Annotated in this window: 48 protein-coding genes and 2 pseudogenes (2 of these 50 only partly in view); 27 read left to right on the top strand and 23 right to left on the bottom strand. The window is 72.3% G+C overall.

What is annotated here, in order from left to right; translation table 11 throughout:
• The 6 genes from IEY79_RS25990 to IEY79_RS25965 form a co-directional block, all read right to left on the bottom strand.
• A protein-coding gene (locus tag IEY79_RS25990) for a DNA repair helicase XPB (protein ID WP_189110030.1) crosses the window boundary here: on the bottom strand, positions 1-497 show its 5' portion. Its footprint begins 1147 nt before the window's first position; the window shows 497 of its 1644 coding nt (coding positions 1-497); the start codon lies at positions 495-497; the stop codon falls past the left edge of the window.
• Positions 498-641: 144 nt separating this feature from the next.
• Positions 642-1577 carry an ROK family protein gene (locus IEY79_RS25985; RefSeq protein ID WP_189110029.1) on the bottom strand — a complete coding sequence of 312 codons (936 nt, stop codon included), beginning with the start codon at positions 1575-1577 and terminating at the stop codon, positions 642-644.
• Complete coding sequence (locus IEY79_RS25980; RefSeq protein WP_189110028.1) at positions 1574-3283, bottom strand: dipeptide ABC transporter ATP-binding protein; 1710 nt, start codon at positions 3281-3283, stop codon at positions 1574-1576. The genes IEY79_RS25985 and IEY79_RS25980 overlap by 4 nt, the downstream gene beginning before the upstream one ends.
• The gene (locus IEY79_RS25975) at positions 3280-4176 is read right to left on the bottom strand and encodes an ABC transporter permease (RefSeq protein WP_189110027.1); all 897 of its coding nucleotides are present in this window, start codon (positions 4174-4176) and stop codon (positions 3280-3282) included. Before IEY79_RS25975 ends, IEY79_RS25980 begins: the two co-directional genes overlap by 4 nt.
• The gene (locus IEY79_RS25970; RefSeq protein WP_189110026.1) at positions 4173-5132 is read right to left on the bottom strand and encodes an ABC transporter permease; all 960 of its coding nucleotides are present in this window, start codon (positions 5130-5132) and stop codon (positions 4173-4175) included. The genes IEY79_RS25975 and IEY79_RS25970 overlap by 4 nt, the downstream gene beginning before the upstream one ends.
• 50 nt (positions 5133-5182) lie before the next feature.
• On the bottom strand, positions 5183-7000 hold the full coding sequence (locus IEY79_RS25965; protein ID WP_189110025.1) for a peptide ABC transporter substrate-binding protein: 1818 nt from the start codon (positions 6998-7000) through the stop codon (positions 5183-5185).
• 307 nt (positions 7001-7307) lie between these two features.
• On the opposite strand from IEY79_RS25965, the gene IEY79_RS25960 reads away from it, so the two are divergent.
• The 4 genes from IEY79_RS25960 to IEY79_RS38225 all read left to right on the top strand — a co-directional run bounded on the left by IEY79_RS25960 (position 7308) and on the right by IEY79_RS38225 (position 11884).
• Positions 7308-8540 carry an ROK family transcriptional regulator gene (locus IEY79_RS25960; protein WP_189110024.1) on the top strand — a complete coding sequence of 411 codons (1233 nt, stop codon included), beginning with the start codon at positions 7308-7310 and terminating at the stop codon, positions 8538-8540.
• A gap of 32 nt (positions 8541-8572) precedes the next feature.
• A complete protein-coding gene (locus tag IEY79_RS25955) occupies positions 8573-10096 on the top strand; it encodes a M81 family metallopeptidase (RefSeq protein WP_189110023.1) in 1524 nt (507 codons plus the stop codon).
• The gene (locus tag IEY79_RS25950) at positions 10093-10872 is read left to right on the top strand and encodes a copper homeostasis protein CutC (protein WP_189110022.1); all 780 of its coding nucleotides are present in this window, start codon (positions 10093-10095) and stop codon (positions 10870-10872) included. The genes IEY79_RS25955 and IEY79_RS25950 overlap by 4 nt, the downstream gene beginning before the upstream one ends.
• 187 nt (positions 10873-11059) lie before the next feature.
• Positions 11060-11884 (top strand): VanZ family protein, encoded by an 825-nt coding sequence (locus IEY79_RS38225; RefSeq protein WP_308426693.1) that lies wholly within the window; start codon positions 11060-11062, stop codon positions 11882-11884.
• A gap of 25 nt (positions 11885-11909) precedes the next feature.
• Here IEY79_RS38225 and IEY79_RS25940 read toward each other — a convergent pair whose 3' ends face one another.
• Entirely contained in the window at positions 11910-14444 is a 2535-nt protein-coding gene (locus tag IEY79_RS25940; protein ID WP_189110020.1) for a helicase C-terminal domain-containing protein, read from the bottom strand.
• A 458-nt stretch (positions 14445-14902) separates the two neighbouring features.
• Between IEY79_RS25940 and IEY79_RS25935 the strand changes: the two genes are divergently transcribed.
• Together IEY79_RS25935 and IEY79_RS25930 are read left to right on the top strand one after the other, a co-directional pair.
• Positions 14903-15817 (top strand): nitroreductase/quinone reductase family protein, encoded by a 915-nt coding sequence (locus IEY79_RS25935; RefSeq protein WP_189110019.1) that lies wholly within the window; start codon positions 14903-14905, stop codon positions 15815-15817.
• 79 nt (positions 15818-15896) lie between these two features.
• Positions 15897-16952 carry a hypothetical protein gene (locus IEY79_RS25930; protein WP_189110018.1) on the top strand — a complete coding sequence of 352 codons (1056 nt, stop codon included), beginning with the start codon at positions 15897-15899 and terminating at the stop codon, positions 16950-16952.
• 253 nt (positions 16953-17205) lie between these two features.
• Here IEY79_RS25930 and IEY79_RS25925 read toward each other — a convergent pair whose 3' ends face one another.
• From IEY79_RS25925 to IEY79_RS25915, 3 genes are read right to left on the bottom strand one after another with little or no spacing between them, the layout of a single operon-like run.
• Entirely contained in the window at positions 17206-18045 is an 840-nt protein-coding gene (locus IEY79_RS25925) for an ABC transporter ATP-binding protein (protein ID WP_189110017.1), read from the bottom strand.
• Entirely contained in the window at positions 18042-19154 is a 1113-nt protein-coding gene (locus IEY79_RS25920) for a FecCD family ABC transporter permease (protein WP_373292628.1), read from the bottom strand. Before IEY79_RS25920 ends, IEY79_RS25925 begins: the two co-directional genes overlap by 4 nt.
• Positions 19151-20185: a FecCD family ABC transporter permease gene (locus tag IEY79_RS25915; RefSeq protein WP_189110016.1), complete on the bottom strand. Its 1035-nt coding sequence runs from the start codon at positions 20183-20185 to the stop codon at positions 19151-19153. The genes IEY79_RS25920 and IEY79_RS25915 overlap by 4 nt, the downstream gene beginning before the upstream one ends.
• 145 nt (positions 20186-20330) lie before the next feature.
• Here IEY79_RS25915 and IEY79_RS25910 point away from each other — a divergent pair, with 145 nt between their 5' ends.
• Positions 20331-21038, top strand: a complete 708-nt coding sequence (locus IEY79_RS25910; RefSeq protein ID WP_189110015.1) for an HAD family hydrolase — start codon at positions 20331-20333, stop codon at positions 21036-21038.
• On the opposite strand, the gene IEY79_RS25905 is transcribed toward IEY79_RS25910, so the two are convergent.
• A complete protein-coding gene (locus IEY79_RS25905) occupies positions 20957-21262 on the bottom strand; it encodes a hypothetical protein (RefSeq protein ID WP_189110014.1) in 306 nt (101 codons plus the stop codon). The two genes, IEY79_RS25910 and IEY79_RS25905, sit on opposite strands and share 82 nt — an antisense overlap.
• 239 nt (positions 21263-21501) lie before the next feature.
• Here IEY79_RS25905 and IEY79_RS38220 point away from each other — a divergent pair, with 239 nt between their 5' ends.
• Positions 21502-21885 carry a cold-shock protein gene (locus tag IEY79_RS38220; RefSeq protein WP_023540819.1) on the top strand — a complete coding sequence of 128 codons (384 nt, stop codon included), beginning with the start codon at positions 21502-21504 and terminating at the stop codon, positions 21883-21885.
• Positions 21886-21944: 59 nt separating this feature from the next.
• Here IEY79_RS38220 and IEY79_RS25895 read toward each other — a convergent pair whose 3' ends face one another.
• Genes IEY79_RS25895 through IEY79_RS25880 form a run of 4 tightly spaced genes read right to left on the bottom strand, consistent with a single transcriptional unit; the run spans position 21945 to position 25422 of the window.
• Positions 21945-22802: a 1,4-dihydroxy-6-naphtoate synthase gene (locus tag IEY79_RS25895; RefSeq protein WP_189110013.1), complete on the bottom strand. Its 858-nt coding sequence runs from the start codon at positions 22800-22802 to the stop codon at positions 21945-21947.
• A complete protein-coding gene (locus tag IEY79_RS25890; protein WP_189110012.1) occupies positions 22799-23503 on the bottom strand; it encodes a futalosine hydrolase in 705 nt (234 codons plus the stop codon). The genes IEY79_RS25895 and IEY79_RS25890 overlap by 4 nt, the downstream gene beginning before the upstream one ends.
• Before the next feature lie 44 nt (positions 23504-23547).
• Positions 23548-24045 carry a DUF2771 domain-containing protein gene (locus IEY79_RS25885; protein ID WP_189110011.1) on the bottom strand — a complete coding sequence of 166 codons (498 nt, stop codon included), beginning with the start codon at positions 24043-24045 and terminating at the stop codon, positions 23548-23550.
• A gap of 27 nt (positions 24046-24072) precedes the next feature.
• Positions 24073-25422, bottom strand: a complete 1350-nt coding sequence (locus IEY79_RS25880) for an MFS transporter (RefSeq protein WP_189110010.1) — start codon at positions 25420-25422, stop codon at positions 24073-24075.
• Between the two features lie 418 nt (positions 25423-25840).
• Between IEY79_RS25880 and IEY79_RS25875 the strand changes: the two genes are divergently transcribed.
• The 3 genes from IEY79_RS25875 (at position 25841) to IEY79_RS25865 (ending at position 31165) form a co-directional block, all read left to right on the top strand.
• The gene (locus IEY79_RS25875) at positions 25841-26737 is read left to right on the top strand and encodes a DUF3027 domain-containing protein (RefSeq protein WP_189110009.1); all 897 of its coding nucleotides are present in this window, start codon (positions 25841-25843) and stop codon (positions 26735-26737) included.
• Positions 26738-27042: 305 nt separating this feature from the next.
• The gene (locus IEY79_RS25870; RefSeq protein ID WP_373292627.1) at positions 27043-30183 is read left to right on the top strand and encodes a sacsin N-terminal ATP-binding-like domain-containing protein; all 3141 of its coding nucleotides are present in this window, start codon (positions 27043-27045) and stop codon (positions 30181-30183) included.
• Positions 30184-30310: 127 nt separating this feature from the next.
• Positions 30311-31165, top strand: coding sequence for a DUF5707 domain-containing protein (locus IEY79_RS25865; RefSeq protein WP_189110007.1), 855 nt, complete (start codon positions 30311-30313; stop codon positions 31163-31165).
• A gap of 76 nt (positions 31166-31241) precedes the next feature.
• Here the strand turns inward: IEY79_RS25865 and IEY79_RS25860 are convergent, their stop codons facing one another.
• On the bottom strand, positions 31242-33698 hold the full coding sequence (locus IEY79_RS25860; RefSeq protein ID WP_189110006.1) for a cation-translocating P-type ATPase: 2457 nt from the start codon (positions 33696-33698) through the stop codon (positions 31242-31244).
• A 98-nt stretch (positions 33699-33796) separates the two neighbouring features.
• Positions 33797-34060: a DUF2530 domain-containing protein gene (locus IEY79_RS25855; protein ID WP_189110005.1), complete on the bottom strand. Its 264-nt coding sequence runs from the start codon at positions 34058-34060 to the stop codon at positions 33797-33799.
• 166 nt (positions 34061-34226) lie between these two features.
• On the opposite strand from IEY79_RS25855, the gene IEY79_RS25850 reads away from it, so the two are divergent.
• Entirely contained in the window at positions 34227-35645 is a 1419-nt protein-coding gene (locus tag IEY79_RS25850; RefSeq protein ID WP_189110004.1) for an NCS2 family permease, read from the top strand.
• Positions 35646-35693: 48 nt separating this feature from the next.
• On the opposite strand, the gene IEY79_RS25845 is transcribed toward IEY79_RS25850, so the two are convergent.
• Positions 35694-35876: a ribbon-helix-helix protein, CopG family gene (locus IEY79_RS25845; RefSeq protein WP_189110003.1), complete on the bottom strand. Its 183-nt coding sequence runs from the start codon at positions 35874-35876 to the stop codon at positions 35694-35696.
• A 165-nt stretch (positions 35877-36041) separates the two neighbouring features.
• Between IEY79_RS25845 and IEY79_RS25840 the strand changes: the two genes are divergently transcribed.
• From IEY79_RS25840 to thpR, 3 genes are all read left to right on the top strand, one after another.
• Positions 36042-36479 carry a MarR family winged helix-turn-helix transcriptional regulator gene (locus IEY79_RS25840; protein WP_189110002.1) on the top strand — a complete coding sequence of 146 codons (438 nt, stop codon included), beginning with the start codon at positions 36042-36044 and terminating at the stop codon, positions 36477-36479.
• A gap of 119 nt (positions 36480-36598) precedes the next feature.
• Complete coding sequence (locus IEY79_RS25835) at positions 36599-37957, top strand: MFS transporter (RefSeq protein ID WP_189110001.1); 1359 nt, start codon at positions 36599-36601, stop codon at positions 37955-37957.
• Between the two features lie 67 nt (positions 37958-38024).
• Positions 38025-38657 (top strand): RNA 2',3'-cyclic phosphodiesterase, encoded by a 633-nt coding sequence (thpR, locus tag IEY79_RS25830; RefSeq protein ID WP_189110000.1) that lies wholly within the window; start codon positions 38025-38027, stop codon positions 38655-38657.
• A gap of 256 nt (positions 38658-38913) precedes the next feature.
• Here thpR and IEY79_RS25825 read toward each other — a convergent pair whose 3' ends face one another.
• Positions 38914-39897: an aldo/keto reductase gene (locus tag IEY79_RS25825; protein WP_189109999.1), complete on the bottom strand. Its 984-nt coding sequence runs from the start codon at positions 39895-39897 to the stop codon at positions 38914-38916.
• A 103-nt stretch (positions 39898-40000) separates the two neighbouring features.
• Between IEY79_RS25825 and IEY79_RS25820 the strand changes: the two genes are divergently transcribed.
• A complete protein-coding gene (locus IEY79_RS25820; RefSeq protein ID WP_189109998.1) occupies positions 40001-40162 on the top strand; it encodes a hypothetical protein in 162 nt (53 codons plus the stop codon).
• Between the two features lie 31 nt (positions 40163-40193).
• A pseudogene (locus IEY79_RS25815) lies at positions 40194-40304 on the top strand (carboxymuconolactone decarboxylase family protein); the annotation flags it as partial.
• On the opposite strand, the gene IEY79_RS25810 reads toward IEY79_RS25815, so the two are convergent.
• Positions 40264-40980, bottom strand: a complete 717-nt coding sequence (locus tag IEY79_RS25810) for a GDSL-type esterase/lipase family protein (protein ID WP_189109997.1) — start codon at positions 40978-40980, stop codon at positions 40264-40266. The pseudogene IEY79_RS25815 and the gene IEY79_RS25810 overlap by 41 nt on opposite strands.
• 66 nt (positions 40981-41046) lie before the next feature.
• Here IEY79_RS25810 and IEY79_RS25805 point away from each other — a divergent pair, with 66 nt between their 5' ends.
• Positions 41047-42054 (top strand): WD40 repeat domain-containing protein, encoded by a 1008-nt coding sequence (locus IEY79_RS25805; RefSeq protein ID WP_189109996.1) that lies wholly within the window; start codon positions 41047-41049, stop codon positions 42052-42054.
• 13 nt (positions 42055-42067) lie between these two features.
• Here the strand turns inward: IEY79_RS25805 and IEY79_RS25800 are convergent, their stop codons facing one another.
• Complete coding sequence (locus tag IEY79_RS25800) at positions 42068-42835, bottom strand: TetR/AcrR family transcriptional regulator (protein WP_189109995.1); 768 nt, start codon at positions 42833-42835, stop codon at positions 42068-42070.
• 99 nt (positions 42836-42934) lie between these two features.
• Between IEY79_RS25800 and IEY79_RS25795 the strand changes: the two genes are divergently transcribed.
• On the top strand, positions 42935-43915 hold the full coding sequence (locus IEY79_RS25795; RefSeq protein WP_189109994.1) for an ATP-binding cassette domain-containing protein: 981 nt from the start codon (positions 42935-42937) through the stop codon (positions 43913-43915).
• Positions 43912-44739, top strand: a complete 828-nt coding sequence (locus IEY79_RS25790) for an ABC transporter permease (protein ID WP_189109993.1) — start codon at positions 43912-43914, stop codon at positions 44737-44739. The genes IEY79_RS25795 and IEY79_RS25790 overlap by 4 nt, the downstream gene beginning before the upstream one ends.
• A 3-nt stretch (positions 44740-44742) precedes the next feature.
• Here the strand turns inward: IEY79_RS25790 and IEY79_RS25785 are convergent.
• Positions 44743-45030, bottom strand: a pseudogene (locus IEY79_RS25785) (Uma2 family endonuclease); the annotation flags it as partial.
• Positions 45031-45105: 75 nt separating this feature from the next.
• Complete coding sequence (gene serC / locus IEY79_RS25780; RefSeq protein WP_189109992.1) at positions 45106-46224, bottom strand: phosphoserine transaminase; 1119 nt, start codon at positions 46222-46224, stop codon at positions 45106-45108.
• Positions 46225-46349: 125 nt separating this feature from the next.
• On the opposite strand from serC, the gene IEY79_RS25775 reads away from it, so the two are divergent.
• The 7 genes from IEY79_RS25775 to IEY79_RS25745 all read left to right on the top strand — a co-directional run.
• Positions 46350-49214 (top strand): FAD-binding and (Fe-S)-binding domain-containing protein, encoded by a 2865-nt coding sequence (locus tag IEY79_RS25775; RefSeq protein WP_189110091.1) that lies wholly within the window; start codon positions 46350-46352, stop codon positions 49212-49214.
• A 212-nt stretch (positions 49215-49426) separates the two neighbouring features.
• Complete coding sequence (locus IEY79_RS25770; protein WP_189109991.1) at positions 49427-50494, top strand: EamA family transporter; 1068 nt, start codon at positions 49427-49429, stop codon at positions 50492-50494.
• A gap of 100 nt (positions 50495-50594) precedes the next feature.
• Positions 50595-51386, top strand: coding sequence for a TIGR03084 family metal-binding protein (locus IEY79_RS25765; RefSeq protein WP_189109990.1), 792 nt, complete (start codon positions 50595-50597; stop codon positions 51384-51386).
• A 2-nt stretch (positions 51387-51388) separates the two neighbouring features.
• A complete protein-coding gene (locus IEY79_RS25760) occupies positions 51389-53122 on the top strand; it encodes an acyclic terpene utilization AtuA family protein (RefSeq protein WP_189109989.1) in 1734 nt (577 codons plus the stop codon).
• Positions 53119-54723 (top strand): acyl-CoA carboxylase subunit beta, encoded by a 1605-nt coding sequence (locus IEY79_RS25755; protein WP_189109988.1) that lies wholly within the window; start codon positions 53119-53121, stop codon positions 54721-54723. The genes IEY79_RS25760 and IEY79_RS25755 overlap by 4 nt, the downstream gene beginning before the upstream one ends.
• 15 nt (positions 54724-54738) lie before the next feature.
• On the top strand, positions 54739-56685 hold the full coding sequence (locus IEY79_RS25750) for an acetyl/propionyl/methylcrotonyl-CoA carboxylase subunit alpha (RefSeq protein ID WP_189109987.1): 1947 nt from the start codon (positions 54739-54741) through the stop codon (positions 56683-56685).
• A protein-coding gene (locus IEY79_RS25745) for an acyl-CoA dehydrogenase family protein (protein WP_189109986.1) crosses the window boundary here: on the top strand, positions 56682-57671 show its 5' portion. It continues 153 nt past the right edge of the window; 990 of the gene's 1143 nt are visible here — the first part of the coding sequence; the start codon lies at positions 56682-56684; its stop codon lies beyond the right edge, outside the window. The genes IEY79_RS25750 and IEY79_RS25745 overlap by 4 nt, the downstream gene beginning before the upstream one ends.

Here is a 57671-nt window from a genome sequence, read left to right as displayed (position 1 = left end):
TCCACGTATCCGGCCAGGTCCTCGGCCGGCCAGCCCAGCTTCAGCAGCGTCTGCTTGATCTGCCCGCGCTCCGAGGGGTGCACGACGACGGTGTCCGGATCGATCCGCGCCCCGACCAGCGGCTGGACCTTCTTCGACCGCAGGATCTCCTCAAGCACCGGACGGTCGGTGCTGGTCAGCACGAGCCCGTGGGTGGGGTGCTTGGAGAGCGTGAGCCGCCCGTACCTGGCCATGGTCTCGGCGACGTCCACGAGCAGCGCGTGCGGCACGGGATAGCGCGAGTACGCCACCAGCGCGTCGATGACCTGCTCGGCGTCGTGCCCGGCGGCACGGGCGTTCCACAGCCCGAGCGGGGTCAGCCGGTACGTATGGATGTGCTCGGGCGCGCGCTCCAGCTCGGCGAAGGGCGCGATGGCACGACGGCAGGCGTCGGCCTGGTCGTGGTCCACCTCCAGCAGCAACGTCTTGTCGCTCTGGACGATGAGAGGTCCATTCACAGCTGCGCCCTTTCGTCCTTCGTACGGCCACGACACGCGACCAAACGTCCAGTGTCGCGCATCGCCGCGGGTTTCGGCGCGGACGCGGGCGGGCCGGGGCCCGCGCCCGGCGGGCCCCGACCGCACGGACGGTGCCGGGCCTTCTCAGCCCCCGACCTTCGCCGTCAGCTCCCGCCGGGCGCGGGCCGCCGCGCCGACCGGGACCGCGTCCGCGGCCAGGGCCGCCCTGACCAGCCGGACCGGGTGGCCGCTGACCGGCGGGTCGGCGGCCAGCGACGCCAGGATGAGGGGTTCCAGCAGGGGCCAGGCGCCGCTCACCCCGCCGCCGACCACCACCGTGGTGATGTCCACGACGCCCGCCGTCATGACGATCGCCCGGGCGATCCCGGCAGCGGCGGCCCGGTACACCGCGAGGGCGTCCTGGTCACCGTGGCCGGCGGCCTCGGCGACCTCGCGGGCGGTCAGCCGGCGGCCGGTGCGCTCCGCGTAACGAGCGCCGATGGAACGGCCGGAGGCCAGGGTCTCCAGATGGCCCCGGCCGCCGCAGGAGCAGAGCAGATCGCCGAAGCCGGGGATGTGCCCGATCTCGCCGGCCGCGCCGTGCGGCCCGGTGAACAGGGCGCCGCCGGTCCACAGCGCGCCGCCGACCCCGGTGCCCAGGGTCATCCCGAGGACGTCCGACTCGCCGCGTACGGCGCCGCCGGACACCTCCCCGTGGAGGAAGGCGTTGACGTCGTTGTCCAGGAAGGCCGGGACGCCCAGCGCCTTCTCGACGGCGTCGGTCACCGGGAAGCCGGCCCAGCCGGTGAAGGAGTCGCTGGCCACCAGGATGCGGCCGGTGGCGGAGTCCACCACCCCGGCCGCGCCCACCCCGCCGCCGGCGAGGCGGCCGGGGGTGCGCTTCAGCAGCGGGGCCAGCGCGCCCATGGCCGCGCCGATCATGGCCTGGCCGCCGTCGGTCGCCGGGGTCGCCACCTCGGCGCGGTCCAGCACGGTCAAGTCCTCGGCGCAGAGCACCACTTGGGTGGTGGTGCCGCCGATGTCCACGCCGGCGAAGAGCGTACGGTCGTGGGAGCTCACGCCTGGGCCTCCGTCCGGCCGGCCGCGAGGGTGGCAAGGCGTTCGGCTCTGCGGCCGCGTTGGATCACCGGGTCGGGCACCGGCACGGCGGCCAGCAACCGGCGGGTGTAGTCGGTCTCGGGGTGCAGCAGGGTCGCGCCGGTGGCGCCCTGTTCCTCGATCCGGCCGGCCCGCATCACCACGACGCGCTGGGCGAAGTGCTGGACGACGGCGAGGTCGTGGGAGACGAAGAGGCAGGCGAAGCCCAGCTCGTCCTGGAGTTCGGAGATCACTTCGAGCACCGCCTCCTGCACGCTCACGTCGAGCGCGCTGGTGGGCTCGTCGGCGACCAGCAGCCGCGGCTCCAGGACCAGGGCGCGGGCCAGGCTGACCCGCTGGCGCTGACCGCCGGACAGCTCCCGGGGGGCACGCCGGGCGAGATCGGGCGACAGCCGGACCCGTTCGAGGACGGCGGCGACCTTGGCCTGGCGGTCCCTGGCGGTGAGCCCGCGGCCGTGCACCCTGAGCGGCTCGGCGACGCACTCGCCGACCGTCATCCGGGCATCCAGCGAGGCCACCGGGTCCTGGAGTACCACGCCGACACCGGCCCGCAGCGCCCGCCGGGCCCGGGCCCGGGTGCGCGCCAGGTCGGAGCCGAACAGCGAGGCGGTGCCGGAGTCCGGCCGGATCAGACCGAGCGCGACCCGGGAGGCGGTGGACTTGCCGGAGCCCGACTCGCCCACCAGGCCCAGGGTTTCCCCGGCGTGGACGGTGAGCGACACCTCGTCCAGGGCCCGTACGGCACCCTTGCCGCGGCCGAACACCACAGAGACGTCTCGGAGTTCGACGACCGGCTCGGTGTCCGGGCGGGCGGCGGCCGGCGACGGTACGGGCGGGCCCGCCTCGGCGACCGACAGCCGCGGTACCGCGGCCAGCAGCCGCTTGGTGTAGTCGTGGGACGGGCGGAGCAGCACGTCCTCGACCGGACCGGTCTCCACGATCTCGCCGTCGTACATCACGGCGACCCGGTCGGCGAAGTCCGCGACCACGCCCATGTTGTGGGTGACCAGCAGGACACCGGTGCCGGTCTCGACGGCGAGGCGGCGCAGCAGGTCGAGGATCTCGGCCTGCACCGTGACGTCCAGCGCGGTGGTCGGCTCGTCGGCGATCAGCAGGGTGGGGTCGTTCGCGATGGCCATGGCGATGACCACGCGCTGGCGCTGCCCGCCGGAGAGCTGGAAGGGGTAGGCGCCGGCCCGCTTCTCCGGCTCGGGGATGCCGACCTTGCGGAGGAGTCCGACGGCCTCGGCGGCGGCGTCCTTGGCGGACATCTCGCGGTGGTTGCGGATCACCTCGGCGATCTGCTTGCCGATCCGGGTCAGCGGGTCCAGCGCGGTGGCCGGCTCCTGGAACACCATGGCGACGGTCCGGCCGCGCAGCGCGGCGAGATCGGCCTCACGGGCGCCGACCATCTGATGGCCGGCGATGGTGGCACTGCCGGTGGCACGGGCGTTGCCGTCCAGCAGGCCCATCGCGGCCAGCGCGATGGTGGACTTGCCGGAACCCGACTCGCCGACCAGGGCGAGCGTCTCGCCCGGCCGTACGTGCAGGGAGATGCCCCGTACGGCCGGCACGTCGCCGGTCTCGGTGGTGAAGACGACGCCGAGGTCGTCGAGTTCGAGAATCGGCCCGGCCTGCGGGGCGGCGGAGCCCTGGGCGGCGGTCATCCGCGTCCCCTCACGTCGAATGCGTCGCGGAGTCCGTCCCCGATCGCGTTGAACGCCCACACCACCAGGATGATGGCGAGGCCCGGCGGCAGGATGAGCCACCAGTAGCCGGAGTACGCGGCGGTGAGACCGGCCGTCAGCATGCCGCCCCAGTCGGTGGCCGGCGGCTGGACGCCCAGGCCCAGGTAGGAGACGTACGCGACCAGCAGGATGGCGTCGGCGATCTGGAAGGTGGCCGCGACGATGATGGTCGAGACCGAGTTCGGCAGGATGTGCCGGATGATCGCCCGGGCGTGCGTTCCGCCAATGGCCCGCAGGGTCAGGACGTAGTCGCGGTTCTTCAGGGTGAGCGTCTCGGCCCTGATCAGCCGGGACGGCATCAGCCAGGAGACGACGCCCAGGATGACGATCAGTCCGGTCGCGCCCGGGGTGGTGATGGCGGAGACCACCAGCAGGATGAAGAGCGCCGGGATGGCGATCCCCGCGTCCACGATCCGCATCATCACCGCGTCGATCCAGCCGCCCGCGTAGCCGGCGGCGGCGCCCCACAGGGTGCCGATCACGGTCGCCAGGATGCCCGCGGCGAGGCCGACGATCAGCGACACCTTGCCGCCGTACATCAGCCGGCCAAGTTCGTCGTGGCCGACCGCGTCGGTGCCGAGCCAGTGCGATCCGCTGGGGGCGAGGTTGACCTGTTCGAGCATCGTGTGGGTCTGGTCGGTGGAGTACACCAGCGGACCGACGAAGCAGAACAGGAAGAAGAAGACCACGACGCCGAGCCCGACCACGGCGAGCCGGTTGCGCAGGAAGCGCCGGACGGCGAGCCGGGAACCGGACGCCGCGGTGGCCGCGGTGGCCTTGCCGGGCATCTCCGGCTGGATGAGGGCGCTCATGCCCGGCCTGCCTTCACTCGGGGGTCGATGAGCCGCTGGACGATGTCGGCGAGCAGCGTGCCGACCACGGTGGCGATCGCGATGACCAGCACACAGCCCAGCAGCACCGGGTAGTCGGAGGACTGCGCTGCGGTCCAGAAGAGCAGGCCCATGCCGGGGTAGTTGAAGAGCTGTTCGACCACCAGGGCGCCGCCGAACAGCACCGGCACGTAATAGCCGAGCATGGCGATCACCGGCGTCAGCGAGTTGCGGAACACATGCCGCCACAGGATGGCGCGGGAGCGGGAGCCGCCGGCCCGCGCCGTCCTGACGTAGTCCTCGGACAGGTTCTCCAGGGTGGCCGCCCGCATGTAGCGGCTGAAGACCGCGATCATCGAGGCGGCACCGGCGACGACCGGCAGCACCAGCGCCTGCGGATCGGCGAACACCTGGGCGAGCGTGTCCCCCTGCGGGGCCTGCGACGGGAACCACGGCAGCACCTGGCTGAACACCAGCACCAGGATCAGCCCGAGGAAGTACACGGGCGTGGAGTAGGCGATGAAGCTCAGCGTGGTGATGACGTAGTCGACCGGCCTGTTGCGCCGGACGGCCTGCCACATGCCCAGCGGGACGGCCAGCAGGAGGCCGACGACCGCCGAAAGGGCGGTGAGCACCAGGGTCTTGGGCAGCCGCTCGGTGATGAGCTGGGAGACCGGCTCATTGAGGGTGTACGAGGTTCCCAGGTCGCCGTGCAGCAGTTGGCCCAGGTAGTAGAGGTACTGCACGGGCAGTGGCTGGTCGAGGCCCTGCTCGTGGTTGAAGGACGCGATCTGCTGCGCTGTGGCCTGCGGGCCGAGGATCCCGCGAGCGGGACCCCCGGGCAGGGCGTGCAGCAGACAGAAGACCACGATCGTCACGATGACGATCACCGCGACGGCCTGGAGGGCCCGTCGGAACAGGTACGTGGAAGTGGTCATGTGCTTTCCGGTCGCTTCGGCTCAGTGGTGCGCGTGGTCACAGACCGGGCTCACTTGGTGGTCCACTTCCACATGGCCGGGTGGAAGTTGGCGAGCGAGTCCTGGGCGAAGCCGCCCAGGCCGTTCTTGACCACGGAGACCTGGTAGTCCGGCTCCGGCAGCCAGATGACCGGAAGGTCCTTGGCCAGGGCCGCGCTGTACTTCTGCACCGCCTCGTCGGAGGAGGAGGTGGTGGTCTCGGTGATCAGCTTGTCCACCGCGGGGTTGGAGTAGTTGCCGAAGTTGGAGCCGCCGCCGGTGGCGAACAGCGCGTCACCGCTCGGGTACGCGGGGAAGTACCAGCTGCCCGCGGTGCCGAAGAACGACAACTGCCACTTGCAGCCGCTGTCGTCGGGCTCGCACTGGCCGGACTGCGCGAGGACCGAGTTGACCGGGGCGGTCTTGATCGTGAAGCCGATGCCGCTCTTGGCGAACGACGACTGAAGGGCGCTCATCATGTTGTCGGTCACGGTCGAACCGGACTGCGAGAGCACCTGCATCTGGAACTTCGTGCCCTTGTCCACACCGGCGCCGCACTGGTTGTCACCGGTGCCCGGCGTGGTGCACACCATCGTGCCGCCCTGCTCGGTCCAGCCGTGGTCGCTCAGAAGCTGCTTCGCCTTGGAGGTGGAGAACGGGTACGGGTTCTTCTTCTGCTCCGGCGAGACGAAGGACGAGCTCTGGCCCTGCGGGATCGGACCGTAGGTGGGGACCGCGGTGCCGTTGAAGACGACCTTGGAGAGGGTGGCCTGGTCCACGGACATCTGGATCGCCTGGCGGGCGTAGAGCTGCTTGAAGACCGGGCCCATGGTGGGGTTGTTGAAGTTGTAGGGCATGTACGTGATGGCCCAGCCGGACCACGGCTTCACCGAGTAGCCCTTGGCCGCGAAGGACGACTTCTGGCTCAGGTTGGTGGCGTTGATGTAGCCGTAGTCGACCGTGCCCGCCCGGAGCGCGTTCTCCTCGGCGTCCGTGGTCGTGAACGGCAGCAGGTTCACGGTTTTGATGTTGGCCTTGCCGCCGCCGTCGTACTTGGTGTTGGCGGTCAGCACGACCTTGCCGGCCGTGGAGAACGACTTGATGGTGTACGGGCCGCTGACCGTCTTCCAGAGCGGGTCGGTCGCGTAGCCGGAGATCTTCTTGGCGGAGTCGTTCAGGTACGTCCAGACCTTCTTGGCGCCCGCGGGGGTGCGGTCGAGGTCGGAGACGGCGCCCGAGTCGCTGGTCTTGTCCCAGACGTGCTGAGGCATCACGCGGATCATGCTGAGCTGGTTGGCCAGCATCCACTGCTGGTTGTACTCCCGGTCGAACGTGAGGGTGAAGTGCGTGGGGTCGACGACCTTCAGCGAGGTCCAGTTGTCCGGCGCCTTGCCCGGGCTGTAGCTGGCCCATTCGGCCTTGTTGGCCTTGACGAGGTTGAACCAGAACTCCATGTCCCGGGAGGTGATCTGCTTGCCGTCGCTCCAGTGCCGTTCGCCGAGCGTGATGGTGACGCTCTTGCCGTCCTCGGCGAATTCGGCGGCGGTGGCCAGCGAGTTCTTCTTGTTCCAGCCGACGGCGCCGGTGGAGCCGTCATATGCGATCAGCGGCTCCCAAAGGGACTGGGATATCGAGGAGTTGTTGGTGTTGAGGTGCGCGGCGGTGCCGACCGGGAGTATCCAGTTCGGCGTGAAGTTCGCCGGCAGCGCGTAGTTGATGGTGTCCGACGAGCCGGAGCCCGACGACGACGTACCGCCGCCCGAACAGCCTGTCAGCAGAGCGCCCGCGGTGGCAGCGGCGCCCGCGACGAGGGCCCAGCGGCGGCTGTTCGCCGTGTGACCAGGGAACATGATTCTCCTCAGAGTGAAAGGGCCCGCATGCGTCCCAGAGACCGGGGCGGGTGCCGCAGGACCGGCACTGCGTTCACGACAGCTAACGCCGGACGCGCCTGAGAAACAAAGCAAGAATTAGTAACAAGTAAGTTACTGTGAATTCGAAGAAAGTCTCCGCGCCTCAATCGGCCCGTTTTTGTGGGTGCATTTGGATTGATTTGAGGTAGTTCGGGGATTGCTTGCTTTCTTCGGCGGACTCTTCCCTTGCGAGAGGGGCGGGCATACTGTCGTCGCCACACACGCCGTTGCGGAAGTTACTTCTTACATGACTGGAATAAGTGCTTGGGACGGCAAGGCCGCCAAAGGCACCTCAGCCCTCGCCGCGCGGGTCCTGGAACTCATCGCCTCGGGCCAGGCCTCGTCGCGCGCCGAACTCGCCGGACTGCTCGGCGTCTCGGCCTCCACCATCTCGCTCAGCGTGGCCCAGCTGGTGGAGCGCGGGCTGATCGCCGAGGAGGGCACCCAGTCCTCCACCGGCGGGCGCCCCCGTAAAGCGCTGAGACTGGGCAGCAACGACGAGTTCGCCGTCGCCGCCGACCTCGGCGGCCGGCACGCCAGGATCGGTGTCGTGCTGCCCGGCGGCCGTCTGACGGATGTCTCGACCGTCCCCTTCCTGATCGCCGACGGACCCGAGGCCGCCCTGCCGCGGCTCGCCGAGACCCTGGAGACGCTGGCAGGGCAGCGCGGACGCGACCAGCTGCGCGGGGTCGGACTCTCACTGCCCGGACCGGTGGACATCGTGTCGGGCTCCGCCGTCATGCCGTCCCGGATGCCGGGCTGGAACCGATTCCCCGTCACCGCCTGGCTGGAGGAACGCTTCGGCGTCCCGGCCGCCGTGGACAACGACGCCAACTGCATGGCGGTCGGCGAACACACCGTACGGCCCGCCGAGTTGCGGAAGACGATCATGGTGAAGATCGGCTCCGCGATCGGCGCCGGCATCATGGTCGACGGGCATCTCTACCGCGGTGCCACCGGCGCGGCCGGTGACATCACCCATATCCGGATCGGCGGCGGCGGTGACATCCCCTGCTCCTGCGGCAACACCGGCTGTCTGGAAACCGTGGCGTCCGGCGCCGCGCTGGTCCGCATCCTGCGTGAGCGCGGGGCCGACGTCAGCCGCCCCGAGGACGTGGTGCGGCTGGCCGTCGACGCCGACCCGGAGGCCACGCGCGCGGTCCGCAGGGCCGGCGACTACCTCGGCCAAGTGCTCGCGGCCAACGTCAATTTCTTCAACCCGCACGCCGTCTACCTCGGCGGCATCCTCTCCACCCTGGAACCGTTCGTCGCCGCCGTGCGCAGCCAGCTCTACGAGAGCTGCCACCCGCTGGTCACCGAACACCTCACCATCGAGCGGGCCAGCCTGGGCGCGGACGCCGGACTGGTCGGGGCCGGACAGTTCGCCATGCAACGCGCCCTTGCCCACGCCCTGCGCGGGGCCGGCGGCACCGAACCCGCCACCGACCGGTTCCGCGCCGCCGCGCCCCGCCACGCCTGACGCCCCACTCTCCCTACGAGCTACGAGGAGCCATGCCGCGATCCCGCACCGCCGCAGCCCGCCCGGTCATCGCCATCGCCGGACTCGGCATCGAGTCGTCCACCTTCTCTCCCGCTCGCACCCGGGCGCCCGCCTTCCATCCCTCGCGCGGCGCCGAGGTGCTGGACCGCTACCCCTTCCTGGCCCCCGGTGAGGAACTGCGCGAGGCAGCCGACTGGCACGGCGCCCTGGTCGGCAAGTCGCTGCCGGGCGGCACCGTCACCGCCGACGCCTGGGCCGAGCTGACCGACGAGCTGATCGAGCGGCTCGCCGCGCTGCCCCGGCCGGACGGCCTCTGGTACGACATCCACGGCGCCATGACCGTGGAGGGCGTCGACGACGCCGAGGCGGTGCTCCTGGAACGTATCCGCGCCACCGTGGGCCCCGACGTGATCGTCTCCACCTCGATGGACCTGCACGGCAACGTCTCCCGCGAACTCGTCCACGGCAGCGACCTGATCACCTGCTACCGGATGGCCCCGCACGAGGACCACATGGAGACCAAGGAGCGGGCCGTCCGCAACCTGGTGGACCTGCTGGTCTCCGGCGCGCCCCGCCCGGTCAAGGCCTGGGTGCCGGTGCCGGTGCTGCTGGCCGGCGAGCAGACCTCCACCCGGATCGAGCCGGCCAGGAGCGTGTACGCGGCCGTCGCCGAGACCGAGGCGGTCGACGGCGTGATCGACGCCGCGATATGGGTCGGCTACGCCTGGGCCGACGAACCGCGCAACCGCGCCGCGGTGGTGGTCACCGGCAGCGACCGGGCCGCCGTGTCCGCCGGTGCCGAACGCCTGGCCCAGGGCTTCTGGAAGGCCCGCCACGACTTCGGGTTCGTCGCCCCCACCGGCACCTTCGACGGCATCCTGGACGAGGCCCTGGCCGGTGACCGGCGCCCGTACTTCATCAGCGACACCGGCGACAACCCGACCGCCGGTGGCGCCGGCGACGTGACCTGGGGTCTGACCCGGCTGCTGGCCCGCCCGGAGTTCCGGAAGGACGACGGCCCGACCGTCGTCTACGCCTCGGTGCCGGGACCCGCCGCCGTCGAGACCGCCGTCGCCGCCGGTGTCGGCGCCACCGTCACGGTCACCGCCGGTGCCGAGGTGGACGACCGGCACGCGGGCCCGGTCACCCTGACCGGTGTGGTGCACGCCGTCCGGCACGGCGACCGTGACGCCGAGACCGAGGTCGTCGTCCGGGTCGGCAGCGTTTACGCGATCCTCACCAAGCTCCGCAAGCCGTACCACCACGAGCACGACTTCACCGATCTGGACCTCGACCCGCGCGGTGCCGACATCGTGATCGTGAAGATCGGCTACCTGGAGCCCGAGCTGTTCGACATGTCGGTCGGCTGGAAGATGGCGCTCACCCCGGGCGGCGTGGACCAGGACCTGGTACGCCTCGGCCACCACCGCATCCGCCGGCCGATGTTCCCCTTCGACCGCGAGATGACCGACCCGGACCTGTCGGCACGTCCGATCCCCGCCTCCGACCAGCCCCTGAGCGGGGACGACGAATGACCGCCCGACCCGCCCTGGAGATCGCCGTCACCTCACCCGCCGGCGCCCGCGCCGCCCGGGACGAGGGCGCCGACCGGGTCGAGCTCTGCGCCGCCCTGGAGCTGGGCGGTCTGACCCCGTCGGCGGCACTGGTGGAGGCGGTCGCCCGGGAGGGGCTGTCGGTCCAGGTGCTCGTCAGGTGCCGGCCGGGCGACTTCGTCTACGACGCGGAGGAAATCGCTCTGATGGCCGCCGAGGTGCGGTCCGTCATCGCCTCCGGCGCCGGTGGTGTGGTGATCGGCGCGCTGACCGCCGACGGCGCCCTGGACACCGCCGCGGTCGCCCGGCTCGCCGAGGCGGCCCGCGCCCCGGGCCGCCCGGTGGACATCACCCTGCACCGCGCGATCGACCAGTCCGCCGACCCGGTGGCCGCCGCCGCTCTGCTGCCCTCGCTCGGCCTCACCCGGGTTCTCACCTCGGGCGGCGCCCCCACCGCGGCCGAGGGCCGGGAGACGATCGCCGCGATGGCCTCCGCCGCGGCGCAGGTGCAGGTGATGGCCGGCGGCGGGGTTCGCCTCGCCGACATCCCGGCCCTGATCTCCGCCGGAGCCTCTGCCGTCCACCTCTCCGCCAAGACCAGGGCGCCTGCCCGGCGGGGCGGCCGCTGGGTACCGCTCGGCGCCGGGGGTGCGTCGGCCGAGCGGGACACCCACTTCGTCACCGATCCCGGCGTGGTGGCCGAGGCGCGGCGGGCGGTGGACGGAGCGGCCCCGTTCCCACCCGCCCGGCCGAACTGAGCTGCCGCAAGCGGAAGAAGATCGGGGACTCCACCAGATCGGCCGGACCGGGCGTAGGTGGCCGGGTCGGGGGCAAGTGCGGGCTATGGCCGCTGAAATGGAACGGACCGGTGGGCGGGGAGCCGCTCGTACGGTCGATGGAACGGTACCTCCGACTTCGAGCTGGCGTACGTCATGGGGCGGCGCCGTGCTGCGGGTGGTCATCCTCGCCGTCGCGCTCATGCTGCTCGTCGGATTCGCCGCTGTACTCGCGGAGTTGACGCTCACCCCGTCGCCCGCCTCGGCGGAGATCGCCGGGGCCAATCTGCGGCCGGGGCACTCCCTGCGGCAGTACGCCGAGGACTACACGTTCCTCGCCGCGTGCAAGCAGGTCGGCGGCAACGTACTGATGGGCGCGCCGTTCGGACTGTTGCTGCCGGTGCTGGTGCCCCGCAGGTTCAGGATGCTGCGCGTGATGGTGCTGACCATCGTCATGATGACCGTGGTGGAGCTGGCTCAGGGCGCCATCGTCGAGGGCCGGGCCTTCGACGTGGACGACGTGATCATGAACACGAGCGGCGCGTTCCTCGCGTACCTGCTGTTGGGGCGGCGCTTCAGTCACCGCTTCCACACCCTGGGGTTCCGTTCCCTGGAGGCGCAGGCCGAGCGCGAGCGGCGGCAGGAGGCGGAACGGGCGGCGGAGAAGAAGGCGCGGCGCGCGGGTGTGGCCACCCCGGCCACGGGGCGCGTGCCGTGGACCGAGCGCGTGCGGGGTGCGGTGAAGCGCGAGCCCGTGGCGGCGGAGAGCGGAAGGACGACGGGCAGGACGGCGGGCGGCACGACGGCCGGCGGCACGAAGACGGCCGCCAGGAAGGCGCCCGCGAAGAAGGCCGTGGCCAAGAAGACCGCCGCGAAGAAGAAGACCGCCGCGCCCAGGACCGACCCCAAGCCCGATCCCAGGACCGCCCCCCAGGCCGGGGCCGACAAGCCCGCGTCCCTGGGCGAGCGCGTCGGGCGGCGCTTCCGGAAGTAGCCGACGGACACCCCCCCGGCAGCCGTCAAGCCGGGTCGTCCGCCAGTTCCGCGACTCCCGTGATGCGGTGCAGCGGGTACGTGCGGACCTCGTCCGCCGTGTGGTCGTACGCCGTCACGAAGCCGCCCTCGACCCGTACCGGCGCGATCACGCGCTGGCTCGCCGCGCCCTCCGCGTTGACGTAGCCGATCCACAGCGCCGAGCCCGTCAGGGCGGCGGCCTGGACCGTCGCCAGCGTCTCGGCCGGGGTCGTGCGCGGCAGGTCGCCGGCCGGGGCGGCCGTCGCCGGTTCGGGGAGTGTCCTGCGTACGGCCGTCGCCGCCTGGTCACCGGCCCGGATCGCCCGTACCGCCGCGCCGAGCAGGGTCGGCGCGGGCACCGGCGGCCCGTCGGGGACGGGCGCCGGGGGCGTACGGGGCGGGGTGCGGTGCGCGTGGGCGCGGGTGATCAGTACGTCGCCCTCGGCGGACTCGGCCGCCGGCGCGAGGCCCATCGTGCGCAGCCCGTCCAGCAGCGTCGTGGGGTCGGCCTGGGCCGCGAGGACGGTGGGCGCGAGGCGGCGCAGCCGCAGGCCCTGGGAGCGCCGGTCGGCCAGGATCTCGTCCAGGACGGCCTCGTCGTCGCAGCGCACGTACGCCGACGCGGCGCCGATCCGCAGATGCCCGTGCCGCCGCGCCATGTCGTCGATGAGATAGCTGAGCGGCTGCGGCACCGGCGTACGGCTGTGGGCGGCCAGGAACGCGTGCAGGTCGGACGCGGACCGTCCGGCGTCCAGCGCGCGCCGTACGGACGCGGGTGTGAAGCGGTAGACGGTCGCACCGCCCCGCGACTCGACGTCGGCGAGCACGGACAGCGTCTCGGCGAGCGGACGCAGCAGCGGACCGGGCGCGACGGCCGTGAGGTCGGCCTGGAGGAGCACGTGGTCGAGCGGTTCGGGCAGATGCGGTGCCAGAGCGCGGGCGGCGTGCAGGCCGGCGGCCGACAACTCCCCGGGGGTGGCGCCGGTACGGGAGGCGGGCTTCGGGAACGACCCCATCGCCCCGCCGTCCGGTGCGATCAGCGCGCGTCCGTGCGAGGACAGCGCGCCGCGCCCGGTCACGCCGAGCATCTCCGCCTCGTTCAGCGTCCACGCGGCGATGCGCGCCCGGAGGTCCTCGGGCCGCCCCGCCACCGCACCGCGCAGCGGGCGCTCCCAGCGCAGCCGGGCGAGCACGCTCTCAGGGTCGGGCGCGGTGCCCTCCGGGAGGCTCGCGAGCAGGTCGAGCACATGGCGCCGGACCTCCGGCGCGGCGCCCCGGTCCAGGTCCGGGCCCAGCGCGGCGAGGGTACGGCCCTTGCTGTCCTGGCCGCCGACGAGGCCCGCCGTGCGGGTGGCGCCGAGCCAGGCGGTGGCCAGCCGCGCCCAGCGTTCGGCCGGGGGCATCTCGGGCCACCGGTCGTAGGCGGGCGTCGGCGCGTACCGCTCGTCCGCCTCGCCGTCGGCCGCCAACAGCCCTGCCGCGTAGGCCAGTTCGACCCAGAACGCGGCCACGGGCTCGGTGACGTCCAGAGCCGCGGCGGTGCGTTTGAGGTCGCGTACGGAGAGGCCGCCGGCGCGCAGGACGTTCGGACCGCCCTCGTTCCACTCCTTGGCCAGCTCCTCGACCGTCGCGAGCGCGGTGAACGCCTGCGCGGCCGCCGCGCTGTCCACAACCTGTGGACGGCTGACGGCCGACGGGCTCGCCGTCGATGTCGAGGGGTGCGGCAGGATCTCCGGCGGCTCCGGCTCGACGTGCCGGTGCGCGCGCCCACCGCGCAGATGCAGCGCGGCCTCGCGCGGCAGGACGACGGTCCGCGTGGAGGTCGGGAGCAGCAGCCCGTGGTCGCGCAGCCACTGCACGGGAGGCGCGGGCTTCGAGGTGATCTCGCCGTACGGAGGCCCCCACACCAGCCGGTCGAGGACGCTCAGCGCTTCGGGCGGGGCGGTGTCGAGCAGCGCCGCCATACGCGTGCGGTCGGTGAAGAGCGCGGCCAGCGCGGTGACCGCCGAGACCGGGTCGTGCGTGGAGGGCAGCCCGGCGGTGGCGATGATCTCCTGGATCCGGCCCGGCGACATCCCCGCCGTGGCCTCGGCGACGGTCGGGCCGAGGCCGGTGGGGGAGGGGTGGCCGGGGGACGGCGCCAGGATCTCGCGGGCGGTGCGGACCAGCCGCAGCCGGTCGTCCGCGCCCCAGATCAGCGCCTGCTCGCGCAGCGCGGCGACGGCGTGCGGCAGGGCCGCCTCGACGCGCGGGTCACCCTCGTCGCCGGTCATGAGCGCGCGGACCGCCTCGTACGGGGCGGGGTCGGTCGAGGCCGCCAGCGCCTCGGCGGTCTGGAGCGTGAAGCGGTCGAGCCGCTCCAGCGCCCGCATGACGGAGGCGCGGGTGCCGGCGCGGGTGGCGAGCTGGCTGAGGTCGTTGGGTACGGGGCTCAGCAGGTCGGGACGCGCGCGCAGGAGGGCGGCCAGCGCGTCGTCGTCGCGGGTGCGCAGGGCCTCCGCGAGCGTACGCGGGGGCGTTCCGCCGGATCGTTCGGACACGTGCGCCTCCAGGGGCGGCTAGCTGGTTCCCATCCGCCCCACGTTAGCCCCTGAGGGGCGCCGGGCCGGAGTGTCGGCGGTGCGGCGGGGTGTGGGACGGGTGGTGGGGCGGGCCTTGCGTGCCGGTGCGGCGGCTGCGCTTTGTTGACAGGTGCCGGGGCGGTTGCCTGTAATGGAGGCGGTGCCGCGTGGCACCGGCCGAAGAGCAGTGGGCGGGCCGGTGACCGGGCGAGCACCCTTCTTTCAAGGGATCCGCCATGAGTACGTACTCCGCGACCCGTATCTGATCATCAGATCCGAGGCAGCGAGCGGGCGCCGGCACTCGCCGCGCCGCACGCCGCGCGTCATCCCTCACGCTTTCTCATCCTCCGCAGCCGCTTCCGGCGTGCGCGGCACCCTCGTGCGTGCCGTGGCCCGTGGCCGAGGGCTGCCCTCATCTTCCGGAGACCCAGAAACGTATGCCCACGTCGTTCAATGATTCCGTCACCGAGGAATTCCGTGCCAACGGGGGGAAGGTCGGCGGCCCCTTCGAGGGCGCGGACCTGCTCCTGCTGACCACCACCGGCGCGAAGTCGGGCGCCCGCAGGACCACCCCCCTCGGGTATGTCCGCCACGGCGACTCGCTCCTGGTCGTCGCGTCCAACCTCGGCGCACCCGCGCACCCCGACTGGTACGGCAATCTGCTCGCCCACCCGGCGGTGCGGGTGGAGATCGGCACCCGCGAGTTCGAGGCGCTCGCGGTCCCGGCCGAGGGGGCCAGGCGCGACGAGCTGTTCGCGCACGTCGTACGGGAGGCTCCCGGGTACGGCGACTACCAGGCCGCGACCGACCGGACCCTGCCGGTCGTGGTGCTGGAACCGGCGGTGCCGGCGGCCGGGGAGGCGGGGGAGGCGCCTCGCGAGGTCAGGACCCTCGCGGACAAGATCCTGGAGGTGCACGACCATCTGCGCGCCCAGCTGAGGCTGGTGACGGCGGACGTCGACGCGCACTTCGCGGCGCTCGCCGCGCACCAGGGTCCCGGCGAGCCGCCGGCGCCGGGTCTCGGGCTCCAGATCAGGCAGCGCTGTCTGGCGTTCTGCCAGGCCCTGGAGTTCCACCACACCAGCGAGGACGGGCACCTGTTTCCCGGGATCGCGCGGTACCACCCGTACGTGACGGACGTCTTCGACCGGCTGAGCGCGGAGCACCGTACGGTCGCGCGGATCCAGGACGGTCTGGTGGCGCTGCTGGCGGACCTCGGGTCGGCCGAACCGCCCCTGTTCCGGGCCGAGTTGGCGAAGATGACAACGGAGCTGAACGCGCACCTGGACTACGAGGAGGAGGTGATCCTGCCTCTCGTGGCGGAGGTGCCGTGGCCGCCCGCCGGGCCCTGACCGCCCTTGTCGTACTGGACGTACGGGTACGGGCGCGACACCATCGGCCGCAGGTACGCGTGCATGTGCGGAGGGCAGTGTGGGGATCGAGAGCGATCAGCTCGTCTACGACTATCTGAGCCGGGTCGGAGACGTGGCCCAGCAACGGCAGTTGCCCTCCGGTGAACGGATGAGACTGGTCTCCGAGCTGCGCGGCGAGATCGAGAAGCAGCGCGGCAGGTTCGGCGGCGACAGCCCCGCCGCCGTCCGCCGGATCCTGGGGCGGCTCGGTACGCCGGACCAGGTGGTCGGCGCGGCGGCGGGGGAGCCGGCCTTCGGCCCCCCGCCGCCGGCGCCCGAGGCGCGTCCCGAGCCGCCGTCGCTGCCGAAGCAGCGCGGCGGGCTCGGGCGGGGGCTCGGGCTCGGTGGCGCCCGGAAGGAGCGGGGGGAGGGGCCGTCGCTGCCGAAGCAGACGCGGCGGTCCGCACCCGAGATCCCCGTCGAACCGGCCGCGTCCCCGCCCCACTTGGCACCCACGCACGAACTCGGCACGTCCGGCAGCGAACCGGACTGGTGGCGCGTCGACCCGGGCCCGATGGGGGCGCCCGGTGTCTCCGGGTTCGTCGGCGGCGTCGAGATCCCCGAGATCCTGAAGCCACCGCCGACGCCGGAGGAACTGGCTGAGAAGGCGAAGGAGAAGGCGGAGGCGGAGGCGGTCGCCGAGGAGGTGGAGGTGGCGGAGCCGCCCGAACGCCGCGGCCTGCTGCCGCGGCTCCGGCGCCGCGCAGGGAAGCCGCCCCCAGCCGGGACCGGCGCCGGATTCCGGCTCACCAACCCTTTCCTGCTGCTGGCCGCCGCGCTGCTCGTCGCCGGAGCGGTCGTCCCCTCCTGGCTGGTGCTCGCGCTCGGCTGGGCCCTGGCGTACACCTCCCGCCGGCTGTCCCCCGTCGAGGCGAAACTGGCGGTCTTCGGCCTGCCGATCGCCTCGGCGGTCGCGGGCGGGGTCTGGATCTGGGGCCGTACGACCGAACGCTGGGGCGACCCCGTCCCGGAGGGCGCGACGGGAGCTGCGATCTCGTCCACCTGGCCCACGGTGCTCCAAGCGGCCGCGATCAGCTCGGCCCTCTTCCTGGTGTGGCGCTCCCGCCGGGTCTGACGACCGTGGGCGCGGTGTGCGCCGATGCGGTACGGGGGCGAGCGCCCCGGCGGGCCCGCTCGCCGTTGGTCGCCGAGGGGCGTCGGCCGAGGCGTGCCTCGGGGGGGGCTTGCCGGGTGAGTGGGGCCGGTGGGCGTCGCGCGCCGACGTGTCATCGGCCGCTGCCGACCGACGGTCCCGTCTGCTTGCCGCCCCGGCGGGCGCCCCCCCGGACTGCGAGGGTCGGCCCGACTCCGGCGGCGCCCCACAGGGTCTACGCCGCGTCCGCGCCGTTCGTCGGGTGGTACGGGGCGCCCGGGACCACCAGGGGGGAGCCAGTCACCGGGTCCGGGACCACCACCGAGTGGAGGCCGAAGACCTGGCGGACCAGGTCCGCCGTCACCACCTCGGACGGGGGGCCCTCCGCGACGATGCGGCCCTCCTTCATGGCCACCAGGTGGTCCGCGTAACGGGCCGCCTGGTTGAGGTCGTGGAGCACGATCACCACCGTGCGGCCCTGGTCGTGGTTGAGGCGGCGGACCAGGTCCAGGACCTCCACCTGGTGGGCGATGTCCAGGAACGTCGTCGGTTCGTCCAGCAGCAGCAGGTCCGTCTCCTGTGCCAGCGCCATCGCGATCCATACGCGCTGCCGCTGGCCGCCCGACAGTTCGTCGACCGGCCTCTCGGCCAGGTCCGTCACATCCGTACGTGCCATCGCGTCCGTGACGGCCCGCTCGTCCTCCTCCGACCACTGCTGCCACCAGCGCTGGTGCGGCTGGCGCCCGCGCGAGACCAGGTCGGCGACCGTGATCGCCTCCGGTGCGGACGGCGACTGCGGCAGCAGGCCGATCGACTGGGCGATCTTCCGGGTCGGGATGCTCGCCAGCTCCGCGCCGTCGAGCAGCACCGAGCCGCTCTTCGGCTTCAGCAGCCGCCCGAGCGCGCGCAGCGTGGTCGACTTGCCGCAGGCGTTGGGGCCGACGATCACGGTCACCCGCCCGTCGGGGACGGCCAGTTCGAGCTCGTGGACGACCGTGCGGTCGTCGTAGGCGAGCGTCAGCTCGTGCGCCGAGAGCCTGCTCGTACCGCCACTGCCGCTCATGCTCATGCTCATTTCCCCGCTCCCGCGGTACGGCTGCTGATGATCAGCCAGATCAGATACGGCGCGCCGACCGCCGCCGTGAGCACCCCCACGGGCAGCTCGGTGGGCGCGAACAGCTTGCGCGCCAAGAGGTCGGCGAGTACGACGATCACCGCGCCGAGCAGCGCGGAGCAGAGCAGCGGGATCTGCGCCGTACGCGTCATCCGCCGTGCGATCTGCGGTGCGAGCAGCGCGACGAAGTCCACCGGCCCGGCGGTGCCGGTCGCCACGGAGGCCAGCACCACGCCGAGCAGGACGAGTCCGAGCCGTACGTGCCCGAGGCGTACGCCGAGCGCGGTCGCCGTGGAGTCGTCCAGCGAGACCGTGCGCTGGGCGTACGCCGCCCACGCCACCGCCGGCAGCAGGATCAGCAGCACCCAGCCGAGCGGCGCCGCCTCGTCCCAGCCTCGGCCGTTGAGCGAACCGGTCATCCACACCTGGGCCTGCTGGGCGACCAGATAGTCGCCCTTCGTCATGAACAGCGTGGTGAGCGAACGCAGCGCGATCGCGATGCCGATGCCGATGAGGACGAAGCGGGTGGCGTGCAGCCCGCCGCGCCAGGCGAAGACGTACACGAGCACGGCGGCCAGCATCCCGCCCGTGACCGAGAGATACGGCAGGACCGTGAACGACGTGACGCCGTACGTCATCGCGAAGACCGTCAGCACGCTCGCGCCCTGCGTGACACCGATGATGTCCGGGCTGGCGAGCGGGTTGCGGGCGACGGTCTGGATCAGCGCGCCGGAGACGCCGAAGGCCGCGCCGACGAGGAGACCGACGACCATGCGCGGCAGCCGGAGCGTGCCGACCACCAGTTCGTCCGGCGACGGCTGGCCGAGGATCACCTTCAGGACCTCGGCGGGGGCGACGAAGCTCTCGCCGACGCTGAGGTAGGCGACACAGCTGAGGCAGAGCAGGAGCACCAGGACGACGGCGACGACCGCCGCGCGCCGGTGCAGGAGGAACGACACACGCCGGGCGCCGAACCGGGTGCGCACGAGGGAGTATCCGGCGGGCCGCACTCCCGCGCGCGCCCCGACGGTCTTCCGCTCCACAGTCGTCGTACTCACGCCGCCACTCACGCCGGTACCGCCTTCCTGCGTACGAGAGCGACCAGGAACGGCACACCCAGCAGCGCCGTCATCACGCCCGCGGGCACCTCGCCCGGCGGGAACAGGATCCGGCCGACCACGTCCGCGACGAGCAGCATCACCGGCCCGACGAGCGCGGCCATCGGCATCAGCCAGCGGTGGTCGTTGCCGACGATCGCGCGCGCGATGTGCGGGACGGCGAGACCGATGAACGCGATCGGGCCGGCCGCGGCGACACCGACCCCGACCAGCACGGTCGCGCCGACACCGCCCACGAGGCGTACGGCGCCGACGTTCTGGCCGAGGCCCTTCGCGACGTCCTCGCCGAGGGCGAGCGCGTCGAGCCCGCGTGCGACGGACACCACCAGGACCGTGCCGACGACGAGGAACGGCCAGACCTGGCCGACCAGTTCGGCGTCCCGGCCCGCGACCGAGCCCACCTGCCAGAAGCGGAACTCGTCCAGGGCCGCGGCCCGTGTCGTCAGGATGCCCATCGTGACCGAGACCAGGAGCGCGTTGATCGCAGCGCCGCCGAGGGCGAGTTTGACCGGAGTCGCCCCGCCTCTGCCCCGCGTGGCGATCGCGTACACGGCCACCGAGGCGATGGCGGCGCCCGCGAAGGCGAACCACACGTAACCGGTCAGCGTGTGCACCCCGGCGAACGCGATGGCCATCACGACACCGACCGCCGCGCCCTGGCTGATCCCGAGGATGCCGGGGTCGGCGATGGGGTTACGGGTGATGCCCTGGAGGACCGTACCGGCCAGGGCGAGCGCGGCGCCGACCATCAGGCCGATGACGGTACGCGGCACCCGCAACTGCCGTACGACCTCGGCGTCGTCGCTGTGACCCCCGTTGAGCAGGGCGTCGAACACGGCGCTCGGCGCGACGGGACGCGCCCCGACGGCGAGGCTGAGCAGGATCGCGAGCAGCAGGGCCGCGACCGCGACGGCTGTCCAGCCGATGCGGCGGGCGACCAGAACGCGTCTGGTGCGGTGGGTCGTCGGGGCGGCGGCTGGCATCGGGACCAATCGGGTACGGGGCGCTGATCTGGCTGATCCTGCTGAAATCCGGGAGGGCATCGCGGCGAAGCTTGGTAAGGCTTGGCTAAGTCTATGCACCGGATCAAGCCACCGATCGGCCGAGGGGTCCATGCACAATGCTTGTATGACTTCGACTCCGGCCTCGTTCCCCGCCCCGCCTCCGTTGACGGTCGGCTTCGATCTCGACATGACACTCATCGACTCCCGGCCGGGCATCCGAGCCGCCTACCTGGCACTTTCCGCCGAGACCGGTGTCCCGATCGACGCCGACCTGGCCGTGACCAGGCTCGGTCCGCCGCTGGACGAGGAGTTGGCGCACTGGTTCCCCGCCGAGCGCATCGCGGAGATGGGTGACCGGTACAGGGAGATCTATCCCACACACGCGATCGAGCCGACGCCGCTGATGCTCGGCGCCCGCGAGGCCGTCACCGCTGTTCAGGCGCTCGGCGGGCGGGCGATCGTGGTGACGGCGAAGCACGAGCCGAACGCGAAGCTGCATCTCGCGCATCTCGGCGTGGAGCCGGACAGGGTGATCGGCTGGCTGTGGGCGGAGGCGAAGGGCGAGGCGCTGCGCGAGCACGGCGCGAGCGTGTACGTCGGTGACCACACCGGCGATGTACGGGGCGCCCGCACGGCGGGGGCGCTCTCGGTCGCGGTGCCGACGGGCCCCTGCGACGAGGAGGAACTGCGGGCGGCCGGCGCGGACGTGGTGCTGCCGGACCTGCTGGCGTTCCCGGGGTGGCTGCGGTCCTACGTGGCCGGCGGCGTGGCGGCCGGAGAACCCGCCACCGATTCCGCCGCGGGACCCGCGGTCGAGGCGGACCTGGCCTGACGGCGCTGCGCGGCGATCGACCGGAGCAGCCCGGCGCCCGCGATCACGAAGCCGACGCCCATCAGCATGCAGAGCCCGTACGCGACGGTGGGAAACGGGTCCGTCCCGAGGAACAGTGGGGCCACGGTGACCAGAGTGGCGACCGCCCCGGCGATGAAAACGATCGCGCCGATCCGCACGAGCCGGTCACCGGGACCGGCCGGCTGGGCCGACGGCTCCGGCACGGGCCGAGCCGTGGGCTGAGCTGTGGATTCAGCCGTCGGTTCAGCCGCGGGTGATGAAGGAGTAGCAGTCACTCCACCAGGGTAGTTCCCTGCGGACAGGAACCAACCGGCGACGTCTTGTCACCAGCCCCTGGACCATTAGCCTTGGGGGCGGCGGGTCGTCCGACCCGCTGTAGTGCTATCCAGAGCCGTTTTTGTGCGCGCCAGCGCCCCCAACACATATGAGGACGAGGACAGACGTGCCTACCGGCCAGGTCAAGTGGTTCAACCGTGAGAAGGGCTTCGGCTTTCTCTCCCGTGACGACGGCGGCGACGTCTTCGTCCACTCATCGGTCCTCCCTGCCGGAGTCGACGCACTGAAGCCGGGCCAGCGCGTCGAGTTCGGCGTTGTCGCGGGCCAGCGCGGTGATCAGGCCCTCTCGGTCACCGTTCTCGACCCGGCCCCCTCGGTGGCGGCGGCCCAGCGCCGCAAGCCCGACGAACTGGCCTCGATCGTCCAGGACCTGACGACGCTTCTGGAGAGCATCACCCCCACCCTGGAGCGGGGCCGCTATCCGGACAAGGCCCAGGGAGCGAACATCGCGGGCCTGCTGCGCGCCGTCGCGGACCAACTCGACGTCTGAGAAGAGGTCCGCGCGCCCCGGTCCCGGGACAGGACCGGGGCGCGCGGACGCTCAGGCGTTCAGCCGAAGGTCAGCGCGTCCGGGGAGAGCGGCGGGACCAGGCCCTCGTCCGCCGCGCGGGTGAGGAGGCCGCGTACCGCCGCGTAGCCGTCCGTGCCCAGATCGGCCGTGAACTCGTTGACGTACAGCGCGATGTGCTGGTCCGCCACCGCCGGGTCCATCTCCTGCGCGTGCGCGCGTACGTACGGGCGTGAGGCGTCGGGGTCGTCCCACGCCATCCGGACCGACGTACGCGCCGCCTCTGCCAGCGCCTGGAGCGTGTCCGCGCCCAGATTCCGCTTCGCGATGATCGCGCCCAGCGGGATCGGCAGACCCGTCGTGGACTCCCAGTGCTCGCCCATGTCGGCGAGGCTGTGCAGCCCGTAGTCCTGATAGGTGAAGCGCGCCTCGTGGATGACGAGCCCCGCGTCCACCTTGCCGTCGCGCACCGCAGGCATGATCTCGTGGAAGGGCATGACCACGACCCGGCCCACCCCGCCCGGCAGCACGTCGGCCGCCCAGAGCCTGAACAGCAGGTACGCGGTGGAGCGTTCGGACGGTACGGCGACGGTCCCGGCCGTCAGGTCGGCGTCCGGGCCGCGGGTCAGGACCAGCGGGCCGTTGCCCCGGCCGAGCGCGCCGCCGCACGGCAGCAGCGTGTACTCGTCGAGGACCCACGGCAGCACGGCGTAGGACACCTTCAGCACGTCCAGCTCGCCGCGCTCGGCCATGCCGTTGGTGATGTCGATGTCCGCGAACGTCACGTCCAGCTCGGGCGCGCCCGGCACCCGCCCGTGCGCCCAGGCGTCGAAGACGAACGTGTCGTTGGGACAGGGCGAGTACGCGATCCGCAGGGGCGGTACGGCGGCGTGCCTCATGTCGACTCCTCGAAGACGGGACTGAGTTGCCGGCAGGCCTCCCGCAGCGCCTCCAGCGCCTGGCCGATGCGCCAGGCCGAACGGTCGCGCGGGCCAACGGTGTTGGAGACCGCGCGGATCTCGGCCACCGGCACGCCGTACGCCGCCGCGGCCTCCGCGACGCCGAAACCCTCCATGGCCTCGGCGGCGGCGCGCGGGTGACGTGCGGCCAGCTCGGCGGTACGGGCCGCCGATCCGGTCACGGTGGAGACGGTGAGCACCGGCGCGAGGACGGCGTCCAGCAGACCCGCGATCCGCGCGGTGAGTTCCGCGGGCGGGTGGTGGACGGTCCGGCCGAAGCCCAGTTCGTCCACCGGGAGGAATCCCTCGGGTGTCTCGGCGCCCAGGTCGGCGGCGACGATCGCGTCCGCCACCACCAGCGAGCCGACGGGGGCGAGTGGCTGGAACCCGCCGCCGATACCGGCGGAGACCACCAGGCCGTACGGCGCCGAGGCGACGTCCGCGCAGGCGAGCGCCGTAGCCGTACCGGAAGCGGCCGCCGCGGAGCCGACCCCGGCCACCAGCACATCGGCGCCCGGGTGGGCGGTCAGGACGTAACCGCCGGGCAGACGGCGCTCCGAGGCCGCGTCCGCGACGGCGCTCAGCCCGCCGGAGACCGCGTCGGCCTCGGCCCGCACGGCCGTCACCACCAGTACGCGCACGAACGCCCCTCCCTCGCCGGGAAGTCCCGGCGGCACGGCAGGAATCAGGACCTGGACTTCTTCTTCAGCTGGAAGTTCCAGACCCCGGTCACGGCCCGCTCCTTCTCGCTCGTCTCGACGATGCTCAGACTCACGGCCGTGATCGGCTCGCCGGTCTGCGAGGAGAAGAACACCTCGGCGGGGAAGGTGCGGTAGGTGTTCTTGTCCGGCTCGGGCTCGACCCGCTGGCCCTCGATGTAGAAGGTCCAGCCGTTGTCCGCGATCTCCGGATCGACACCGAAGTGGATCTCGTCGTCGGTGGAGACCGAGACCGTCTTACGGCCCGAGGTGTCGTTGAGGCACTTGTCGAGCGCGGCCTCCGTACCCACCGACTTGCCGTGGTTGTAGCAGGCCGCCTCGGAGTGCACGGAGTCGGTGCCGACCGTCACCGTCGCGAGCGGCGTCGGCTTGTCGCAGGCCGAAAGGGCGAGCAGGCCTGCGGACATGGCGCCGAGAGCGACACCGGTCCGGCGGACCCTGGCAGAGATAAACGGGGCGGTCATGAGCCGAAGGCTATCGCCCGGCCGGGCTCAGGCAGCGCGCGGGTGCGGCGCGCCGTGCCGGGCCGCGCCGAGCAGCCCCCGTACCGAGAAGACCGCTCCGGTCGCCAGCAGACCGGAGGCCACCGCCATGCCGAGCACACCGTTGAGCGGCAGGGCGATACCGATGGCGCCGCCCACCACCCAGGACATCTGGAGCAGTGTCTCCACGCGCGCGAACGCGGACGTACGGACCTCCTCCGGCACGTCCCGCTGGATGCACGCGTCCAGCGACAGCTTCGACAGCGCCTGCGAGAAACCGGCCACCGTGCCCAGCACCGCGATCATCACGCCGCCGAAGAACACCGCCGCGAAGACCGCCGCCGTGAGCGCCAGCCCCAGCACGCTCACGATGATCAGCTCGGGCGCACGGGCCTTGAGCCAGGCGCCCACCGCCGTACCGACCGCGTTGCCCGTACCGGCGGAGACACCCACGATCGCCAGCGAGACGGCGGCGCTCTGCCCCGCCAGCGGATGCTGCCGCAGCAGGAACGCCAGGAAGAAGATCAGGAAGCCGGAGAGCGCGCGGTGCGCCGCGTTCGACTGGAGGCCGTTGAAGACGGACGGACCCACCGAGCGCAGGCTCGGCCGCTTCTTGCCCGCGCGCCCCACCAGCCGCACCCTGCGCTCGCCCTTGGCCGAGTCCACCTTCGGCGGCATCGTGAACGCCAGGAAGGTGCCCGCCGCGAAGATGACGAACGCGCCGTAGAGGGGCCACTGGGGCCCGATCTGGTGGAGGCCGGCCCCGATCGGGGCCGCCGCACCCGTCGCGAGCAGCCCCGCGAGCGTCACCCGGGAGTTGGCCCGGACCAGGGGGAAATTCGGTGGCAGCAGGCGTGGCACGACCGCGCTGCGTACGACTCCGTACGCCTTCGAGGCGACAAGCACCCCCAGCGCGGCCGGATAGAGCTCAAGACCGCCCGTCGCGACCGCGCCCGACATGGTCAGCGCGAGCAGGGCGCGGGTCAGCATGGCGGCGGCCATCGCGGCCCGGCGGCCGTGCGGCAGGCGGTCCAGGAGGGGGCCGATCACCGGGGCCAGGAGCGTGAAGGGTGCCATGGTGACGGCGAGGTAGAGGGCCACGCGGCCCCGGGCCTCGTCGGTCGGTACGGAGAAGAAGACCGTCGACGCGAGGGCGACTGTGATCATGACGTCACCCGCGCCGTTCACGGCGTGCAGCTCGATCAGCCTGCCGAGCCCGGACTCGCCCGCGCCATGCGCGTGCGTGGCCTTGCGGATGCCCTTCGCTGTGCCGGTGAACGGCAGGTGCAGGGCACGCCCGACCGTCCGCCCCGCTCTGCGGAGCGGACCGGAGCGCTCGGACGACCTCACGGCTGCCACCCCGTCATAGTGCCCCCACTTCGCGCGGCGGAACGCCCGCGACGTCCCTGACGCGCGGACTTCAGCTGTTCTTCTCATTACTTTGCCGAGTTTTCACGCCGTCTCAGGGGCCCTGTCCACCGATGGTTCCGGAGTCTTTCCCGGGGTCTCGCACCGCCTGCGGGCTGCCCGAACTCGGGGAAAGGGGGCGTGCAGGTGGGCGGCGGGCGGTGGAGGGGGTAGCGTGCGTAGCGCGCCACCGGCGGTTGTTCTCGGCCGCGCGCCTCTTCGTCATCCCGCAGAATGGTTGACGGTAGGTGTGCCCGGGAGAAGTCGGGCGTGGACGTCGATGCGGCCCTCTGGTCCGCTCCGCCCTCGGCCCGTACATCGTGAATCGGCCGGCGCACCCGTGAAACGGCGTAGGAGAGAAGCGAGACCTGTGAGTGCTGCGACGACTCGAAGCCGAACCCCCGACCGCCTGTGCGCCGAGGCGGTGGATCTCGCGAGGTCGGCGGCCGAGGAGGCTGCCGCGCCCGGTGTCGTCGGTGAGCATGTGGCGGTGGTGTCCGAGGGCGACCGTGTGGTGACGCATCTCTTCGAATGCAAGGAGATGGGCTACCGCGGCTGGCGCTGGGCGGTGACGGTCGCCCGGGCGTCCCGCTCCAAGCTCGTCACCCTTGACGAAACGGTGCTGCTGCCCGGCCCGGACTCCCTCCAGGCCCCCGAATGGGTGCCGTGGAGCGACCGGCTGCGCCCCGGCGACATGGGCCCCGGCGATCTGCTGCCGACCGAGGCGGAGGATCTGCGCCTGGAGCCCGGCTACAGCGGCGAGGACGCACCCCCGCCGAACTCGGCGGTGCCGGACGCCGTCACCCCGGGGGCCCTGGCCGAGCTGGTCGAGGCGGAGGACGCGGAGGAGACGGACCTCGGCGCCGCACCGGCCGACGAGGGCGCACCGCTCAGCGTGCGCGGGACGATCGCGGCGGTCGCCGAGGAACTCGGTATGCGCCGGGCCAGGGTGCTGTCCCGGTACGGGCTCCACATCGCGGCCGACCGCTGGGACGAGGCATTCGGCGCCAAGACCCCGATGGCACAGGCGGCGCCCGCGCCCTGTGTCTCCTGCGGCTTCCTCCTGCCGCTGGCCGGCTCGCTGCGGCAGGCGTTCGGCGTCTGCGCCAACGAGTTCTCGCCGGCCGACGGACGGGTGGTGTCCCTGGCGTACGGCTGCGGCGGCCACTCCGAGGCCGCGGTGATGCCGACGCCGCCGCGTCCGGCGCCGCATGTGCTGGACGAACTGGGCGCGGACGCGTTCCCGCTGGGGTCGGCCGAGAACTAGGTCTGTCGTTTGGATCCTGGGTCTGTCGTTTGGATCAGGCCGCGCACGCGCCAGCCGCCGTGGGGCCCGCCCAGCGGGCGGACGACGCCACTTCCGGAACACGCCCCGGGGCCCCGGCTCCGCGTTTCCACCGGCGGGTCACCGCCCGGTCACCCGTCGCGCGGTTCCTGTGAAGCCGTCCGGAAGTCCTCGATCCGGTGTGACCTGGACGTTCGTGTCCGCGTGGCGCGGGCGGCCCGTGCCTGCCGGGCACCGCGCTCCTGCCCGTCCCTCTCGCGCGGTACCTTCGGGCCGCACACTTACCGATGCGGGACCGGCAGGCGGAGAGAGCGGAGTCACAGGTGAGCGTCACGACGACCGAGGGGGCCGACCCGTTCGGAACGGCTCGGCTGCGCCGTGCGGTACTGGCCTCGTGGGGCGCGGGCCCCGCCCGCTTCCGGGAGGACGCCAACGCCGAGGAGGACCTCGCGCTCGGCGGCTACCGTGACCGCCTGATCGTCGAGCTGGCGCAGAACGCCGCCGACGCCGCCGCCCGCGCCGGCACTCCCGGCCGGCTCCGGCTCACCCTGCGGGCGGCCACCGCCGAAGGCCCCGCCGTGCTCGTGGCCGCCAACACCGGCGCGCCCCTCGACGCGGCCGGCGTCGAATCCCTCAGCACCTTGCGCGCGTCCGCCAAGCGCGAGGGGCACGAGTCCGCCGTCGGGCGCTTCGGTGTCGGATTCGCCGCCGTCATCGCCGTCAGCGACGAACCCGCCGTCGTCGGTCGCCACGGCGGTGTCCGGTGGTCGCTCGCCGAGGCGCGCGAGCTGGCCCAGGAGACCGCGCGCACGAGCCCCGGGCTCGGCGACGAGCTGCGCCGCCGGGACGGGCACGTGCCGCTGCTGCGGCTGCCGCTGCCCGCCGAGGGCAGCGCCCCCGACGGTTACGACACGGTGGTCATGCTTCCCCTCCGGGACGGGACCGCGCTCGATCTGGTGGAGCGGCTGCTCGCCGCGATCGACGACGCGCTGCTGCTGACCCTGCCGGGCCTGGCCGAGATCGTGGTCGAAACCCCGCACGGCGAGCGGGTGTTGAGGCGCGGCGAGCACGGATCGTACGTGCACGTCGAGGACAGCGCCGCCGAGGCCCTGAGCCGCTGGCGGGTCGTCAGCCACCACGGCGCGACCGCGCCGGAACTCCTCGAAGGCCGGCCCGTGGAGGAGCGTCTGCGCCCCCACTGGGCGGTCACCTGGGCCGTCCCCGTGGACGCCGACGGCGCCCCCGTCCCGCCCCGTACCGCGCCCTTCGTGCACGCCCCCACGCCGACCGACGAACCCCTGGGCGTGCCCGCCCTGTTGATCGCCTCGCTGCCGCTGGACACCACCCGGCGGCACCCCGCGCCCGGACCGCTCACCGACTTCCTCGTGGAGCGGGCGGCCGACGCGTACGCCGAACTGCTGCGCGACTGGCTGCCGGTGTCCACCGGCACCATCGACCTGGTGCCCGGACCGCTCGGCAAGGGCGAGCTGGACGGCGTGCTGCGGGCCGCGATCCTCCAGCGGCTGCCACGTGTCGCCTTCCTCGAACCGGCTGCCCCCAGCGAGGAGTTGACCGCGCTGCGGCCCTTCGAGGCGGAGGTCGTCGAGGGCGCGGGCGCCGACACCGTACGCGTACTGGCCGAGGTACTGCCCACGTTGCTGCCCGCCGGGCTCGAACGGCGCACCGAGCTGCGGTCCCTGACGGTGGGCCGGCTGCCGCTCGGCGAGGCCATCGAGCGCATCGGCGGCACCGAGCGCGCCCCCGAGTGGTGGCGGAGGCTCTACGAGTCCCTGGCCGGGGTCGACCCGGACCGGCTGTCCGGACTGCCGGTGCCGCTCGTCGGGGGCCGTACGGCGGTGGGCCCCCGCCGGGTCCTGCTGCCGCTCGCCGAGACCCCGGCCGACCTGGCCAGGCTCGGTCTGAAGGTGGCCCACCCGGACGCCGCCCACCCGCTGCTGGAGAAGCTCGGCGCGCTGCCCGCCACCCCGCGCGCCGTGCTGACCACCCCGGAGGTACGGGCGGCGGTCGCCGCCTCGCTGGACGCCGGCGAGGTCTGGGACGAGGAGAAGTCGCTGGACGCCGACGAGCTGGCCGAGACCGTCCTCGCGCTGGTGCGGGACGCGGATCTGGACGTCGGCGACGAGCCGTGGCTGGCCGCGCTCGCCCTGCCCGACGAGGAGGGCGAACTCGCCCCCGCCGGTGAACTCGTCCTGCCGGGCAGCCCGTTCGCCGCCGTCATGCGCGAGGACGAACTCGCCCTGTGCGACGCCGAGCTGGCCGAACGCTGGGGCGAACAGCCGCTGGCCGCCTGCGGGGTGCTGGCCAACTTCACCCTCGTACGCGCCACGGACGTCGTCCTGGACCCGGACGAACTGGAGCCGCGGGACGGCGACTTCGCCGAGCCCGACGACGCCGGGCTGCTCGACGCCGTCGACGTCTGGTGCGAGGACGTACTGGACCGGCTGCCCCAGACGCCCGTGCCGCCGGTCGCCACCGAGATCGTGGCCGTACGCGACCTGGACCTCGTGGACGACGACGCCTGGCCCCAGGCACTCGCCCTGCTGGCACGGCCCCCGCTGCGGGACGCGCTGACCGCGCCCGTACGGGTGCTGCTGCCCGACGGCACGACCGAGAGCGTGCGCTCGTACACCGCCTGGTGGCTGCGCGACCACCCCGTGCTCGACGGACGGCGCCCGGCCGGTCTGCGCGCGGCGGGCGGCGATCCGCTGCTGGCCGGGCTGTACGACGCCGTGGACGCCTCCGGCTTCGAGGACACCCAGGTGCTGCGCGCGCTGGGGGTACGGACCTCGGTCGCCGCCCTGCTCGACGAACCGGGCGGCGCCGCCGAACTCCTCTCGCGCCTGGCCGACCCGGACCGGGAGGTGACGGCTCGTCAGCTCCACTCCCTCTACACGGCGATCGCCGACCTCGACCCCGAACAGGTCACGCTCCCCGACGAGTTGCGGGCCGTCGTGGACGGCGAGGTGCGCATCGTGGACGCGGCGGACGCCGTGATCGCGGACGCACCCGATCTGCTGCCCCTGACCGGGGGCATGCCGCTGCTGCCGGTGGCCCCGGCGCGCGCCGCCGAACTCGCGGAGCTGCTCCAGGTCGGGCGGCTCGGCGAGAGCGTCACGGCGGAGGTGGCGACCCGGGGCGAGGAGTACGAGGTCCCGGAGCCCGTCCGCGTACTGCTCGGCGCGGGCACCCCCGACACGTACGTCGAGCACGAACAACTGCTCGCGGGCGGCACGGAGCTGGACTGGCGGCGCACGCCGGACGGCACGGTCCACGCCTCCACCGTGGAGGGCGTCGCCGCCGGTCTGGCGTGGGCGGCGGGACAGTGGCCGCGCCGCTTCGAGGTGGCCGCGCTGCTGGAAGACGCCTCGCGCACCGAGGAGTTGGCGCGGGACCGCTGGTTCGACTGACGGCGGTCCGGCCGCACGACCCAGATGTGTGACCTTCACGAGAAAGTCACGTGACGCACAACCATCCGCCCGCACCCCTCGTCTGAACAAGCGAGCCAACAGGCTCACCGAACACATGGGGAAATGCATGCGATTCCGTGCCACTGTTGCCGTCGCGACCGGTGCCCTGGCTCTGTCGGCCCTCGCCGTGCCGGCCACCCAGGCCGCGCCCGCGGGCGACCGTCCCGGCGTGCCGTCCTACGGCTCCGCCACCCACCAGGGCTCCGCCGCCGCGCCGAAGGGCAAGGCCAGGGCGGCCGCCGAGGCCCCAGTGATCACCAAGACCGTGGTGAACGGCGGCAAGCCCATCGTCGTCGGTGCCACGGCCGTCAAGAAGGTCACCGTCTCGATCACCGCCTCGCACCCGTCCGGCATCGCCGACGCCGACGCGATCATCTGGATCGGCTCCAGCCTCGACGACCCGGATTCGTTCGGCTTCGGCGCGCCCGCGGCGTTCAAGTGCACCGCCGCCAGTGCCACCACCTCGACCTGCACCCAGACGATCGACGTCGACCCGCTGTGGCTCCTCAACAGCGACTCCAAGACGTGGAACGTCGGTGTCTGGGCACTGGCGAACGACAACTACAGCGTCCAGAACGACAAGTTCACCAAGACGAACCTCCAGCGGCTGTCCAAGCTGGACGTCAACGCCGCGCCCGAGCCGGTCAAGAAGGGCGGCACGATCACCATCACGGGCAAGCTGAGCCGTGCCAACTGGGAGACGGGCACCTACAAGGGCTACGCCACCCAGTCCGTGAAGCTCCAGTTCCGTAAGAGCACCAGCACCGCGTACACCAACGTCAAGGGCGTCAAGACCTCCACCACCGGCACCCTGAAGACCACCGCCAAGGCCACCGTGGACGGCTACTGGCGCTGGAACTTCGAAGGTACGTCGACCACCCCGGCGATCATCCCGGCCGGCGACTTCGTCGACGTGAAGTAGGCCAGGAGTTCGGTCGAGCGCTCGTACGAAGGGCCCCGCGCGTAACGCGCGGGGCCCTTCGCCATGCCGTCCGGCCTTACGCCGGGTACTTCCGGTCCACCAGCCGCCACGCCACTTCCAGCAGCACCGCGCCCACGCTCGCGATCGCCACCGCCGTCCACGGCAGCGTCGTGCCGACCAGCTTCAGCGCGAAGAAGTCCTGGAGCCACGGCACGGCCAGCACGAGAAGGAAGAGGAACCCCATCGCCAGCACCAGCACCACCCGCCACCAGGTGTAGGGGCGGGCGATGATCACCAGCACCCACATCGAGACCAGGAACAGCGTCAGCGTCGCCGCGCTCGTCTCGGCGGACAGCGAGCCGGAACCGCTGTAGTGCGAGCGGGCCAGCAGATACGTCGTGAACGTGGTGGCCGAGGCGATGACGCCGCTGGGGACCGAGTACCGCATCACCCTGCGTACGAAGTTCGGCTGGGCGCGCTCCTTGTTGGGCGCGAGGGCCAGGAAGAAGGCGGGGACGCCGATCGTCAGCGTGGAGATCAGCGTCAGATGCCGGGGCAGGAACGGATACTCCACCTGCGTGCACACCACCAGGATGGCCAGCAGCACGGAGTAAACCGTCTTCGTCAGGAACAGCGTCGCGACCCGCGTGATGTTGCCGATCACACGGCGGCCCTCGGCCACCACCGAGGGCAGCGTGGAGAAGCTGTTGTTGAGGAGCACGATCTGGGCGACCGCCCGCGTCGCCTCCGACCCCGAGCCCATCGCGACGCCGATGTCCGCGTCCTTCAGCGCGAGGACGTCGTTCACGCCGTCACCGGTCATCGCGACCGTATGGCCGTGCGACTGGAGCGCGCCCACCATCTCCCGCTTCTGCTGCGGGCTCACCCGGCCGAAGACCGAGGCCGATTCGAGCGCGTCCGCCATCTCGTTCCGGTCGCCGGGCAGCAGGCGGGCGTCCACCGTACGGTCCGCGCCGGGCAGTCCGAGCTGCGCGGCGACGGCGCCGACCGAGACCGCGTTGTCGCCGGAGATCACCTTCGCCTGGACGTCCTGGTCGGCGAAGTAGGTGAGGGTCTCGGCGGCGTCGGGGCGCAGCCGCTGCTCCAGCACCACGAGCGCCGTCGCCCGCGCGCCGTCCGTCACGTCGGGCGCGTCGAGCGCGGCGGCGCCCTCCACGCGGGCCAGCAGCAGCACGCGCAGGCCCTGCTCGTTGAGGGAGTCGATCTCGGTGAGCGTGGGGTCGTCGGCGGGCAGCAGGATGTCGGGCGCGCCCAGGAGCCAGCCGATGGGCCCGCCGCCGCCCTCGGGGTCGCCCTCGAACGTGGCGCCGCTGTACTTGCGGGCCGACGAGAACGGCAGCGCCGCCGTGGCGTGCCACCCGGACTCGTCCGGATACGCGTCGATGATCGCCTTGAGGCTGGCGTTGGGCCGGGGGTCGGACGCGCCGATGGCGCCGAGCACCGTGCGTACGTACGCCTCGTCGCTGCCGTTCAGCGGCCGGAGCTCGGTGACGTCCATGCCGCCCTCGGTGAGCGTGCCCGTCTTGTCGAGGCAGACGACATCCACGCGGGCCAGGCCCTCGATCGCGGGCAACTCCTGGACCAGGCACTGCTTACGGCCGAGCCGGATGACACCGATCGCGAAGGCGACCGAGGTCAGCAGGACCAGGCCCTCGGGGATCATCGGGACGATGCCGCCGATGGTCCGGGCGACGGAGTCCTTGAATTCCCTCTTCTCGGCGACGAGCAGGCTGATGATCAGCCCGATCGCCGTCGGGATCATCATCCAGGTCACGTACTTGAGAATCGTGCTGATGCCCGTGCGCAGTTCGGACTGGACGAGGGTGAAGCGCGAGGCCTCCTCGGCGAGTTGCGCCGCGTACGCCTCCCGTCCGACCTTCGTCGCCCGGAACGCGCCGCCGCCGGAGACCACGAAACTCCCCGACATCACCGTGTCGCCCGGGTGCTTGAGCACCGGGTCGGCCTCACCGGTGAGCAGCGACTCGTCGACCTCCAGACTGTCGGCCTCGACGATCTCGCCGTCCACGACGACCTTGGCGCCGGGGCCGAGTTCGACGATGTCGCCGAGGACGATCCCGGAGGTGGAGATCCCGGCCGCGACGCCGTCCCGCCGCACGACCGGCTTGGCCTCGCCGATGACGGCCAGACCGTCGAGCGTCTTCTTGGCGCGCAGTTCCTGGATGATGCCGATACCGGTGTTCGCGATGATCACGAAGCCGAAGAGGCTGTCCTGGATCGGCGCGACGACGAGCACGATCGCCCAGAGCACCCCGATGAGCGCGTTGAACCGCGTGAAGACGTTGGCGCGGACGATCTCCCCGGTGGAGCGGCTGCTGCGGACGGGGATGTCGTTGACCTCGCCCCGCGCCACCCGCTCGGCGACCTCCGCGGCGGTCAGCCCGGTGGCGCGCCCGGCGGGTCCGGGAGGCTCCCTCCGGCCGAGCCGCGCACCCGTGTCGACGGGGTCGCGTGGCTCGCCGTCGCCGGTGTCGATCTTCGCCCGCTGAGTCATGAGACCGACGTTACGGCCGGAAGGGGGCGTTCACCCGCCGGGGGGCCCGAAGATCCGACCGAGGTACGAGAGGTGGGACCGGAAGTCCACCCAGGGCACTACGCGCCATGGGTCCCGCCCGCCGCCGCGCGCTTGATCGCGGCGTCGCGCCTGCGGACGTACCAGACACCGATCAGTCCGAGCCCGCCGCCGGCCAGACAGGTCCAGACCCACCAGAGATGCCCGTGGTCGTCGAACCAGCCGTAGAAGGGGAGCTGCACAAGAAAGAGGACGAACCAGATGACGGTGCCGCCGACGATGGTCGGGACGACCGGCCCCTCCAGGGGCTCGGGTGCCTCATGCGTCGGGGTCCACTTCGCCATGGCGTCAGTCTATGCGGCGGCCTGTGCGCCGCCCATCGGGCGTCGTCCCAAGGCTCTACGCGCGGAGATAGCGATCATCGGCCACTCTGTTCATACTGAAACGGTTTTGCGAACGGCCAGTTCCGTTCGTTCGAACATCCCATGATCACGACGACTGAGGTTGCGCATGCCCTCCCCGGACACGGCCGCGGCTCCGGTCGCCATCGACCGCTTCTTCAAGATCTCGGAGCGCGGTTCCACCGTCGCCCGTGAGGTGCGCGGAGGCTTCGCGACCTTCTTCGCGATGGCCTACATCATCGTGCTGAACCCGATCATCCTCAGCAGCGCGAGAGACATCCACGGCCACCAGCTCGACAACGGCCAGCTGGTGACCGCCACCGTCCTGACCGCCGCCTTCGCCACCCTCCTGATGGGCGTCATCGGCAACGTACCGATCGCGCTCGCCGCCGGGCTCGGCGTCAACACGGTCGTCGCGCTCCAGCTCGCCCCCAGGATGAGCTGGGCCGACGCGATGGGCATGGTCGTCCTGGCCGGCTTCCTGGTCATGCTGCTGGTCGCGACCGGGCTGCGCGAACGGGTGATGAACGCCGTACCGGCCAGCCTCCGCAAGGGCATCGCCATCGGTATCGGCCTCTTCATCCTGCTGATCGGCCTGGTCGACTCCGGCTTCGTCACCCGTATCCCGGACGCCGCCCACACCACCGTGCCGCTCCAGCTCGGCTCGGACGGTCATCTCAACGGCTGGCCCGTGCTGGTCTTCGCGCTCGGCACGCTGCTCACGCTCGGGCTGATCATCCGCAAGGTGCCCGGCGCGATCCTGATCTCCATCGTGGCGATGACAGGGGTCGCGCTCGTCGTCGAGGCGGTCGCCGATGTGCCGACCTGGGGCCTGACGACCCCGAAGTGGCCGGGCAACCCCGTGGCGGGCCCGGACTTCGGACTGGTCGGCGATTTCAGTCTCTTCGGCGGCTTCGGCAAGGTCGGCATCGTCACCGGCGTCCTCTTCGTCTTCACCGTGCTGCTGTCGACCTTCTTCGACGCGATGGGCACGATCCTGGGCGTCGGCGACGAGGCGAAGCTGATGGACGAGAAGGGGCGGCTGCCCGGGATCAACCGGGTGCTGTTCGTGGACGGCATCGCCGTCGCGTCCGGCGGCGCGACCTCGTCCTCCGCCACCACCTGCTTCGTGGAGTCCACGGCCGGTGTCGGCGAAGGGGCGAGGACCGGACTGGCGTCCGTCGTGACGGGCGCCCTCTTCGGGCTCGCGCTGTTCCTCACACCGATCGCGACGATGGTCCCGTCCCAGGCGGCGACGCCCGCGCTGGTGGCGGTCGGCTTCCTGATCCTCGCCGGATCGATCAGGGACATCGACTGGAGCGACTACACGCTCGCCGTCCCCGCGTTCCTGGCGATGGTCACGATGCCGTTCACGTACTCGATCACCAACGGCATCGGCATCGGCTTCATCACCTTCAGCCTGCTGCGGCTGGTGGCCGGCCGGGGCCGTGAGGTGCCGACGGCGATGTACATCGTGTCGGCGGTGTTCGTCTTCTACTACGCGATGCCGGCACTGGGCCTCACCTGACCCGGTGGCCGCGCCCGCGCACCGGCATCGTGTGCCGGGAGTAGGGCGCTACGCGGCGCCGTAGAACCTCTCCGTCTCGTCGACGGACGCTCTGAAGCGTTCGTCGAAATCGTCGCGCGTGAGCGTCCCGACCACGTAGTCCTGGACGCTCATTCCGCGTCTGGCGGCGTGCTGCCGAAGCCGGTCCAGCAGCTCACCGTCGATGCGCAGGCTGAGCACTGTCGATCCCATGCCGACCAGCGTCGGGGGGCGGCGCGGGGCGTTGGCTGACTTTCCGTGGTTTCCTCACTCGTTCGAGTGAGCTGCCTGAGCCTGATGTGTGGGATCTGTGCGTCCTGGTGGGGGAGGGGTGCATTGGGTTTTCCTTAGCATAGGTAATGAGTTACGCTAACGAACATGGCTGATCTCTCCCACGGCGACGACGCGGACGCCGTGAACGCACTCCGCTCGGCCGTCATGCGGCTGGGCCGGCGCCTCAAGCACCAGCGCGTCGACGAGACCCTGAGCCCGACCGAGATGTCGGTGCTCGGCACCCTCGCCCGCTGCGGCTCCGCCACACCCGGCGAGCTGGCCCGCAAGGAGCACGTACAGCCGCCGTCGATGACGCGCATCGTGGCCCTGCTCGAAGCCAAGGGGCTCGTCCGGCTGGAGCCGCACGCCGAAGACCGCCGGCAGAAGGTGGTCACGTCGACCGAGCGGGCCGAGGCCATGCTCGAAGAGAGCCGCCGCAAGCGGAACGCCTGGCTCACCGCAATGGCGGAAGGGCTGGACGAGGACGAATGGTCCAAGCTCCGCGCCGCCGCGCCGGTGCTGGAGAAGCTCGCACATCTGTAACCGCCCCGCCCCGGGCCGGTGACCGGCAGAGCGCTGTCTGCCACCGGCCCGTACACCTGAGGAAGTACGCGTACGTATCCGCAGAAGAACGTCGTCCGCGCCGAGGAGGCGAACCAACTTTGAGTACGGGATCCGGAGCAGACTCCGCCCCCGCACCGCCCACCCCCGACCCCGTTGAACAGACCGCAGGAACCGCACAGACCCGTACGAGCATGTTCAGCTCGCTGAGGATCCGTAACTACCGGCTCTTCGCCACCGGACAGGTCGTCTCGAACACCGGCACCTGGATGCAGCGCATCGCCCAGGACTGGCTGGTGCTCACCCTCACCGGTTCCTCCACGGCCGTCGGTATCACCACGGCCCTGCAATTCCTGCCGATGCTGCTCTTCGGTCTGTACGGCGGCGTCATAGCCGACCGGTGCAACAAGCGCACCCTGCTGCTCGGCACCCAGGCCGCCATGGGAATCACCGGCCTCGCACTCGCCGCCCTCACCCTCACCGGTCATGTCCAGGTCTGGCATGTGTACGCCACGGCCTTCGTGCTCGGACTGGTCACGGTGGTCGACAACCCGGCGCGGCAGTCGTTCGTGCACGAGATGGTCGGCCCCGACCAGCTGCGTAACGCCGTCAGCCTGAACTCCGCCAACTTCCAGTCGGCCCGGCTCGTGGGCCCGGCCGTCGCCGGTGTGCTGATCACCGCCGTCGGCAGCGGCTACGCCTTCCTCCTCAACGGGCTCTCCTTCATCGCGCCGCTCACCGGCCTGCTGCTCATGCGCACCTCCGAGCTGCACCGGGTCGAGCGCACCCCGCGCGGCAAGGGGCAGCTGCGGGAAGGGCTGCGTTACGTCGCCGGGCGACCCGAACTGATCTGGCCGATCGTGCTGGTCGGCTTCATCGGCACGTTCGGCTTCAACTTCCCGATCTGGCTGTCCGCCTTCGCGGACGACGTCTTCCACGCGGGCGCCGGTACGTACGGGCTGCTCAACACCCTGATGGCGGTCGGCTCCCTGATCGGCGCCCTGCTCGCCGCGCGCCGGGGCACCTCCCGGATGCGGCTGCTGGTGGCCGCGGCGGTCATCTTCGGTGTGCTGGAGATCGTGGTCGCCTTCGTACCGACGTTCTGGATCTTCGCCGCGCTGCTCGTACCGGTCGGCATGTTCGGACTGACGGTCAACGTCACCGCCAACTCCAGCATCCAGATGACCACCGACCCGGCCATGCGCGGCCGGGTGATGGCCCTGTTCATGATGGTCTTCACGGGCGGTACGCCGGTGGGCGCCCCGGTCGTCGGGTGGGTCACCGACACCTACGGTCCCCGGGTCGGCTTCGCGGCCGGCGGCGCGGTCGCCGCGCTGGCGGCGATGGGCGTGGGCGTGATGCTCGCCCGGGCGGGCGGCCTGCGCCTCAAGATCGACATGGAGCGGGGACGGCCACGCGTGACGTTCGTCCAGCGGGAGCGGCTGGCGACGGCGGCGTGAGCGCCGGGCGGCGTGCTCCGGCGCGAGTGGATGGTGCCGGGGCGCGGCGGGATGCCAGACTTCCCGGATGCGTCTCTTCGCCGCCGTACTGCCGCCCGCCCAGCCCGCCGACGAACTCGCCGCGGCCCTCGACGAGCGGCTGCGGGGGCTTCCCGGAGCCGACGGGCTGCGCTGGACGGGTCAGGAGGGGTGGCACTTCACGCTCGCCTTCATGGGTGAGGTGGACGAGGGTCTGCTGCCCGAGCTGACCGAGCGCCTGGAGCGGGCCGCGAGGCGTACGGACGCGTTCTCGCTGCGTCTCCACGGCGGCGGGCACTTCGGCGGGCGGGCCCTGTGGGCCGGCGCCGCCGGGGGCATCGCGGAACTGCGGCGCCTGGCGGAGCGCGCGGACGCCGCGGCGCGCCGCACGGGGGTGCCGATGGAGGAACACCGCGCCTACCGGCCGCATCTGACCGTGGCCCGCACGCGGACGGACACCGATCTGGTCCCGTACGCGGACGCGCTCGACGGCTTCGAGGGCACGCCCTGGGAGGTCGGGGAGCTCGCGCTCGTACGGAGCCGGCTGCCCGTGGACGGGGTGCGGGGTGCCCAGCCGCGCTACGAGACGCTGGTGCGCTGCCCGACGGCGAAGCGGGGCGCGGGACCGGGCAGGAAGCCCGCCGCCGGGCCCGCCGCCGAGCCGGGCACCGACGGCCGTTAACCTCGACGCGTGGACCCCAAAACCCGTAACCGGATCATGGCCGCCGCGCTGGTGCTGATGTTCGTGATCGTCGCCGTCACGGCGGCGTTCGGCTAGGGCGTGTCCGGCGGACAGACCCAGGGCGTGTTTGAAAGTCCCGTCCGGCTCAGCCCTGCGGGCGGACGACGCCACTTTCAGAACACGCCCTAGCCGCGTCGCCGGACGGACCAGGGAGCTTCGGCCCGTCCGGCGATCAGGACTCGGCGGTCTCCGGCGCCTACCAGGCGAACGCCTCCGGCGACGGCCCCGTGCCCGGGAAGATCTCCTCCAGGGACGCCAGCACCTCGTCCGACAGCTCCAGTTCCACCCCGCGCAGCGCGGACTTGAGCTGCTCGGCCGTGCGCGGGCCGACGATCGGGCCCGTCACGCCGGGGCGGGTGAGCAGCCAGGCCAGCGCCGCCTCGCCCGGCTCGATGCCGTGCTTGTCGAGCAGGTCCTCGTAGGCCTGCACCTGCTCACGGATCTTCGTGTCCGCGAGCCGGTCGCTCGAACGCTTGCCGGTGCCGCCCTCGCGCTCCTTGCGGATCGCGCCCCCGAGGAGCCCGCCCTGGAGCGGCGACCAGGGGATGACCCCGAGGCCGTACGCCTGCGCGGCCGGGATGACCTCCATCTCGGCGCGGCGCTCCGCGAGGTTGTACAGGCACTGCTCGCTGACCAGGCCGTACGAGCCCAGCCGACGGGCGGTCTCGTTGGTCTGGGCGATCTTCCAGCCGGGGAAGTTGGACGAACCGGCGTAGAGGATCTTGCCCTGCTGTATCAGGGTGTCTATCGCCTGCCAGATCTCCTCGACCGGGGTGGCACGGTCGATGTGGTGGAACTGGTAGAGATCGATGTGGTCGGTCTGAAGCCGCTTGAGGCTCGCGTCCACCGCGCGGCGGATGTTGAGCGCCGACAGCTTGTCGTGGTTGGGCCACGCATCGCCGTCGGCCGCCATGTTGCCGTACACCTTGGTGGCGAGCACGACCTTGTCGCGACGGCCGCCGCCCTGCGCGAACCAGGTGCCGAGGATCTCCTCCGTACGGCCCTTGTTCTCGCCCCCGCCGTAGACGTTGGCGGTGTCGAAGAAGTTGATTCCGGCGCCGAGCGCGTCATCCATGATGGCGTGGCTGTCGGCCTCGTTGGTGTGAGGTCCGAAGTTCATGGTGCCGAGGACGAGTCGGCTGACTTTGAGTCCGGTGCGTCCGAGCTGCGTGTACTTCATGGCTCAACAGCCAACGCCTTCGAGCGCGCTCGAAGCAAGACCTCAATTCGCGTGTGTACGGCGCGAGGTGCGGGCTTACGTTGGGGGTGAGGGACGGCGGCGAGTGGAGGCGGTTGCGGCGATGGCGAGCGGTGCGGAAGAGCGCGACCAGGGCGGCGAGGCGCCCTGCCTGCTGGAGCTGGTCTGCGAGGAGTGCGGGCGGCTGAACGACGAGCCGGGGCTGGTGGCTTGCGGCGGATGCGGAAGCCCTCTGCGTCGGGAGTGACGCGCGGTGCGCCCCCCGCGGGGTGACCTGCACCGCGCGCGACGCGCTCGAAGTCGTCCTCGGCATCGGCACGTACACCCTCTCCTCCCTCGCCAACCGGCTCACCCGAGCGCCGCTCGATCCCCAACTCGCCGCGATGTGAGGGCATATGGTGCGCCCAGCCCCCACGCCTGGTGCATCGCGTCGGCGAACGCGCCGGCGAGCAGGTGCTCGCCCGAGGGGCCGGGGTGTGTCCCGTCGTAGGTGTCGCGGGCGACGTCGTACGTCGGCGGGCGGGTGGCCGGCAGCAGGGGGGAGGCCGGGTCGTCCAGATCGGCGACCGCCTTGGCCAGCAGCTCGTTGAAACGGTCTACCTCGGCGGCGAACGCCGGGTCCGTCCCCGCGCGGACGTTGGGTATGACGGGCAGCAGGACGAACCGGACGCGCGGGTTCGCCGCCCGCGCCTCGGCGATGAACTCCTTCGCGTACAGGGCCGTTCGATCGCTGTCCGTGTAGAAGCCGAGGTCTATCAGGCCCAGCGAGACGAGCAGCACGTCCGCGCGGTGCGCGGCGACCGCGTCGCGGATCACCGGCGCCATGTGCTGCCACCCCTCGCCCCAGCCCGCGAGGTGCCCCCACGCCCGCGCGGGGAAGTCGGGGGCGCCGTACGCGTGCGAGACCGGGGCGTCGGCGTGCATGTCGTACAGGCCGGTGCGCGGGCCGACGATCGCGTACGGGGCCCCGTACGACGCGTTCAGGTGCTGCCACATCCGGTAGCGCCAGGTGAAGTCGCCGGCGCTGCCGATGGTCATCGAGTCGCCGACGAACATGAAACGCATCGGGACATCATCCACGATCGCCGGGGGCCGGCCGAGCCGGGCCGGGGAAGGTGGCAGTCTTGGGCCATGGTCAAGGTCACGCGCCCGTCTCCGCGTCTCGGTCCCGTCCGGTCGGCCCTCGTGGCCGGGGTGCTGGTTCTGGTGTCCGTGGGAGCGGCCGTCCCCGGGGCCGCCGCCGACCCCGACCGGACCTTCCGGATGACCGATCCGCGGATCACCGAGTCCAGCGGGCTGGCCGCCAGCCGCGCGCACCCCGGTGTCTACTGGACCCACAACGACCAGGACGAGCCGCGCGTCTTCGGTGTCGACTCGCGGACCGGCGAGACCGTCGCGACGATCACCATGCGCGGGGTCGGCGAACCGCGCGACATGGAGGCGATCTCCGTCGGGGCCGACGGGAACATCTACGTCGGTGACATCGGCGACAACCTGGGCGGCACCTGGGAGCACGTCTGGATCTACCGCTTCCCCGAGCCGAAGCGGCTCGCGGACGCGACGGTCGACGCGACGCAGTTCACCGTGAAGTACGCGGACGGCCCGCGCGACGCCGAGGCGCTGATGGTCCACCCGACCACCGGCCGCGTCTACATCGCCTCCAAGAACGAGGACGGCGGCGGCCTCTACGAAGGCCCGGCGAAGCTGACCCCCGGTGGCACGAACACCTTCACACGTGTCGGCGAGGTGCCGTGGGTGACCGACGGCGCGTTCTCGCCGGACGGCAGGGAGCTGGTGTTGCGCTCGTACTTCAGCGCACGCGGCTACGCCTGGAAGAACGGCCGCCTCGGCGCCGACCACCGCGTCCGGGCCCCGATCCAGGGGCAGGCGGAGTCGGTGTCGTACACCCTGGACGGCTCGGCCCTGATGTTCGGCACGGAGGGCGTGCGCGGTGAGGTCGAGCGCGTCGACGTCGGGAAGGGCGGCGGCTCGTCCGGGGGCGGCGGGAGCGCGGGGAACGGCAGCGCGGCGGACGACGGCGCCGGGACGGACGGCGGGAACCTGACGATCGGTGCGGTGGTGGTCATCGGCGCGGCCGTGCTCTTCCTCGGCTTCAGGCGCCGGCGGCGCGGCGCCTGACGTACGGGCACATCTAGCGCCCGGTGCGCTGCTCGACCAGCACCTCCAGGCCGTCGAGCAGCCGCTGGAGTCCGAACTCGAAGTGGTCGAAGTCGGGGCCGAACGCCTCTGCCGACAGCCCCGCCATCAGCGGGTAGCGTCCGCTGGTCATCACCGCCGTCAGGACCGGCTCCTGCGCCTGCCAGAACTCGTCGTCGCTGATCCCCGTCGTCCTGCGCGCCTCGACCGCGTGCACCTGGGTACGGGCGACCCCGGAGACGTACCCGCTGACCATGATCATCACGGAGATCAGCTCCGGGTCGCTCAGCCCCATGTCCTTGATCCCGGCGAGCATCGTCTCCATGCCGCCGACCGCGCCGGGGCCGAGGACGGGCCGGGTCTGGTTGACGGAGAGGAGCCAGGGGTGGGCCTGGTAGAGGGCGAGCTCCCCGCGGGCCGCCGTCTCGACGGTCTTCCGCCAGCCCGGAGCGGGGGCTGAAGCGGCCCGTTCGGACGGCTGGGCGGTCTCGCCCTGTACGCGGTCCAGCATCAGGTCCACCAGCTCGGCCCGGCCGGGGACATGGCGGTAGAGGGACATCGTTCCCGCGCCCAGCTCCGTGGAGAGTCTGCGCATCGAGACCGCCGCGAGCCCCTCGGCGTCCGCGATCTCGACGGCCACCGTGACGATCCGGTCGAGCGTGAGCCCCGGCTTCGGGCCGCGGGTCGCCCGCTCCCCGGTGCCCCAGAGGAGTTCCAGGCTGCGTGACACGTCTCCGCTGCCGCTGCTGTCCGTCGTCGTCATGGCTTCAGCCTAATCGGCCGCCGATTAATTGGGTACTGTGTACGCGCAATGGGTACACCGTACCCAGTCCAGCGCCATGCCCATTTCCCTGGAGGGGTCATGACCGAATACGCCGTTCGTGCCGAAGCGATCCGGAAGCGGTACGGGGACACGTACGCCCTGGACGGCTTCGACCTCGCGGTACGTACCGGAACCGTGCACGGGCTCCTCGGCCCGAACGGCGCCGGCAAGACCACCGCCGTACGCGCACTCGCCACACTGCTCAAGCTCGACGGCGGGCGGGCGACGGTCGCCGGGGTCGACGTGAGCCGCGACCCGCGCGGGGTCCGGAGCCTGATCGGACTCACCGGGCAGTACGCGGCCGTGGACGAGATCCTCACCGGCCGGCAGAACCTGGAGATGTTCGGCCGTCTCTTCCATCTCGGCGGGCGGCGGGCGGCGCTGCGCGCCGGCGAACTGCTGGAGCGGTTCGACCTGGTGGAGGCCGCGGACAAGGGCGTGGGCGGGTACAGCGGCGGCATGCGGCGCCGGCTCGACCTCGCCGCGTCGATGATCCTCGCGCCACGGGTCCTGTTCCTCGACGAGCCGACCACCGGGCTCGACCCACGCGGGCGCGGCGAGGTCTGGGACGCGGTGCGGTCGCTGGTGGCGAACGGCACGACGGTGCTGCTCACCACCCAGTATCTGGACGAGGCCGACAAGCTCGCCTCGCACATCACGCTCATCGACCAGGGCCGGGCGATCGCCGACGACACCCCCGCCGAGCTGAAGAACACCGTGGGAGGCGACCTGATCGAGGTCGTCGTGTACGAGAGCCGTGAACTCCCGGCGGCGGCCCAGGTGCTGGCACGCGTCGCGAGCGCGCCGCCCGGCACCGACCCCGAGACCCGCCGGGTGCACGCGCCGGTCGCCGACCGGGTGGCCGCGCTCACCGAGGTGGCGCGGGAGCTGCGGGACCGGGGGATCGCGGTGGAGGACATCGGCCTGCGCAGGCCGAGCCTGGACGACGTGTTCCTGCGGCTGACGGGTCGCCGTACGGAAGCGGCGCCGGCGCCCGAGAAGACGGAGGTCGCGGCATGAGCGCGCAGATCGGTCTCACCCCGCAGGGCGACCACGGCCGCGCCTACTGGGCGGTCGCCGACTGCTGGAACCTGGTCCGCCGCAGCCTGACCCACTACCGGCGCCAACCCGTCTACATCCTCTGGATGCTGGGCTTCCCGGTCGTCTCCGTACTGCTCTACGGCTATGTCTTCGGCAGCGCCATGAAGGTGCCGGGCGGCGGGGACTACCGGGAGTTCCTGATGCCGGGCATGTTCGCGATGACGATGGCCTTCGGCTTCATCAACACGGCGGTCGCGTTCGTCACCGATTCCAGCAAGGGCGTCAACGACCGTTTCCGTTCAATGCCGATGGCGCCGTCGGCGGTGGTGACCGGGCGCGGCGTCGGCGACATGATCACCGCGTGCGCGGAACTGGCGATCCTCGCGCTCACCGCCCTGCTGATCGGCTGGCGCGCGGACGCGGGCCTGCCCGCCGCCCTGACGGCCTTCGGCCTGCTCCTGCTGCTGCGCTTCTCGCTGATCTGGGTGGGGGTGTGGCTCGGCCTTCTGGTCCCGGGCCCCGAACAGGCGGGCAACCTCTTCGCCGTCGCCTTCCCGCTGACGATGATCTCCAGCGTCTTCGTGGCCCCGTCCCTGATGCCGGACTGGCTGGGCGCGGTCGCGGCCTGGAACCCGGTCTCGGCGACGGTCACGGCGACCCGCGAACTGTTCGGCAACCCGGTGGCGAACGGCGGCAGTTGGCCGGAGGAACACGCGCTGCTGCTGTCGGTGGCCTGGCCGGCGGCGATCACGCTGGTCTTCGTACCGCTCGCGGTACGCAGATTCCAGCGGCTGAGCCGGTGAGCGTCAGGCGGTCTGCTTGGGCTGCCCGGCCCGGAGGACGGCCGCGACATCGAGCTTCACCTCGGCGCCGATCGACTCGGGGAGGACGACCTGCTCGCCCGGCGCGTGGATGCGGTGGTTGGCGTAGTCGCCCGCGACGGGATCGGTCAGGACACGCAGCCGGTTGTGCTTGCGGTCGACGATCGCATAGACCGGGATCTTCGCCCCGGCGTAGGCGGTGACCTTGTTCCGCAGGTCCTGCCGGTAGTTGCTGGAGGTGACTTCAAGGACCAGACGGAAGACGGCCGGGTCGATCCTGCACGCGCAGGAGTGACGGCCCCGCCCCCGTGACGGGGGCGGGGCCGGTCGGCTCCGGGGTGGATCCGGTCAGAGCTTGTCGATCACGTAGTCGACGCACGCCGTCAGGGCCTCGATGTCCGCCGGGTCGATCGCCGGGAACATCGCCACCCGCAGCTGGTTGCGGCCCAGCTTGCGGTACGGCTCCGTGTCCACGATGCCGTTGGCGCGAAGGACCTTGGCGACCGCCGCCGCGTCGATCTCGTCCGCGAAGTCGATCGTGCCGATGACCTGCGAGCGCTGCCCCGGGTCGACCACGAACGGGGTCGCGTACTTGGACGACTCGGCCCAGCCGTACAGCGTCCGCGCCGACGTGGCCGTGCGGGCGGTCGACCAGTCGAGGCCGCCTTGGGTGTTCAGCCAGGTCAGCTGCTCGTTCAGCAGGAAGAGCGTGGCGAGGGCGGGGGTGTTGTACGTCTGGTTCTTCAGCGAGTTGTCGATCGCCGTCGGCAGCGAGAAGAACTCCGGCACGTGCCGGCCCGAGCCGTGCACGCGCGCGGCGCGCTCCAGGGCGGCCGGCGAGAAGACGCCGATCCACAGGCCACCGTCGGAGGCGAAGGACTTCTGCGGGGCGAAGTAGTAGACGTCGGTCTCGGCGATGTCGACCGGCAGACCGCCCGCGCCCGACGTGGCGTCGACCAGCACGAGCGCGCCCTCGTCGGCGCCCGCGACGCGCTTGACGGGCGCGGCGACACCGGTGGAGGTCTCGTTGTGCGTGAGCGCGTAGACGTCCACGCCCGCCTCGGCCGCCGGGTCCGGGTGGCTGCCCGGCTCGGCGGAGATGACGGTCGGCTCGGCCAGCCACGGCGCGAGCTTCGACGCCTTCGCGAACTTCGATGAGAACTCGCCGAAGCTCAGGTGCTGCGACTTGTTCTCGATCAGACCGTGCGTCGCGATGTCCCAGAAGGCGGTGGAGCCGCCGTTGCCCAGGATCACCTCGTAGCCCTCGGGGAGCTTGAAGAGCTCGCGCACACCGTCACGCACCGCGCCGACCAGGTTCTTCACCGGGGCCTGGCGGTGGGACGTGCCGAGGAGAGAGGTACCGGTGGCGGCCAGGGCGTCGACCGCCTCCGTACGCACCTTGGAGGGGCCAGCGCCGAATCGACCGTCGGCGGGCTTGATGTCAGCGGGAATCTGAATATCGGCCACGGGCGGCAGCCTAGACGTTTTCCGCCGGCCGTCCGGGGAGTGGTTCACGTCGTGAGATGCGTCCGGCGGGGCATCCTGGGGGAATGGCTGAGCACCGGGAGCGGCACGGGAAGCGGGAAACGGCGATGCGTGACGTACCCGCGAAGGCGGTGGAGAGCACGGCGGCCACGGCGGCGACGACCGCCCTCGCCAGAGACCTGGCCGGCGCCGTGCGCGGCGACGTGGACTTCGGTTCCGCCGCCCGCGCCCTGGTCACGATGGACGCGTCCAACTACCGCCGGGTCCCGGTCGGCGTCGTCTCCCCCCGTGACGCGGCGGACGTCGCAGCGGCCCTCGACGTGTGCCGTACGCACGGCGTACCCGTCGTGCCACGCGGTGGCGGCACCTCGATCGCGGGGAACGCGACCGGCGTCGGGGTCGTCCTCGATCTCACCCGGCATCTTCGCTCGATCGTGTCGGTCGACGCCGAGGCGCGTACCGCCGTCGTACAGCCCGGGGTCGTTCTGGACCGGCTGCGCGACACCGTCGCGCCGCACGGACTGACCTTCGGGCCCGACCCGTCCACGCACAGCCGCTGCACGATCGGCGGCATGATCGGCAACAACTCGTGCGGGTCGCACTCCGTCGCGTGGGGGACGACCGCCGACAACGTCCAGGAGCTGTCCGTCACCACGTACGGCGGCGACGCCCTGCGGCTCGGCCGGGGCTGGGACGGCGCCCCCACCGGACTGCGCCCCCTCGTGGAGTCCAATCTCGCGCTTCTGCGCACCGGTTACCCCACGGGCCTGCCGCGCCGTATCTCCGGTTACGCGATCGACGCGCTGCTCCCCGAGAACGGCACCGACCTCGCCCGCGCCTTCTGCGGCAGCGAGGGCACGCTGGGAGTCGTCACGGAAGCCGTCGTACGGCTGGTCGAGTCGCCGCCCGTGCGGGTGCTCGCGGTCCTCGGCTACCCGGACGAGAGCGCGGCGGCCGAGGCCGCTGCCGGGCTGCTGCCGTACCACCCGCTGACCGTCGAGGGCATGGCCGACGACCTCGTCCCCGGCCCGCACGACCTGCCGCGCGGCGGCGCCTGGCTCTTCGTGGAGACCGGCGGGTCCACCGTCGCGGAGGCCCGCGCGCACGCCGAGCGGATCATGCGCGCGGCGGACGCCCTGGACGGCACGGTCGTGACGGACCCGGCCGGGGTGCGGGCCCTGTGGCGGGTACGCGAGGACGCGTCGGGCACCGCGACCCGCAGCGCCGACGGCGGCGAGGCGTGGCCGGGCTGGGAGGACTGCGCCGTACCGCCCGCCCGGCTCGGCGCGTATCTCAAGGAGTTCCGCGCGCTGCTCGCCGAGCACGGGCTGCGGGGCACGCCGTACGGGCACTTCGGCGACGGCTGCATCCATGTCCGCATCGACTTCGACCTGTTGAGCACCGACGGTGTGCGGCGCTTCCGCCGCTTCTCCGAGGAGGTCGCCGGTCTCGTCGTCGCGCACGGCGGCTCGCTCTCCGGCGAGCACGGCGACGGGCTGGCGCGCTCCGAGCTGCTGCCGACGATGTACGGGGACGAACTGACCGGTCTCTTCGGGCGGTTCAAGGACGTGTGGGACCCGGCGGGGGGCCTGAACCCCGGTTCGATCGCGCGGCCCGCCAGGCTGGACGAGAACCTTCGCTTCGAGGTCCTGCCGCGCAGGCGGGTCGACGTCGCCTTCGCCTACCCGCACGACGGCGAGGTGGACGGTGTGGTGGGCGGCGACTTCTCGGCGGCCGTGCGGCGCTGTGTGGGCGTGGCCAAGTGCCGGGTGGAGGGGCCGAGTTCGGGAGCGGGGGTGATGTGCCCGTCGTTCCGCGCGACCGGCGACGAACAGCACTCCACGCGCGGGCGCGCCCGGCTGCTCCACGAGATGCTCGCCGGCGAGATCGTCACGGACGGCTGGCGCTCGACCGAGGTCAAGGACGCGCTTGACCTCTGCCTGTCCTGCAAGGGCTGCCGCAGCGACTGCCCGGTGGGGGTCGACATGGCCACGTACAAGGCGGAGTTCCTGCACCACCACTACGCGGGCCGGCGGCGGCCCGCCGCGCACTACGCGATGGGGCGGCTGCCGCGCTGGCTCCGGGCGGCCGCGCCCTTCGCGCGTCTGCTGAACGCCGCGGTACGGGTGCCGGGAGCCGCCGCGCTGGCCAAACGCGCGGGCGGCATCGCACCGGAGCGCTCGATCCCCCGCCTGGCGCCGCGTACGTTCACCCGGTGGATGCGGGGGCAGGGCAGGGAGCGGGGAGGCGACCCGGCGGTGGTGCTGTGGCCGGACACCTTCACGGAGCACCTGTCGCCGTCGGTGGGGCGGGCGGCGGTACGGGTCCTGGACGCGGCCGGGGTGGGTTTCACCCTGCCCCCGGGCACGGTCTGCTGCGGTCTGACGTACGTCTCCACGGGCCAGCTCGACCAGGCCCGCACGGTCATGCGCCGCACCCTCGACCGGCTCGAACCGCTGCTCGACACGGGCCTGCCGGTCCTCGTCCTGGAACCGAGCTGCGCGGCGGCGCTCAAGACGGACCTGCCGGAGCTCCTCGCGGACGACCCCCGCGCGGCCCGCCTCGCCGCGTCGGTACGCACCTTCGCCCAGACCCTGGAGGAGTGCGCCCCCGACTGGCGGCCACCCCGCGTGAACCGCCCGGTCGCCGGCCAGACCCACTGCCACCAGCACGCGGTCCTCGGCGACGCGGCGGAGCGCCGGCTGCGCGAACGGGCGGGCCTGACCGGCGAGTTGAGCGGCGGCTGCTGCGGACTGGCGGGCAACTTCGGCTTCGAGAAGGGCCACTACGAGGTCTCGGTGGCCTGCGCCGAGGACCAACTGCTCCCGTCGGTCCGGTCGAGGGAGGAGGGCACGGAGCTGCTGGCCGACGGCTACTCGTGCCGCACCCAACTGGACCAGCTGTCGGACGGCGGCGCGAGGCACCTGGCGGAGGTGCTGGCGGAGGCGCTGGAGCCGTCGGACCGGTCGTAGGCCGTGGCCGCCCGCCAAGGCCCGGAGCTGTCACATCCCGCCTGAGTGAGCGGCATCACGCAATCGAATCCCTGTCGCGGAGAACCGGTGGGGCAGGGCACAGTGGCCTGAGGACCGGGGGGCTGACCATCGCATCAGATGGTGCACTATGTTGTATGCGATAGTTCATTGAAATGACCTGATCGGTCTGGCTGAAGTGGAGGGGGATCCCGGTGGAGGAGTCGCGTACCGCGGCCGCGGGCGCCCTGGTGGCGGTACCAGAGGCCGCGGCGGTGACCGGTGCGGCGCCCGCCGGGAGCGCGCGCCGGCCGCTCGGGCCCGTCGTGCTTGTCGTCAGCGGGGTGCTCTCCGTGCAGTGGGGGGCCGCGGTCGCCGTGCTGCTGATGCCGCGGGCCGGGGTCGTCGGGGTGGTGACCCTGCGGCTCGTGCTCGCCGCCGTCGTGCTGCTCGTGATCTGCCGGCCCAGGGTCCGCGGTCACTCGCGTGCCGACTGGGGCACCGTCCTCGTCTTCGGGGCCGTACTGGCGGCCATGAATCTCCTCTTCTACCAGGCGGCCGACCGCATCCCGCTGGGCGCCGCCGTGACCCTGGAGGTCCTCGGGCCGCTCGCCCTCTCCGTGATCGTCTCGCGCAGGCTCGGCAATCTGCTGTGGGCCGGGCTCGCGCTCGGTGGTGTGCTGCTGCTGAGCGGTGGCGGGTTCGACCGGCTCGATCCCGTGGGCGCCGCGTTCGCCCTCGCGGCGGGGGTGATGTGGGCGACGTACATCGTCTTCAGCGCGCGCGTCGGACAGCGCTTCCCGCAGGCCGACGGGCTCGCGCTCGCCATGACCTTCGGTGCCCTTCTGACCCTGCCGCTGGGCATCCTGGAGGCCGGTTCGAAGCTGCTGGTGCCCTCCACGATCGGGCTCGGGCTCGTGGTGGCGCTGATGTCGTCCGTCCTGCCGTACACCCTGGAACTGCTCGCCCTGCGGCGGCTGCCCGCGCCGACGTTCGCGATCCTGATGAGTATCGAACCGGCCATCGCGGCGATGGCCGGCTTCCTCGTCCTGCACCAGAGCCTCTCCCTCACCGACGCTCTGGCGATCGCGCTGGTCATCGCGGCGAGCGTCGGCGCGGTCCGGACACAGGCGGGCCGGCGCAAGGAGGTGAGGGCCGAGCGCGAGGCGGCGCGGAAGAAGCTGGCGGCGGCGGTCGTCAATGCCCCGAAGACCGCCGGGAAGACCGCCCCGGAGGCCGATCGTGAGCCGGCGCCCACGGGCCCGGAGAGCGGCAAGAAGTAGACCCGGCAAACCAAGCACGCTTGCTTGTTTCTCCGGGCGCTGCCATGCTCCCGGGACACGTACGACGCCGTGTCCCGAGAGCCCGATCGGAGCGCATCACGTGTCCGACCCTGCCGCGCCCATCCTCGACGATCTGCGCAGCGAGAGCGAGGAAGTCGACCGGCTCGTAGCCGGGTTGGACGACACGGACTGGTCGCTCGCGACCCCCGCGGCGGGCTGGACCGTCGCCCACCAGATCGCCCATCTCGCCTGGACCGACACCGCGACCCTCCTCGCCGTCACCGACGAGAAGGCCTTCGCCGACGAGGCCGCGAAGGCGCTCGCCGCCCCCGGGACCTTCGTGGACGACGGCGCCGAGGCCGGCGCCGTACTGCCGCCCGGCCGGCTCCTCACCCGCTGGCGCGACGGCCGCGAACGGCTCCAGAAGGCGCTCCGCGCCCTGCCCGCCGGTGCCCGATTCCCCTGGTACGGGCCGCCGATGAGCGCGCCGTCGATGGCGACCGCGCGTCTGATGGAGACCTGGGCGCACGGCCAGGACATCGCCGACGCCCTCGGTGTACGGCGCGAGCCGACCGCGCGGCTGCGGCATGTGGCGTGGATCGGCGTACGGGCCCGCGACTACGCCTACTTCGTACGCGGCGAGCAGCCGCCCGCCACCCCCTTCCGCGTCGAACTCACCGGCCCCGGGGGAGAGTTGTGGGCGTACGGCCCCGAGGACGCCGGCCAGCGCGTCACCGGGCCCGCCCTCGACTTCTGCCTGCTCGTGACGCAGCGCGCCCACCGCGCGGACCTCGCGGTACGGGCCGAGGGCGCCGGCGCCGACCACTGGCTGGACATCGCGCAGGCGTTCGCGGGCCCGGCCGGCCCCGGCCGCCCGGCGAAGGGGGCGTGACGATGCCGGACACCCGCCCCGACCCCGGCGTCCTGCGGATCGGCAACGCCTCCGGCTTCTACGGCGACCGCTTCGACGCGCTGCGCGAGATGCTCACCGGCGGCCCTCTCGACGTCGTCACCGGCGACTACCTCGCCGAGCTGACCATGCTCATCCTCGGCCGCGACCGGCTGAAGAATTCGGCGTCCGGCTACGCCAAGACCTTCCTGCGGCAGCTGGAGGAAGGGCTCGGGCTCGCGCACGAACGCGGCGTGCGGATCGTCGCCAACGCGGGCGGGCTGAACCCGGCCGGACTGGCCGCCGCCGTACGCGAACTGGCCGAGCGCGTCGGCGTCCCGGTGCGCGTCGCGCACGTCGAGGGCGACGACCTGCTGACCACCCGCGACTGGGGCGAGGGCGTGCTCACCGCCAACGCCTACCTCGGCGGCGCCGGGATCGCCGAGTGCCTGCGCGCGGGCGCCGATGTCGTGGTGACCGGCCGGGTCACCGACGCGGCCCTCGTCACCGGCCCCGCCGCCGCCCACTTCGGCTGGGACGGCGACGGGGCCTTCGACATGGTCGCCGGCGCGGTCGTCGCCGGGCACGTCCTGGAGTGCGGCACCCAGGCCACCGGCGGCAACTACGCCTTCTTCGCCGCCCACGACGGCGGAGACGGCGTCCGCCGCCCCGGCTTCCCGCTCGCCGAACTCCACGCGGACGGCTCCGCCGTCATCACCAAGCACCCCGGCACCGGCGGGATCGTCGACATCGGCACCGTCACCGCGCAGTTGCTCTACGAGACCGGGGGAGCGCGGTACGCGGGCCCCGACGTGACGGCCCGGCTGGACACCGTACGGCTCACCCAGGACGGCCCGGACCGGGTCAGGATCTCCGGCGTACGTGGCGAGGCGCCGCCTCCCACGCTGAAGGTCGGGCTCAACCGGATCGGCGGCTGGCGCAACGAGATCGTCTTCGTCCTGACCGGTCTCGACATCGACGCGAAGGCACGGCTGGTGCGGGACCAGGTCGCCGACGCGCTCGCGGCGCCGGGCGTCAACAAGCCGCCCGCCGAGATCCGTTGGGAACTGGCCCGTACCGACAAGGCGGACGCCGACACCGAGGAGACCGCGAGCGCGCTGCTGCGGCTCGTCGTCCGCGACAGCGACCCGGACGCGGTCGGCCGGGCGGTCAGCGGCGCCGCCGTCGAGCTGGCGCTGGGCAGTTATCCCGGTTTCCATGTGACGGCGCCGCCCGGCAGAGGCGCGCCGTACGGCGTCTTCGAGGCGGCGTACGTGGCGGCGGACGATGTCCCGCACACCGCCGTACTGCCGGACGGCACCCGGATACGGGTCCCGACTCCCGTACGCACCGGACCACTTGAGCCGGTCCCCGGCCCCCCGCTCCCGGACCCGCTCCCCGCCGGGCCCACGCGCCGCGCCCCACTCGGCCTGGTCGCCGGCGCCCGCAGCGGCGACAAGGGCGGCGACGCCAACGTCGGCGTCTGGGTCCGCACCGACGCGGCCTGGCGGTGGCTCGCCCACACCCTGACCGTCGAGCTCTTCCGTGAACTCACCCCTGAATGCCAGGACTTGATGGTCGTACGACACGTCCTGCCCCACTTGCGGGCCCTCAACTTCACGGTCCAGGGTCTCCTCGGTGAGGGCGTCGCCGCCCAGGCCCGCTTCGACCCGCAGGCCAAGGCGCTGGGCGAGTGGCTGCGCTCCCGGCACGTCGACATCCCGGAGGTTCTGCTGTGACCGTGCTCCACTCGGCGCTGGACCCCGCGTCCCCCGAACACGCCGCGCACCGCGCCGAGATGCTCAGCAGACTCGCCGAACTCGGCACCGAGCACGCCAAGGCGCTGGCCGGCGGCGGTGAGAAGTACGTGGCCCGGCACCGTCGACGCGGCAAGCTCCTCGCCCGCGAGCGGATCGAGCTGCTGGTCGACCCCGACACCCCGTTCCTGGAGCTGTCGCCGCTCGCCGCCTGGGGCAGCGACTACCCCGTCGGCGCGTCCATGGTCACCGGGATCGGCGTGGTCGAGGGCGTCGAATGCGTCATCACCGCCAACGACCCGACCGTGCGCGGCGGCGCGTCCAACCCCTGGACGCTGAAGAAGGCCCTGCGCGCCAACCAGATCGCGTACGAGAACCGGCTGCCGCTCATCAGCCTCGTCGAGTCCGGTGGCGCCGACCTCCCTTCCCAGAAGGAGATCTTCATCCCCGGCGGCGCGCTCTTCCGCGACCTGACGCGGCTGTCCGCCACCGGGATCCCCACCGTCGCGGTCGTCTTCGGCAACTCGACGGCGGGCGGGGCGTATGTGCCCGGCATGTCCGACCACACCGTGATGATCGGCGAGCGGTCGAAGGTCTTCCTCGGCGGACCGCCGCTCGTGAAGATGGCGACGGGCGAGGAGAGCGACGACGAGTCGCTCGGCGGCGCCGAGATGCACGCCCGCACGTCCGGGCTCGCCGACCACTACGCGGTGGACGAGCCCGACGCGATCCGCCAGGCGCGGCGGATCGTCGCGCGCCTCAACCACCGCAAGGCGTACGCCGATCCGGACCCGGCGACCGTGGAGCCGCCGAAGTACGACGAGGAAGAACTGCTGGGCGTCGTCCCCGGCGATCTGAAGATCCCCTTCGACCCGCGCGAGGTGGTGGCACGGATCGTCGACGGCTCGGACTTCGACGAGTTCAAGCCGCTGTACGGGCCCAGCCTGGTGACGGGGTGGGCGCGGCTGCACGGCTATCCCGTGGGGGTGTTGGCCAACGCGCAGGGCGTGCTGTTCAGCGCAGAGTCGCAGAAGGCCGCGCAGTTCATCCAGCTCGCCAACCAGCGCGACATCCCCCTGGTCTTCCTGCACAACACCACCGGCTACATGGTCGGCAAGGAGTACGAGCAGGGCGGCATCATCAAGCACGGCGCGATGATGATCAACGCGGTCGCCAACTCGAAGGTCCCGCATCTGTCGGTCCTGATGGGCGCGTCGTACGGCGCCGGGCACTACGGCATGTGCGGCCGGGCCTACGACCCGCGCTTCCTCTTCGCCTGGCCGAGCGCCAAGTCGGCGGTGATGGGGCCGCAACAGCTGGCGGGCGTGCTGTCGATCGTGTCCCGCGCCGCGGCGACGGCCAAGGGCCTGCCGTACGACGAGGACGGCGACGCGGCGCTGCGCGCGATGGTGGAGGCGCAGATCGAGGCGGAGTCACTGCCGGTGTTCCTGTCCGGGCGGCTCTACGACGACGGGGTCATCGACCCGCGCGACACCCGTACGGTGCTCGGCCTGTGCCTGTCGGCGGTCCACACGGCGCCGGTCGAGGGCGTACGGGGCGGCTTCGGCGTCTTCCGAATGTGAGTGATGAGGACTGTGATGATCTCGAATCTTCTGGTCGCGAACCGCGGCGAGATCGCCTGCCGGGTCTTCCGGACGTGCCGTGAGCGGGGCATCGGCACGGTCGCGGTCTTCTCGGACGCGGACGCCGACGCGCTGCACGTACGGGAGGCGGACACGGCGGTACGGCTGCCGGGATCGGCCCCCGTCGAGACATATCTGCGCGGCGAGCTGATCGTGAAGGCGGCTCTCGCGGCGGGCGCGGACGCGGTGCACCCCGGCTACGGATTCCTCTCGGAGAACGCCGAGTTCGCGCGGGCGGTGCTGGACGCGGGGCTGGTGTGGGTGGGGCCGCCGCCGGAGGCGATCGAGGCGATGGCCTCCAAGACGAGGGCGAAGGAGCTGATGGCGGCGGCCGGCGTCCCCCTCCTGGCGCCGGTGGACCCGGCATCGGTGACGGAGGCGGATCTGCCGCTGCTGATCAAGGCGGCGGCGGGCGGTGGCGGGCGCGGGATGCGCGTGGTCCGTCAACTGCCCGATCTGGCCGATGAGTTGGCGGCGGCCTCGGCTGAGGCGCTGTCGGCGTTCGGTGACGGCGAGGTCTTCGCGGAGCCGTACGTGGAAGCCGGCCGGCACGTCGAGGTCCAGATCCTCGCCGACGCGCACGGCACGGTGTGGGCGCTGGGCACGCGCGACTGCTCGCTGCAACGGCGGCACCAGAAGGTGATCGAGGAGTCCCCGGCCCCGGGCCTGCCCGCGGAGCTGCGCGCGGCCCTCACGGACGCGGCGGTCGCGGCGGCGCGCGCGGTGGAGTACCGGGGCGCGGGCACGGTCGAGTTCCTGATCTCGCCGGCGGGCCGCGCGTACTTCCTGGAGATGAACACCCGCCTCCAGGTCGAACACCCGGTGACGGAGGAGGTGTTCGGCGTGGACCTGGTGGCGCTCCAACTCGCCCTGTCGGAGGGAGCGAAGCTCCCCGAGAGCACCCCGCAGCCCCGGGGCCACGCGGTGGAGGCCCGCCTCTACGCGGAGGACCCGTCGCGGGGGTGGGCTCCGCAGCCGGGGCGGATCCATGAGCTGACGGTGCCGGGGGTGGGGGGCGGTGCGGCTGACGGGCCGGGCGACCGCCCCCGTATCCGTGTCGACGCCGGGTACGGGCCCGGTGACCGTGTCGGGGTGCATTACGACTCCATGCTCGCCAAGGTCGTCGCCTGGGCGCCCACCCGGGCCGAGGCCGTCCGGCTGCTGGGCGGCGCGCTCCGCCGGGCGCGGGTGCACGGGCCGGTCACCAACCGGGAGTTGCTCGTACGGTCACTGCGGCACCCGGACTTCGCCGCCGGGCGCGTCGACACCGGGTTCTACGAGCGGCACCTCGACGCGCTCACCGCTCCGGACGCCGACGACCGCGCCGCCCGGCACGCAGCCCTCGCCGCCGCGCTCGCCGACGCCGTGCGCCACGGGCACCGCGCCGGCGGCTGGCGGAACCTCCCGTCCCAGCCGCAGACCAAGACGTACGGCGAGCACGAGGTCCGCTACCACCGCACCCGCGACGGGTTCCGCGCCGAGGACGACGCGGTGCGCGTCGTCGCCGTCTCACCCGACCGCGTCACCCTCGAAGTCGACGGAGTGCGCGGCCACTTCGACGTGGGGGAGTACGGCGTCGACCACGTCCACGTGGACGGCCCCACCGCCTCGTACCGCCTCCTCGCCCACCCCCGCTTCACCGACCCCCGCACCGCCGCCGCGCCCGGCTCGCTGCTCGCGCCCATGCCCGGCACCGTCGTACGGATCGCCGAGGGCATCGGTGAGGGCGGCGCGGTCACCGCGGGGCAGCCGCTCATCTGGCTGGAGGCCATGAAGATGGAGCACCGCGTCGTCTCTCCCGTCTCCGGCACACTCACCGCGCTCCACGCCGCACCCGGCAGCCAGGTCGAGGTCGGCGCGCTCCTCGCCGTAGTCACCGAACTCTCACAGGGGGACAGATGAGCATCGTCGAAACGCAGGAACACCAGGACCTCCGCGCCTCCGTCGCGGCCCTCGGCCGCCGCCACGGCCGCGCGTTCGACCGCGACACCCTGTGGAGTGAGGCCGGCAAACTCGGCCATCTCGGGGTCAACCTCCCCGAGGAGTACGGCGGCGGAGGCGGCGGTCTCGCCGAACTCTCCATCGTTCTCGAAGAGTTGGGAGCGGCGGGCTGCCCCCTGCTCCTCATGGTCGTGTCGCCCGCCATCTGCGGCACCGTCATCGCCCGCTTCGGCACCGAGGAGCAGAAGCGTGAGTGGCTGCCCGGCCTCGCCGACGGCTCCCGCACCATGGCCTTCGGCATCACCGAGCCCGACGCCGGATCCAACTCGCACCGCATCACCACCACGGCGCGCAGGGCGGACGACGCGGACGGCGGCGGCTGGATCCTCAACGGCCGCAAGGTCTTCGTCTCCGGCGTCGACATCACCGACGCCACCCTTATCGTCGGCCGCACCGAGGACGCGCGAACCGGCTCCCTCAAGCCCTGCCTCTTCATCGTCCCGCGCGACGCCCCCGGCTTCCACCGCTCGCAGATCGACATGGAACTCCAGGCCGTGGAGAAGCAGTTCGAGCTGGTCATGGACGACGTACGGCTGCCCGCCGGCGCCCTCGTCGGCGACGAGGACGCCGGGCTCCTCCAGCTCTTCGCCGGCCTCAACCCCGAACGCGTCATGACCGCCGCCTTCGCCCTCGGCATGGCCCGCCACGCGCTCGACAAGGCCGTCGACTACGCCAAGACCCGGCAGGTCTGGAAGCAGCCCATCGGCGCCCACCAGGCCATCGCGCACCCGCTCGCCCAGGCGCACATCGAGATCGAACTCGCCCGCCTGATGACGCGCAAGGCCGCGTACCTCTACGACTCGGGGGACGACGCCGCCGCGGGCGAGGCCGCCAACATGGCCAAGTACGCGGCGGCGGAGGCCTGCGTACGCGCGGTGGACCAGGCC

Source organism: Streptomyces camponoticapitis, from assembly GCF_014646115.1.
In the GTDB taxonomy this organism is placed as follows: Bacteria; Actinomycetota; Actinomycetes; order Streptomycetales; family Streptomycetaceae; genus Streptomyces; species Streptomyces camponoticapitis.
The sequence above is the reverse complement of the archived record's forward strand: the minus strand, read 5'-3'. Positions and strand labels throughout refer to the sequence as shown.

Coding starts and splice junctions, on each gene's coding strand:
- IEY79_RS25980 (WP_189110028.1), bottom strand. CDS start 3,283: ATGACCGCCGCCCAGGGCTCCGCCGCCCCGCAGGCCGGGCCGATTCTC.
- IEY79_RS25975 (WP_189110027.1), bottom strand. CDS start 4,176: ATGAGCGCCCTCATCCAGCCGGAGATGCCCGGCAAGGCCACCGCGGCC.
- IEY79_RS25970 (WP_189110026.1), bottom strand. CDS start 5,132: ATGACCACTTCCACGTACCTGTTCCGACGGGCCCTCCAGGCCGTCGCG.
- IEY79_RS25965 (WP_189110025.1), bottom strand. CDS start 7,000: ATGTTCCCTGGTCACACGGCGAACAGCCGCCGCTGGGCCCTCGTCGCG.
- IEY79_RS25960 (WP_189110024.1), top strand. CDS start 7,308: ATGACTGGAATAAGTGCTTGGGACGGCAAGGCCGCCAAAGGCACCTCA.
- IEY79_RS25955 (WP_189110023.1), top strand. CDS start 8,573: ATGCCGCGATCCCGCACCGCCGCAGCCCGCCCGGTCATCGCCATCGCC.
- IEY79_RS25950 (WP_189110022.1), top strand. CDS start 10,093: ATGACCGCCCGACCCGCCCTGGAGATCGCCGTCACCTCACCCGCCGGC.
- IEY79_RS25935 (WP_189110019.1), top strand. CDS start 14,903: ATGCCCACGTCGTTCAATGATTCCGTCACCGAGGAATTCCGTGCCAAC.
- IEY79_RS25925 (WP_189110017.1), bottom strand. CDS start 18,045: ATGAGCATGAGCATGAGCGGCAGTGGCGGTACGAGCAGGCTCTCGGCG.
- IEY79_RS25915 (WP_189110016.1), bottom strand. CDS start 20,185: ATGCCAGCCGCCGCCCCGACGACCCACCGCACCAGACGCGTTCTGGTC.
- IEY79_RS25910 (WP_189110015.1), top strand. CDS start 20,331: ATGACTTCGACTCCGGCCTCGTTCCCCGCCCCGCCTCCGTTGACGGTC.
- IEY79_RS25895 (WP_189110013.1), bottom strand. CDS start 22,802: ATGAGGCACGCCGCCGTACCGCCCCTGCGGATCGCGTACTCGCCCTGT.
- IEY79_RS25885 (WP_189110011.1), bottom strand. CDS start 24,045: ATGACCGCCCCGTTTATCTCTGCCAGGGTCCGCCGGACCGGTGTCGCT.
- IEY79_RS25870 (WP_373292627.1), top strand. CDS start 27,043: ATGCGGGACCGGCAGGCGGAGAGAGCGGAGTCACAGGTGAGCGTCACG.
- IEY79_RS25865 (WP_189110007.1), top strand. CDS start 30,311: ATGCGATTCCGTGCCACTGTTGCCGTCGCGACCGGTGCCCTGGCTCTG.
- IEY79_RS25860 (WP_189110006.1), bottom strand. CDS start 33,698: ATGACTCAGCGGGCGAAGATCGACACCGGCGACGGCGAGCCACGCGAC.
- IEY79_RS25855 (WP_189110005.1), bottom strand. CDS start 34,060: ATGGCGAAGTGGACCCCGACGCATGAGGCACCCGAGCCCCTGGAGGGG.
- IEY79_RS25850 (WP_189110004.1), top strand. CDS start 34,227: ATGCCCTCCCCGGACACGGCCGCGGCTCCGGTCGCCATCGACCGCTTC.
- IEY79_RS25845 (WP_189110003.1), bottom strand. CDS start 35,876: ATGGGATCGACAGTGCTCAGCCTGCGCATCGACGGTGAGCTGCTGGAC.
- IEY79_RS25840 (WP_189110002.1), top strand. CDS start 36,042: ATGGCTGATCTCTCCCACGGCGACGACGCGGACGCCGTGAACGCACTC.
- thpR (WP_189110000.1), top strand. CDS start 38,025: ATGCGTCTCTTCGCCGCCGTACTGCCGCCCGCCCAGCCCGCCGACGAA.
- IEY79_RS25825 (WP_189109999.1), bottom strand. CDS start 39,897: ATGAAGTACACGCAGCTCGGACGCACCGGACTCAAAGTCAGCCGACTC.
- IEY79_RS25810 (WP_189109997.1), bottom strand. CDS start 40,980: ATGCGTTTCATGTTCGTCGGCGACTCGATGACCATCGGCAGCGCCGGC.
- IEY79_RS25805 (WP_189109996.1), top strand. CDS start 41,047: ATGGTCAAGGTCACGCGCCCGTCTCCGCGTCTCGGTCCCGTCCGGTCG.
- IEY79_RS25800 (WP_189109995.1), bottom strand. CDS start 42,835: ATGACGACGACGGACAGCAGCGGCAGCGGAGACGTGTCACGCAGCCTG.
- IEY79_RS25795 (WP_189109994.1), top strand. CDS start 42,935: ATGACCGAATACGCCGTTCGTGCCGAAGCGATCCGGAAGCGGTACGGG.
- IEY79_RS25790 (WP_189109993.1), top strand. CDS start 43,912: ATGAGCGCGCAGATCGGTCTCACCCCGCAGGGCGACCACGGCCGCGCC.
- IEY79_RS25775 (WP_189110091.1), top strand. CDS start 46,350: ATGCGTGACGTACCCGCGAAGGCGGTGGAGAGCACGGCGGCCACGGCG.
- IEY79_RS25760 (WP_189109989.1), top strand. CDS start 51,389: ATGCCGGACACCCGCCCCGACCCCGGCGTCCTGCGGATCGGCAACGCC.
- IEY79_RS25750 (WP_189109987.1), top strand. CDS start 54,739: ATGATCTCGAATCTTCTGGTCGCGAACCGCGGCGAGATCGCCTGCCGG.